Origin of the sequence: Spirillospora sp. NPDC052242, from assembly GCF_040679555.1 — a bacterium.
GTDB lineage: Bacteria > Actinomycetota > Actinomycetes > Streptosporangiales > Streptosporangiaceae > Spirillospora.
This window is the reverse complement of the sequence record NZ_JBFAUZ010000032.1, coordinates 1-53,635: the sequence shown is the minus strand read 5'-3', so window position 1 is coordinate 53,635 and position 53,635 is coordinate 1. Positions and strand designations below refer to the sequence as shown.

The following is a 53,635-nucleotide window of genomic DNA, read 5'->3' as shown; positions in this document are numbered from 1 at the left end:
CGCGGGGCCTCGGGAAACCGCGATCTAGACTGCGAGTGTGACGGAGACGACAGCGCACGAGCACCGGGTCACCAGTGAGGTCGGGCGGCTGCGGACCGTCCTGCTGCACCGGCCCGGCGCGGAACTGAAGCGGCTCACCCCGCGCAACAACGACAAGCTGCTGTTCGACGGGATCCCCTGGGCCGGACGGGCGCAGGAGGAGCACGACGCGTTCGCCGAGGCCCTGCGGTCCCGGGACGTCGAGGTCCTGTACGTGACGGAGCTCCTCCAGGACGCGCTGGAGTACGAGAACGCGCGCGAGCAGGCGATCGCGGACGCGATCGTCGACCTGCGGCTCGGCGACCAGCTCCGCCGCGTCGTCGAGGGGTACCTGCGCGACCTCGACCCCGAGGACCTCGCGCACACGCTCGTCGCGGGCCTCGCGCACGAGGAGCTGAAGGCGGGCCACGGGCTGGTCTACCGGCTGCTCGACCAGCAGGACTTCATCGTCGACCCCGTGCCGAACCTGCTGTTCACCCGCGACCAGAGCGTCTGGATCGGCGACCGGGTCGCGGTGACGAGCCTCGCGACGGACGCGCGGCGCCGCGAGGCCGACCTCGTGGGCCTGCTGTACGCGCACCACCCGCGCTTCGCGGGCGTCCAGCCGGTGTACGGGCCGTCCCTCGAGCACCTGGAGGGCGGCGACGTCCTGCTGCTGTGCCCCGGCGTCGTCGCGGTCGGGACGGGCGAGCGGACGACCCCCGCGGGCGTCGAGCGGCTCGCGCGGCAGGTGATCGGCGCGGGCCTCGCCCGCACCGTCCTCGCCGTCCCCATCGCGCAGGAGCGCGCGACCATGCACCTGGACACGGTCTGCACGATGGTCGACATCGACACCGTCGTCATGTACCCGCCGGTCGCGCACTCGCTCGTCGCGTACACGGTCACGCTGGACGGCGGCGACCTGCGGGTGGAGGAGCCGCGCCCGTTTCTGGAGGCCGCCGCGAGCGCCATGGGCCTCGACCGGCTCAAGGTCATCGACACCGGTCTCGACCCGGTCACCGCCGAGCGGGAGCAGTGGGACGACGGCAACAACACGCTCGCCGTCGCGCCCCGGCTGTGCGTCGCCTACGAGCGGAACATCGAGACGAACGCGCAGCTCGAGGCGGCGGGCATCGAGGTCATCCGGATCGGCGGCAGCGAGCTCGGCTCGGGCCGGGGCGGGCCCCGCTGCATGTCGTGCCCGATCCTGCGGGACGCCCCGTAGCCGTCACGCCGGTTCGAGGACCGCGCCGCGCTCCAGCTCCACGCGGGAGCCGGTGAACGCCGCCCGCAGCCGCCGGTCGTGCGTCACGATCACCAGCGCGCCCCGGTAGGCGGCCAGCGCCTCCTCCAGCTGCTCCACGAGCATCGGCGACAGGTGGTTCGTCGGCTCGTCCAGCAGCAGCAGGTCGACGGGGTCGCTCACCAGCCGCGCCAGCTCGATCCTGCGGCGCTGCCCGTGCGACAGCTCGCCCACGCGGAGCCCCAGCTCCGACGGCCGGAACAGCCCGAGGGCCAGCAGCGCGTCCGCGTGCTCGTCCGGCGTGCCGGGACGGCCGTGCGCGTAGGCCCGCAGCACCGTGCGGTCCGCCGCACCGGCCGGGCCGTCCTGCCGGAGGAACCCGACCCGGCCCGGCCGCCGCACCTCGCCGGCGTCCGGCCGCAGCTCCCCGGCGAGCACCCGCATCAGCGTCGTCTTCCCCGCGCCGTTCGGGCCGGTGACGAGCAGCCGCTCGCCGGCCCGCACCGTCAGGGCGTCCACGCGGAGGCGTCCCTCGACGACCACGCCGTCGAGCGCGGCCGCCTCGGCCGCCTCGGTGCCCGCGGTGGCGAGCGCGGCGGTGAAGCGCAGCGGCTCCGGCGGCGGCGGTGCCGGATGGTCGTCGAGCCACCGGAGCCGCTGCTGCGCCTGACGGATCCGTCCTGCGGCCCCGTGGGTCCGCGAGCGCGCGCGCCAGGCCCCGGTGCCCATGCCCGCCTTCGCCATCTTGCGCGGGATGGCCGCCAGCCGTCCCGCGTTGGCCGTGACCAGCGCGGCGTGCCGTCCCCGTTCCGCTTTCCACTCCTCGTGCGCGCGCGCCTGCGCGGCACGCTCGGCGGCCTTCGCCGCGAGGTACCCGGCGTAGCCGTCGCCGTAGCGCCGCACCCGCCCGCCGTCGACCTCCAGGACGGTCGTCGTCACCCGCTCCAGGAACGTCCGGTCGTGGGTGATCGCCACGACCGTCCCGCGGTGCGCGCGGAGCCGCCGCTCGAGCCAGGCGACGGCCTGGTCGTCGAGGTCGTTGGTCGGCTCGTCGAGCAGCAGCAGTTCGGGATCGGACGCCAGCGTGGCCGCGAGGACGAGCCGCGACCGTTCGCCGCCCGAGAGGGTCCCGAGCGTGCGGCCCCGGTCGAGGCCGGGCAGCCCGAGGGCGTGCAGCGCGGCGTCCACCCGCGCGTCGGCCTCGTAGCCGCCGCGCGCCTCGAACTCGGCGACGAGGCCCGCGTACGCGTCCAGCCCGTCCCCGTCGAGGGCGCGTTCGGCCGCGCGCATCCGGGCCTCCAGCACCCGGAGGTCGGCCAGGGCCAGATCGACGGCCGCGCCCACCGTCGCGTGGAGCGGCAGGTCGAGCGCCTGCGGCAGGTGCCCGAGGCCACCGGGCGCGATCACCGTGACGTCCCCGTTGTCCGGCCGCACGGCGCCCGCCAGCAGGCCGAGCAGCGTCGACTTCCCGGACCCGTTGTCGCCGATCACGCCGATCCGCTCGCCGGGCTTCACCGTGAGCGACACCCGGTCGAGGACGACACGGTCGCCGTAGCGCTTGGTGGCCTCGACGAGCGCCAGTTGACTCGCGGTACGCAGAAGGCCCCACCTCCTCCGATCAAGACGAGACGTTCCGTCTCGCTTGCCACGAGTATGCGAGCCGCATCCACGAAAGTCAAGACGAACCGTCTCGTCTAGTTCGGAGCTGCGGCCGTCCGGACGCGGTCGCGGGCCATGTCGGCCGCCACCCGCGCGGGCGTGCGGCCGAGCCGGTCGGCGGCGGCGAGGAGGTCCGCGACGGTATCCCCGATGGCCGCGACCCGCGCGCGGGCCTCGGCGGCGCCGCGGAGGTGCAGCTCGGTCGTGATCGCGTTGATCACCCCGCCCGCGCTCACCACGTGGTCGGGCACCCAGAGGATCCCCCGGCCGTGCAGCAGGTCGGCGACGCCGGGCTCGGCGAGCTGATCGTTCGCGGGACCGACCACGGCCCGGCAGCGCAGCCGCGCGACGGCCTCCGGGGTCAGGAGGCCGCCGAGGGCCGCGGGGATCAGGAAGTCGACGTCCGCCGCGCCGATCTCGGCGGGATCGCACCAGGACGCGCCGAGTTCGGCGCAGACGTCCCGCTTGCCGGGGTCGATGTCGGTCGCCGTCAGCTCGGCGCCCTCGGCCGCGAGCAGGCGGCCGAGCCGTTCCCCGACGCGGCCGAGGCCGATCAGCGCGCAGCGCCGCCCGTCCAGGCTCGCGGTGCCGTACAGGTGCCGGGCGGCGGCGCGCAGCGCGGCGAGCGCCCCGTCCGCCGTGTGCGGGGACGAGTCGCCGCTGCCGCCCAGTCGCACCGGCCTGCAGAACACGTGCGGGGTGACCTCGCCGACGATCGCCATGTCGGCCGGGCTCGTCCCCACGTCCGGCCCGGTCGCGTACGCGCCGTCCAGCGCGTCGATGACCTCGGCGACGTCGTACAGGACGTCGCGCCTGCGGGCGCCGTCCGGCACCGGGCCGTCCGGCAGGGCGACCACGGTCTTCCCGCCGCCGCTCGGCAGCCCGGCCAGCGCCGTCTTGGCGGTCATGGCGGCCGAGAGCCGCAGCGCGTCGTCCAGCGCGTCGCGCCAGCCGGCGTACCGCCGGAACCGGAGCCCGCCCGCCGCCGGGCCCAACGCGGTGGAGTGGACGGCGACGATCACCGGCAGCCCGGCGCGCCGCCCGGTCCGGATGACGACCTGTTCGTGATCGAGCATGGCCCGGTTCCTCCTTAGATCGAACGGCACCATGCACAACTATCGGTCATTTGAACGGATCACACGAGATGGATCGAACGAACGTCCAGAATCGATGCTACGGTCCGGCCGTGGACGAACTTGATTCAAAGATCGTGCGGCTTCTCCAGACGGATGCGCGGCAGTCCAACCGGGAGCTCGCCCGGCGGCTCGGCATCGCGCCCTCGACGTGCCTGGAGCGGGTGCGGGCACTCACCCGGCGGGGCGTCATCCGCGGCTACCACGCCGACATCGACCCGGCGGCCCTCAACCGCGGCGTCCAGGCGCTCGTGTCGGTCCAGGTGCGGCCGCTCAGCCGGGCCGCCATCGACGGGTTCAAGTCCTTCGCCGGCGGGCTGCCGGAGGTCCTGCACGTCTTCGTGCTGTCCGGCGACGACGACTTCCTCCTGCACGTAGCCGTACAGGACCTAGATCACCTGCACGGCTTCCTCGTCGACCGGCTGAGCAAGCGCAGCGAGGTGACCGGCTTCCGCAGCTCGATGATCTTCCAGCAGGTGACCAACACCGCCCCCGCAAGACTCCCGCCCGCCCAGACCCGATCGTGATGCAGCGAGGACCTTCGACAGCGGACCTCAGCCCGACCCCCAGCCAGAGCGGACCGGAACCACTGCGATTGCGTCCGAAGGCAGGTTCGAGCGAAGCGAGAACCTGATCGCGCAGCGGGCCCCCTGGGGCGACTCGGAGCGATGCAGCAATCGCACGCGACGAAGGCCGCTCAAGGCCCCCAGGGCCCTGAGCGGCCTTCGTCGCAATAAACACGTTGGACGCTCGGGCGGTGTCGACGGGGGCACGACAGCGCCCGAGCTTGACGAGGACACTACAAGGTGCCGGGACGGGCGCTTCGGGCGGGGGTGTACTTTTCAACTACCTCGGCCGGGAGGGGCCCGGCTACGCGGGATATGCCCTGGTCGTGGGCACGCCGTTGCGGGCGTCGTCGCAGAAGTCGCTCGTCGACGGCTCGTCGAAGAGGTCGGGGAAGGCGGACAGGTCGGGCATGACAACGTGTTCGCCGGTGGTCGAGGCGACGCCCGCCGATTCGTTCGAGCGGGGTGCCCGCAGGACGGCCCACACGGTGGTCGCGCCCTCCTCGTGGCGCACGCCCCAGCCTTCGGAGAGGGCCTCGACGATGCCGAGCCCCCGGCCGCCGAGCGAGGAGAGCGTCCCGGGGCCGCGGCGCGGTTCGGTCATCGCGCCGCCGTCGCTGACCTCCAGTTCGAGGACGTCGCCGTGGCACATCCAGCAGACCTTGACCTGGCCGGACGGGAGCGGGCGCGCGTGCCGCAGCGCGTTGCTGATGAGTTCGCTCACGATGACGCTGGCATCGTCCACGACGGCTTCGTAGACGCCCGACTCCGCGAGTTCGGAGCTGAGGCGCCTACGGGCGACCGCGACGCTGGACGGCGCGTGTGGCAGCAGTACGACGCTCGACGCCCTCACCTCCCCGTCGATTCGCTTGCTCGGACTGTCCCGTCGCCGCTCTTCCGGTACGACCGGAATGCCCTGTTGACATCGTCCGGAAACCCGGACGTTCCAGTTTGCCACCTGCACAACGAGTCACCGGCCCTCCGGTCACGGTGATCACCCCCGGTAGCGGTGTTTCGACGGCGTCTCCGATGTCATCTCGTCACCAACTGCGACCCACAATGGATCTATCCACCCGCCGCCGCCTTACTCATCGGAACCGTGTTATCTGCGTCGCCCTCGGGCCCGGCGGACGGCCGGAACCGGGGGTCCCACGGGTCAGCACCCTGCCAGGCGACGGGATCGGCGGCGGCGCGGAACACGCCGATCTCACCCGCCCGGTTCCACCCCCCTGTCCTCACGGTTAGTAACCGGTTCGGGTGTCGCCGCTGGTCAGCGGGCCTTCTGCAGGACCAATCGCATGCGTGTTCCGGTCCCGTTCTCGGCCGGGTGGGCGGACACGGTGCCGTGCTGCGCCTCGGTGAGGCGTTTGACGATGTAGAGGCCGAGCCCGATGCCGCCGAAACGGCGGCGGTCCCCGGCGTCGCCCTGGACGAACCGTTCAAAAACACGCTCGTGGTCCTCGGGCGGGATCCCGACGCCCTCGTCCTCGACCGTCACCTCGATGCAAGGCCCGGCGGCCCGCGCGCAGACGCGCACGGTCCCGCCGTCCGGGGAGTACTTGAACGCGTTCTCCATCAGCTGGCCGAGGACGATGTCGGTGGCCATCGGGTCGCCCTGCGCGTCCGGCAGGTCGGGGTCGATCTCCAGCTCGACGCGGTGCGCGGCCGACAGGGACCGGAACCCGGCGACGACGCCCTCGACGACGCGGCGCAGGTCGAACGGCTCGACGGTGACGGCCAGCTCGTCCCGTCCGGCGCGGGAACCGAGCAGCAGGTGCTCGACGAGGCGGCCGAGCGACTGGGCGCGCTCGGCGATCGTCGCGACGGCCGCGCGGCGGTCGGCGTCGGCGAGCTCGTCCCACCGGTTGACCAGCGTGGACGCGAACCCCTGCACGACGGTGATCGGGGTGCGGAGTTCGTGGCTGGTGGTGGCGAGGAACAGGTCCTTCGCCTCTTCGAGGGCCTTCGCCTCGGACACGTCGCGGAAGTCCAGGACCAGCTCGCCGGTCTCCTCGATCTCCGCCGTCAGCACGTTCAGCCACGTGCCCGACTCGAGCTGGTACGTCAGGTCCTCGCCGAGCGCGGGCATCTCGAACGGCAGCGGGCGCCCGATCGCGTCGTCCGGCGGGATCCCGGTGATCGCGTGCGCGGCCGGGTTCCACTGCCGGACGACCAGGTCGTGGTCCAGGACGGCGATGCCGTCGGCGCTCGCGTCGATCACCGCGCGCTCGTGCGCCCGCTGCCGGACGACCTCCGCGTACGCGACCGCGTTCCCGACGGCGACGCCCGCGTGCCCGGCGAGCAGCTCCAGCAGCTCCAGCTCGGTGTGGCCGACCTTGCGGCCGGAGTACAGCGCGTACAGGGCGCCCCACGGCTTGTCCTTCACGAACGACAGCCCGATCGCGATCGTGTGCAGCCCCTCCAGCTCCGCCCAGATCAGGTCGCCGAGCCGCCGGTCCCCCGTCGCGAGTTTGATCGTCTTGCCGCTGCGCAGCAGCTCCCCGACCAGGCTCGGCCGCAGCTCCGCGGACGTCCCGCGCATCCGCTCCGGCAGCCCCGACATGCTGACCAGCCGCAGCCGATCGCCCTCGATCCGGACGAACCCGCCCGCGTCCGCCCCGGTCAGCTCGATCATCGCGGCGGTGATCCGGTCGAGGACGACCGCGAGGTCCAGCTCGGCGTTCAGGTCGGCGACGATGTCGTTCAGCCGCCGCACCAGCCGCGCCCGCTCGGTCATGTGGTGCTGGACGATCTCGTCGTCCTCCACCGGCCGGTACACGCCGACCCAGCCGAGCTGCGTCCCGGACGGGTCCTTCAGCAGGCTCGTGTCGATGCGGACGTCGATGAGGCGGCCGTCCCGGTGGAACCGGCGGGTCGCGATCGAGATCTGCCCGCCGTCCCCGGCCCGGCGGGTGAGCAGCCGCTCCTGGACGGCGTTGTGCTCGGCCTTCAGCTCGTCCGGGACGATCGGCGGCACCCGCCCGATCATCTCCTCGGCCGTCCAGCCGAACATCCGCTCGGCCGCCGGGTTCCACACGGTGACGCGGTGCCTGCCGTCCACGGCCACGATCGCGTCCGCGGCGCTCTCGATGACCGCCCGCGCGATCGGGTCGTGGACGTGGTGATGCACGACTGTCATCGTGCCACCGGACCCGTTGCCGCGCCGGGGAACCGCAACGGAAAAGTTCTCACTCTTCCCGTCGCGGCAACGGAAGAACGCCACGTCAGCGCGCTGCGCCGCGCGATATCGCCAGCCGGCCGGCGGCCAGCGCGGCCGACCCGGCGAGCAGGAACGACAGCAGCGACGCGCTCATCCAGCTCTGCGGCGCGAAGTTCAGCAGCCCCTGCGCGTCCGTCCAGAACCCGGCCCAGCCGCTCACCGTGCCCGGATTGATCAGCTGGTAGGCGACGAACCCGATCACCCACGCGGCGACCATGCCCCACCGCGACGGCGCCGCGGCCGAGCCGTCCCAGCCGTCCCGGCCCCGGCCGAGGAAGAAGTCGGCGGCCAGCACGCCCAGCATCGGGACGAACACCGACCCGATCAGCGACAGGAAGCCCGCGTAGTCGCCGATGTCCAGGACGAGCGCCAGCACGGTGATCAGCGCGCCGAGCGCGACCGTCAGGACGCGGCGGTCCGCGCGGGGCACGAGGTTCTGGATCGACACCGCCGTCGAGTACACGTTCGCGAACGACTGGTCCGCCTCGCGCAGCACGAACACGCCGAAGAACAGCACGCCCAGCGGCACCGCGAGGAACGGGTCGAACACGTTGCCGTCCGCCCCCGCCAGCGCGAGGGCCAGCAGGCCGAGGACGTACGCGACGATCTGCGTGACCGAGTAGCCGGCGGCCGCCGCGCCGAACGCGCCGCGCTCGCTGCGCGCGTGCCGGGTGTAGTCGGCGGCGACCGGCACCCACGAGATCGACACCGCCAGGGCCGCGTCGGCGCCGATCAGGAAGCCGTCCCAGCCGCCCTCCGTCAGATCCGGCAGCGGCTCCCGCACCAGCTGCACGTAGAAGTAGACGAGCGAGACCAGCACCGCGGCCGTCACGTACCGGCGCAGCAGCCGCACCGAGCCGAGCGGCCAGATCGTCAGGACGGTCGTCAGCACCCCCGCCGCGATCACGTAGCCCCACCGGGGGATCCCGTCCCACAGGTGCCGCGCCGCGTCCGCGATCACGATCAGCTCGAACGTCCCCCACCCGACGAGCTGCGCGATGTTCAGGACGGTCGGGACGTACGACAGCCGCGCGCCGAACAGCCCGCGCAGCAGCACCATCGCGGGACGTCCGGTCCGGGCGCCCGGGACGGCGGCGAGCCCGAGCATCAGCCCGCCGACGACCGTCCCGACGATCATCGCGACGATCCCGGCGGCGATCGACAGCGTCGGGACGCCGTTCTCGTCCGGCGCAAGCACGGTGTAGGCGCCGGAGAACGCCAGCAGGCTGACCCCGAGGTTCGCCCAGAACGCGCTCTGGTCCCAGAAGCCGAGGACCTTCGGCGCCGGCTCGTCCAGGGTGTACGGGACCTCGTCGACGGCGGACGCCATGCAGCACTCTCCCTACGCCGGCATTACCCGGACAGGTTCATGCGGTCGGCGACGCCTCTGGGTTCGCCCTCTCAGCCCGGCCCGTGGCCCGAGCTCCCGCGGAAATCAGACGGAAGTGTGTTACAACCGCCCAAAAAGGTCAAGCCACGTACGGGTCCCCGTCCCCCTCCATCGCGCGGCCCGCCGCCGCCCACGCCTGCATCCCGCCGTCCACGTTCCTGGCCAGCCACCCCGCCTGGTTGAGCGCCACGGTCACCTGCGCCGACCGCCCGCCGGACCGGCAGATCACGAACACCTCGCGGTCGCGGGGGATCTCCGCCGCCCGGTCGCTGAGCCGGCCCATCGGGATGTGGACGGCGTCGGGCGCGTGACCCGCGTCCCACTCGTCCTGCTCTCGCACGTCCAGCAGGTAGGCGTCCTGTGGAACCTCGGCGGCCGGCACCGCCGGCACGTCCTCCCCGAAAATCATCACTCCTCCATGGAACCGCGCTGAACCCCGCCGCGTCGAATCACGCATGCGGTATCGGACGCCCCTCCTCGCCGCGTCCGGGCTGGCTCTGATCCTTTCACTGGCCGGTTGCGGCGACGAAAGCACCTCGAGCAACCCCGCCGACGGCTCCGCCGAAGTGCAGCCGTCCAGCTCCCCCGAGGAGACCCTCACGATCAAGGTCAAGGCCTCTCCGGAGGCACCCGCCACGACCTGGACCCTCACCTGCGACCCGCCCGGCGGCACCCACCCGAAGGCCGCGGAGGCGTGCGCCGCGCTCGCCAAGACCGCCGACCCGTTCAAGCCCGTCACGAGCGAGATCTGCACGAAGATCTACGGCGGCCCCGCCACCGCCACCGTCCAGGGCACCTGGCGGGGACGCCCCATCGACACGACGTTCTCCCGCGAGGACGGCTGCCAGCTCCACCGCTGGACGGAGGTGGCCCCGCTCTTCGGTGACGTGCCGAAAATACGGTGACACCGCCTCCCGAAGATCGTTCTTGGCGATACGGTCGGTCTTCGGGAGGGCAGAGCGATGGCCGACGACAACACCCCGGTAGAGATCCCGGAGAACGTGCCGACGTCGGCCGCTCGGTCATGGAGCCCGCCGTCTACGAGTACGGCGGCGTCCTCCGCAAGGCGTCGCCGGGATCCTGACAACGATTGGGTTGCGGAGCGACAGGTTGATCTTGTGGGCGTAGGGGAAATTTCCTAGATTCCCCACATCGGGGCCCCGCTTCCAGTCCTTGCCGTCACCCGCCACCGGCCCGCGACCCGAGCCGGACGGGAACGGCCGTCCTCGCCATGAGGAGGCCCCATGTCCGAGGTCAAACGACGCGACCTGCTGGCCGGTGCCGCGGCCCTCGCCGGGTTCGCGACCGTCGGCCTGCTCCCCGGAACCGCCACCGCCGCGACCCGGCAGCGCCCCGGCGCCGCCCTTCCCCCCTCCCTCACCGTCGGCGACCGGGCCGTGGTCGCCCGCGTCGACGCCCGCCGGGCGCTGCGGCACCTGCGGGTGCTCAGCGACGAGATCGGCTGGCGCATCGCCGGCACCCGGTCCGAGCACCGTGCCGCCCGCTACATCGCCGGTGAGCTGCGCCGGCTCGGTTACAAGGTCGAACTGCAGCCGTTCCCGGTCGCCGACAAGTACCTCGCCGAGATCCGCGCCCGCGGCGAGCGGCTCTGGCAGGCCAGCGCCTCCCCGCAGGGCGCCGTCGCCGCCGCGGACGGCAAGGTCGTGGACGTCGGCCGCGTCACCGCGGTCACCGGCGACGTGCGCGGCCGGCTCGTCCTGTTCGACCGCGTGGTCGGCAAGGAGACCGAGCAGGCCAAGGCCGCGGCCGCCGCGGGAGCCGCGGCGGCGCTCATCGTCAACGCCCGTTCGGAGACCTACCCCGAGCGCAAGCCGGGGTCCTTCACCCCGAACCTGTCCGAGACGGTCGCGATCCCGGTGCTGGGCCTCGCCGAGTACCACGGCGAGCGGATCCGCGCGGGCGCCCGCCGGCTGTCCTTCGAGGTCACCCACCACTCCGGGCTGACCTCGTACAACGTCCTGGCCGAGCGGAAGGCGACGCTGCCGAACCCCGACGGCAAGGCCGTCATCGTCAGCGCGCACTACGACAGCGTCCCCGGCTCGCCCGGCGCGAACGACGACGGCAGCGGAACCGTCCTGTGCCTGGAGCTGGCGCGCGTCCTGCGGCGCCTGCCCACCCAGCAGGCGATCCGCATCTGCCTGTGGGGTTCGGAGGAGTATGGCCTGATCGGCGCCCGGCACTACGTGAAGGAACTCGACGAGGCGGGCGTCGCGCAGATCACCGGCTGCTTCCAGAACGACATGGTCGCCACGAGCCATCCGCCCGCGGGCACGTACTGGCTGCTGTCGGTGGACGGAGCGGACAACACCACCACGGCCGCGGTGAACGCCGCCGCGCGCCGCCTCGGCTACGCCGACCAGACCGAGGGGCCCACCGCCCGCGGCTCCAGCGACCACGAGGCCTTCTTCGAGCGCGGCATCCCGGCCGGCAACTTCAGCTGGCGCGGCGGCGAGGCGCCCAGCCAGCTCGAACCGACCTACCACACGCCCGAGGACACGATCGCGGACAACATCAGCCTGCAGCGCCTCCAGGTTTCCCTCGAACTGATCGGCTGCGCCGCCTACGACGTGGCCCGCCGCAAGTAGTCCCGTTACCGGAGGGCCAGGTCCGCCTCGCCGCGGGCGGCCTCGCCCTCCGGAAGCGCCCACTGCTCCAGCACCGACCGCCGGGCGGCGCCCAGCGCCCCCGGCGGCAGCGCGGCCACCGCCTCCGCCAGGGCCAGGCCCTCCTCCAGCGCCCGCCCGGGCTCGACCATGCGGGTGATCAGCCCCCACGCCAGCGCCTCCTCCGCCGGGACGCGCCGCGCCGTCAGCAGGACGTCGAGCGCCCTCGCCTGCCCGACGATGCGCGGAAGGCGCACGGTGGCGGCGTCCAGGCACGGCAGTCCCTGCGCCAGGTTGAGCGCGCCGAACTCGGCGGTCGTGGACGCGACCCGCAGATCGGCCCACAGCGCCAGCTCGAAGCCCCCGCCGAAGCAGTAGCCCTCGATCGCGGCGACGACCGGCTTGGCCGGAGCCGCCCGCGTGACCCGCATCGGCGGCGGACCGTCCACGGTCGGCACGGGGAAGTCGCCCGCGGCCATGGCCTTGAGGTCGTTCCCCGCGCAGAAGGCGCCGCCCGCCCCCGCCAGGACGATCGCCCGGACGTCGTCGTCGCGTTCGGCCGCACCGATCGCCTCTTCGAGCGCCTCGGCCATGGGACCGTCCACGGCGTTCCGGCGCTCGGGACGGTCGAGAGTGATCAGCCGGACGGGCCCGCGGCCCTCGCTTCGGATCATGCGAGGCACTCTAGATAGATCGATCTAGTTAACGCAAGGGATAGGCTCCCCGCATGGGATCCGACACGCGGGCGCGGCTGCTGGAGGCCGCGGCACAGCTGTTCCGCGAGCAGGGCTACGCGGCGACCGGGCTGAAGCAGATCACCGCGGCCGCCGAGGCCCCGTGGGGCTCGCTCTACCACTTCTTCCCCCGCGGCAAGGAGCAGCTGGGCGTCGAGACGGTCGAACACTCCGGCACCCGCTACCTGCGCCTGTTCGACCTCGTCTACGAACGCACCGAGAGCCGCGCGGACGAGTCCGTCCGGGACGTCTTCCGGCTGAGCGCCGAAGCCCTGGAGAAGTCGAACTGGGGCGACGGGTGCCCGATCGCGACCGTCGCCCTAGAGGCCGCCACCACCAGCGAACCCCTCCGGCACGCGTGCGCCGAGGTCTTCGCCGGCTGGCGAGCCGCCACCGCGCGCCGCTTCGCCGCCGAGGGCATCGAACCCGCGGACGACCTGGCGATCTACGTCCTGTCGGCGTTCGAGGGCGCCCTCATCCTGAGCCGCACCGCCCACGACACCACCCCGCTCCACGTCACCGCCGACCTCGTCGCCCGCACCATCCGAGCCCACCACCCCACCGACTGAGGCCGGGCTCGTCATCCGAACAGCGCGAACGCCCAGGCCACCGCACGTCCGCCCAAGCGCCCCCGACGCGGCGCCCGCCGACGACGAGGCAGGGCACGCGCCGGGACGGGCCGACGCCGCTCACCCACGGCGATCCGGGAATCCGGCCGTTCGAGCATCGACCTGACCCTGTCCGCGAGATCACGGGCATTCTTCGCCTCGACCAGCCCGTTCGGGAGTAACGCCCACAGCGAGCCGGTGTACTCGCCCCACCAGAGGCAGATACCGGGAAACAGGCGCCGAAGGTCGTCCACGGCCCGATCAAGGTCGATGTCGAAGGCGGGGACGTCCGGTGTCCGAGGCGGGACGAGGACGGCTCGGTAAGGCTGGACGGCGTTGCTTGAAGGCATGCGGCACCTCCGGAGGACGCGTGAACGCGGGCGGGACGGCCGGTGGCGGGGGCCACCGGCCGCGCGGGGCGGGTCAGCGCTTGATCAGCGCCCAGGAGGTGCGGCCGTCGAGGGTGTCGAACCGGCCGGCCTCGTCGGCGTACGCGCAGGCGAGCACGAGCCCGCGCCCGTGCTCGGCGAGTTCGTCGTCCGCCGGGGCACCGTTCTTGACGGGTCCTCCGCCGTCCAGGACCGCGAGGCACACGTGCTCGACGGCGACGGAGAGTTCGGCCTTGATCCGGCCGCCGGGCGCCCCGCTGGCGCTGTGCCGCAGCGCGTTCGTGCCGTACTCGCTGATGATCAGCTCGAACGCGTCCGCCATGTCGGCGTCCCCCGCCAGCGGCAGCCGCACCCACCGCCGCAGGTGCGGGACGGACTCGGCCACACCCGGCACGTCCACCCTCCACACCCGCCCCCGCTCGTCCGCACCCCACCGTTCTGATCTTGGCGAGCCGTCGACGGCGTCGGTGGCGGGAGCCGGTCCGGCCCGGCGACCACCTCTCATGAGAAGCGAGCCTCGACCGCCGTGAAGGATCGGCGATGCCAGGCCGCGCAGGGCTATCCTCATCCTTGCCTCCCTTTCGAGGGACGGAAGCCGCGCGGCCGGGCTGGGCTCCAATCCGAACCCGGCCGCGCGGCGGTCTTTGTGCCACTCGGCTCTCGCGCCTCAGGCTCGCTGGATCACGCGGCCGTCGGAACATACGAGTCTTCACAGGCCGTCACCACACTCTGTGAAGTAACGCATGCGGACAGTGTGCTGCCTGGCATACTTCCACGCAACGGGCTTCGTGAAATTTCTCGAGAGATAAGGAAGCGACGCGGCATGCCGTCCTCCCCGACCGTCCGGCGACGACAACTCGGCACCGAACTCCGACAACTCCGCGAGGCCAGGGGCTTGACCGGCGACGAGGTCACCGAGCGCCTCGGCTGGTACAACGCGAAGGTCTCGCGCATCGAGAAGGGCCGGATCTCCGTGCCCTGGTCCGACGTGGCCGACCTCCTCGACGTCTACGAGGTGACCGACCCGGCCGTCCGCGAGGCACTCGTCCAGCTCGCGAAAGCCGCGCGGCAGAAGGAGTGGTGGCAGCCCTACAGCGATCTGCTCAGCAAGAACGCCCGCACCTACATCGGTCTCGAATCAGCCGCCGAGACACTACGGACGTACCAGCCCTCATCGGTTCCGGGCCTGCTTCAAACTCCCGACTACGCGCGGGCGATCATCACGCATGGCGGACCCTTGACGCTGAGCGAAGAAGACGTCGAACGGCGCATAAGCCTCCGCCTGAAGCGTCAAGAGGTGCTCGCAGACGCGGGCAATCTCGAACTCTGGGCCGTCTTGGACGAGGCGGTTCTCCATCGTGAGGTCGGCGGTCCGCAGGTGATGCAGGCCCAGCTCGCACACCTGGTGGGCATGGCTTCTCGTCCACGTGTCGACCTTCAAATCCTTCCTTTCGGCGCGGGGCCGCACGCCTCCCTCAGCGGAATGATCGGCATCTTCGGCTTCCCCGCCCCGGACCCCGAAGTCGCATACGTCGACACGGTCTCGGGAGCGCTCTTCCTGGAACGCAGCACCGACGTCCGCGCGATGTCATCAGCCTTCCAGCACCTCACCGCGACGGCGCTCAGCCCCGCAGCCTCCATCGAGGAGATCAAAGTGGCTAGTCGGCGGTACCAGAAAAGGGTAGAAGGATGAACATGGAACAAGACTTCACCGATGCCACCTGGCGCAAGAGTCGGCGCAGTCAGACGACCACTGATCAGTGTGTCGAGGTCGCGACCGCCGGCGGCCACATGGGCGTGCGCGACTCCAAGGACCCCGATGGACCTGTGCTGGTCGTCTCGCCGGACGACTGGCGCGCTCTCGCACGCGCCATCAAAGATCGTGACGAGTGAGCCCGCGGCCCGGCGCAGGATGGCGTCGCTCGTCGTATAGCACCAGCGGCGAGAACTGTGTGGAGGTCGTCTTCGTGGCGAACTCCCCCGACCACTCCTATGGGAGCTGGCGCAAGAGCAGCCGTTCGGGCAGCGGCGACTGCGTCGAGGTGGCCGGTCTCGACGGGCGGTGCCTCGTGCGGGACTCTAAGGATCCCAACGGGCCCGTGCTGGCTCTCACCTCGGACGACTGGCGTGCCTTCACGCGCGCCATCAAGGACCGCGCCAGCTGAGCAACGCGGCTCCCTTCGTTGCCCGTGGGGGGCGCTAGGGTTCGCGCGTGAGTTTGAAACTGCGCCGGGTCGATCTTCAGCACGTCCGGGCGATGGTGGGGCTGGCGGACGGGCCGTGGACGGGCGAGGGCGTGCGGCGGGGGCTCGTCGAGGCCGGGTGGATGCCCGCGGACGCGAAGCTCGTGTGGGCGCACGGGGAGGCGCTGGAGTCCGGGGACGGCTGGGAGCTGGAGCTCGGCGCGGCACCGCCGGACCCCGGGTCGTTCGTGGCGCTGCCGTTCGCGCTGCTGTGGCCGCCGATCGCGGTGGACGAGGAAGACGACGACCTCGATGAGGACGACGAGGACGATCTCGACGAGGACTACGCCGACGACTGGGAGCGGCTGCCGGAGGCGGGGCCCGCGGAGTTCGAGGCGGAGTTCCTGCGGGTGCGGGCGCTGGTCGAGGGCCTGATCGGGCCGCCCACGAGTGTCCATGGGGACCTCGCGACGGGCGTGCGCTGGGACGTCTGGGAGCGCGGGGCGACCGTGTTCACCCTGTACGCCCAGGACGACATCCCCTCCTACTCCCACTACGACCGCCTCGCGCTGGGCGTCTGGAGCGCGGAGGGCTGGACCCCTCCCGAGTGAAACCTCCGCGCGATGACGGCGGCGACGTCCGCCGCCTGATGATCGGCCCCGGGGGCCGTCGGTAAGGCCCTCGACATGGGGCGCGGTGATCGGGGAGGCTTCGCGCGATGACAAGAATCGATGACGCACCGTCCGCGTGGGACGAGCGCACCCAGCTCACCACGTTCCTCGACTACGCACGTGACACCGCCCGCGCCAAGTGTGAGGGCGTCTCTGCGGAGAACGCGCGCAAGTCGCTCCTGCCGGGCTCCCCGCTGATGACCATGAGCGGACTGGTCAACCACCTCCGCTGGGTCGAGTACTACTGGTTCCAGGTGGTCTTCCTCGGCGAGGAGGACCGGGGCCCCTGGACGGACGAGGACCCCGACCGCGAGATGCGCATCGCCGTCGACTTCCCGCTCCCGCGGTTGCTCGACGAATACGCCGAGCAGAGCGCCCGCTACCGCGAACTGGTCGCCGCGAACGACCTGGACCAGCGGGCACGGCGAACCGTCCGCGACGGCCTCCGCGTCGACTTGCGCTGGATCCTCCTCCATCTCACCGAGGAGACGGCCCGCCACAACGGCCATCTGGACATCCTGCGCGAGATGCTCGACGGCACGACCGGCGACTAGCCATGCCCATGCGGACGGCGTGAAGCCACGGCGGTCGCTTGATCCGCCAGGTTGTTGGCGGAGGCGGCGAGGGGGCCCGGGTACGTGCCGTTGACCGAGGACGACTCGGCCTACCGGTGGCTCGCGGCGCCGGTCATTTGAGGAGGCGGGAGAGGCGGCGGTCGGCCAGGGGTTTGCCGCCCGTCTGACAGGTGGGGCAGTACTGGAGGGACGAGTCGGCGAAGGAGACCTCGCGGACGGTGTCGCCGCAGACGGGGCATTTCTCGCCGGTGCGGCCGTGGACGCGGAGGCCGGTCTTCTTCTCGCCCTTGAGGTTGCTCGCTTCGAGGCCGCGGGAGCGGTCGACGGCGTCGCGCAGGGTCGTGACGATCGCGTCGTGCAGGGCGGCGATCTCGGTGTCGTCGAGGGTGGCGGCGATCTTGAAGGGGGACGTGCGGGCGGCGTGCAGGACCTCGTCGGAGTAGGCGTTGCCGATGCCCGCGATGACCTTCTGGTCGCGGAGGAGGCCCTTGATCTGCGTGCGCTTGCCGCCGACGATCTCGCGGAGGGCGTCGACGGTGAAGGCGTCGTCGAGGGGGTCGGGGCCGAGGGCGGCGACGCCCGGGACGTCGGCGGGGTCGCGGACGACGTAGACGGCGAGGCCCTTCTTCGTGCCGGCCTCGGTGAGGTCGAAGCCGGAGCCGTCGTCGAGGTGCAGGCGGAGGGCGAGCGGGTTCTTGGCGGAGGGGCGCGCGGGTTTGGCGGGCGGCTCGTCGTGCCAGCGGAGCCAGCCGGCGCGGGCCAGGTGGATCACGAGGTGGACGCCGTCGACGTCGAGGTCGATGAACTTGCCGTGCCGGGCGGCGGCGGTGATCTCCAGGCCGCCGAGGGCGGTGATCGGCGGGTCGTAGGTCTTGAGCGCGGAGATGGCGAGAACATCGACGCGGGCGACGACGCGGCCGACCGCGCGCTCGCGCAGGAAGGACGTCAGCGCCTCGACCTCTGGCAACTCGGGCATGGGACCAGTATCGGTGATGGGGACGACTGTCCACACCCCTGTGGAAAGCTGTGGATAACTCTGTGCACAACCGGGCGGATGGGGCCCCTTCGGCGGCGATACGTCCACAAACGCCGACATATCGCGGGGGAATGACTAGTCACTTCGGCGCACAGGCTGTGGATAACTTTCGCACGGGGAGCCCTCTTTTCGGCGCGCGCGCAGAGTGTCGCCTTGCGTGGCGGAGGGTGTGACGGGGATCTCGAAATAACCCCTAGGGGGTACGGGTTGCCAGGGGTGTCCGGTTATGGCAGCATGGCGACAGCGAGATACCCCCAGGGGGTACAAGTGAGGGAGGAACCCGAGATGAGCACGAGCACCTACAACGTCGCCGGGATGACGTGCGGCCACTGCGTCGGCGCGGTCACCGAGGAGGTCGGCCAGGTCGCGGGCGTCACGAACGTGGACGTCGACCTGAAGGCCGGGACGGTGACCGTGACGAGCGAGGGCCCCGTCGACGTCGAGCTCATCCGGGCCGCCGTGGACGAGGCCGGCTACGAACTGAAGGCATAGCGGCCGCGGCCGCGATCAGCGAGCGGAGTTGAACGGTCATGAACACCGCGACCAAGCTGGGGGCGTACGCCCTGGGCCTGGCCGCCGTCTTCGGCGGCGCCCTCGGGGCCGGTAACGTCACCGGTCCCGTGGGCGCGGCCCCGGAGACGGAGAGCCACGGACACGCGGAGCAGGGCGGCCACGGCGGGCACGCGGCCGGTGCGACGGCGCCCGGCGGGCTCCAGGTCTCCGAGGACGGCTACACGCTGGCGCCCCGGCGGACGACCGTCGGGGCCGGGGAGAAGACGGACTTCTCCTTCACGATCAACGGACCGGACGGCAGGCCCGTCACCGGGTTCGAGCCGCTGCACGGCAAGCGGCTGCACCTGATCGTCGCGCGCCGCGACCTGTCGGGGTTCCAGCACCTGCACCCGACGCTGGCGAACGGCGTCTGGACGGTGCCGCTGACCCTGCCGGACGCGGGCGTCTACCGGTTCTTCACCGACTTCAAGCCCACCGGGGCGGCGCGCCAGTACACGCTCGGCACCGACATCACCGTGCCCGGCGACCTGCGGCCCGTCCCGCTGCCGGAGCCCGAGCAGGTGGCGAAGGTGGACGGCTACGAGGTGCGGCTCACCGGCGGGCTCGTGCCCGGGAAGAGCAGCGAGCTGACGCTGAGCGTCAGCAAGGACGGCCGGCCGGTCGACGACCTGCAGCCCTACCTGGAGGCCTACGGGCACCTGGTGGCGCTGCGGGCGGGCGACCTCGCCTACCTGCACGTCCACCCGGACGGCGAGCCCGGCGACGGGACGACGAAGCCCGGGCCGGAGATCACGTTCTTCGCGGAGGCGCCGAGCGCGGGCGCGTACCGGCTCTACCTGGACTTCAAGCACGGCGACGAGGTCCGGACGGCCGAGTTCACCGTGCACGCGGGCGACGCGGCGCTCCCCGAGGACGCGCCGGCCGAGCCCCGCGAGCCCGGCCACGACGACGGCCACGGCCACACCCACTAGACGTCACGAGACACGAGCGAGGGAGGGGCGATGACGACCGGCGCAGAATCCGGACGCGTCGAGCTGGCGATCGGCGGGATGACGTGCGCCTCGTGCGCCGCCCGCATCGAGAAGAAGCTCAACCGGATGGACGGGGTGACCGCGACCGTCAACTACGCCACCGAGAAGGCGAAGGTCGAGTTCACCGGGGACGTCACCCCGGACGACCTGATCGCGACGGTGGTGAAGACGGGGTACACGGCCGAGCTGCCGCCGCCGCCCGAGGCGGCGGGGGCGGCCCCGGAGGCGGCGGAGCCCGCCGACGGGCTCGCGCCGCTGCGGCAGCGGCTGATCACCTCGGTCGTGCTGGCCGTGCCGGTGATCGCGATGGCGATGGTCCCGGCGCTGCAGTTCGAGTACTGGCAGTGGCTCTCGCTGACGCTCGCCGCGCCGGTGGTCGTGCACGCGGGGTGGCCGTTCCACAAGGCCGCGTGGACGAACCTGCGGCACGGCGCGGCGACGATGGACACGCTCGTCTCGATAGGGACGCTCGCGGCGTTCGGCTGGTCGCTGTGGGCGCTGTTCTTCGGGACGGCCGGCGAGCCGGGCATCAAGCACGGGTTCGAGTTCTCGATGACCCGCTCGGACGGCTCGATGAACATCTACCTGGAGGCGGCCGCGGGCGTCATCGCGTTCATCCTCGCGGGCCGGTACTTCGAGGCGCGGTCCAAGCGGCGGGCGGGTGCGGCGCTGCGGGCGCTGCTGGAGCTCGGCGCGAAGGAGGTGTCGGTCGTCCGGGACGGCCGCGAGGAGCGGATCCCGGTCGAGGACCTGGCGGTCGGCGACCTGTTCGTCGTCCGTCCGGGCGAGAAGATCGCGACGGACGGGACGGTCGAGGAGGGCTCGTCCGCGGTGGACGCGTCGCTGCTGACCGGGGAGTCGGTGCCGGTGGAGGTCGCGCCGGGCGACGCGGTGACGGGCGCGACGGTGAACGCGGGCGGACGGCTGCTGGTGCGGGCGTCGCGGGTCGGTGCGGACACGCAGCTCGCGCAGATGGCGCGGCTGGTGGAGGAGGCGCAGACCGGCAAGGCGCAGGTGCAGCGGCTCGCGGACCGGATCTCGGGGATCTTCGTCCCGATCGTGATCGCGCTGGCCGTCGCGACGCTGGGCTTCTGGATCGGGACGGGCGTCGGTGCGGCGGCCGCGTTCACCGCGGGGGTCGCGGTGCTGATCATCGCCTGCCCGTGCGCGCTGGGGCTGGCGACGCCGACGGCGCTGATGGTCGGGACGGGGCGCGGCGCGCAGCTCGGGATCCTGATCAAGGGTCCGGAGGTGCTGGAGTCGACGCGGACGATCGACACGGTCGTCCTCGACAAAACGGGCACGGTCACGACCGGGAAGATGGCGCTGGTGGACGTCGTCACCGCGGAGGGCGTCGAGGCCGACGAGGCGCTCCGGCTGGCGGGGGCGCTGGAGGACGCGTCGGAGCACCCGATCGCGCAGGCGATCGCGCGGGGCGCGCGGGAGCGGACCGGCGGGCTCGGGACGGTCGAGGACTTCGCGAACGTCGAGGGCCTGGGCGTCCAGGGCATGGTGGACGGGCACGGCGTGCTCGTCGGGCGGCCGCAGCTCCTCGCGGAGTGGTCGCAGCACCTGACGCCGGAACTGGAGCGGGCGATGGCGGACGCGCGGGCGCTCGGGCACACGGCGGTCGCGGTCGGCTGGGACGGCGCGGCGCGCGCGGTCCTGACGGTCGCGGACGAGGTGAAGCCGACGTCGGCGGAGGCGGTGCGGCGGTTCCGTGACCTGGGGCTGCGGCCGGTGCTGCTGACGGGCGACAACGCGACCGTGGCGCGGACGGTGGCGGACGCCGTGGGGATCGACGAGGTCGTCGCGGACGTCCTGCCGAAGGACAAGGTCGACGTCGTGAAGCGGCTGCAGGGCGAGGGCCGGACGGTCGCGATGGTCGGGGACGGCGTGAACGACGCGGCGGCGCTCGCGCAGGCCGACCTGGGCCTGGCGATGGGCACCGGGACGGACGTGGCGATCGAGGCGTCGGACCTCACGCTGGTGCGCGGCGACCTGCGGGCGGCGGCGGACGCGATCCGGCTGTCGCGGCGCACGCTGCGGACGATCAAGGGGAACCTGTTCTGGGCGTTCGCCTACAACGTGGCGGCGCTGCCGCTGGCGGCGGCGGGCCTGCTCAGCCCGATGATCGCGGGCGGGGCGATGGCGTTCTCCTCGGTGTTCGTGGTGAGCAACAGCCTGCGGCTGCGCCGGTTCAAGGCGCTCGCCGACGACGCCGAGGCGGTGCCGGCGGCCGCCGCGCCGGAGCGTCCGAAGGTCGCGGCGGCGAGCTGAGCGCACGGCACGCGGGAACGCGCGGTCCCCTTCCGGGGGCCGCGCGTTCGCGCGTTCAGGGGGCGCGCAGCCGGTGGACGATCGGGGCGAGCGCCGGGTCGGCGGCGGCCTCGTCGAGCGCGTCGCTGAGTTCGGCCTGGTAGGTGGGGGCGGCCTTGTCGTGCAGCGCCCGGCCCTCGTCGGTGATGACGGTGTAGACGCCGCGGCGGTCGTCGGGGCAGTGGTCGCGGCGGGTCAGCCCGGCCTTCTCGAGGCGGGTGACGAGGCGGCTGACCGAGCTCTGGTTGAGGCCGATGAGGTCGGCGAGTTCCTGCATGCGCAGCTCACCGCCGTCGGCGAGGGCGAGGCGGCAGAGGGCCCAGTACTCGGAGAGCCCGATCCCGTGCCGCTGGAGCGCCCTGGCGAGCCGGTGCTCGATGCGCCCGTAGAGGGTCACGACGCCGTCCCAGCACTGGTCGTCCGTCTGCATTGTCCGCCACCCCGGTCTTTCCCGTCTTGACAACAGCGTACCGCCGACACCAATATGCATGCACATACAAAACATGCAGGTACATGCATCTTAGGAGGCCGACATGATCGAGCGCATCGCCACCACGCCGGACTGGTACGAGCCGTACAAGATCTCCCAGGCGATCCGGGCCGGCGGGTTCATCCACGTCTCCGGCCAGGCCGGCATCGACGAGCAGGGCCGGACGGTCCCCGGCGGCTTCCTCGAACAGGGGCGGCAGGCGTTCCGGAACGTGCGGCGCGTGCTGAACGAGGCCGGGGCCGACCTCACCGACGTCGTCAAGATCGGCATCTTCGTGCGGGACATGGCCGCCGACCTTGACGACGTCATCAAGCTCCGCGAGGAGTTCCTGAGCGAGCCCTACCCCGCCGACACGCTCCTCGAGGTCTCCTCGCTCGCGCAGCCCGACTGGCGCATCGAGGTCGAGGCCACGGCCGTCGCCCGCTGAACGCCCGCCACCACGGAAGGACAGAGAACATGAGCGACCTCCTGCGCCCCTACGCGGGCCCGCACCTCAACCTCCCCAACCGGATCGCGATGGCGCCGATGACGCGCGGGCGGGCGGACGACGCGACGGGTGTCCCGCACCCGCTCACCGCGGAGTACTACGCGCAGCGGGCCGGCGCCGGGCTGATCGTGACCGAGGGCATCTGGCCGAACCTCCTCGGCAAGGGCGGCCCCGGTATCCCCGGTCTGGTGACGGACGCCCAGGTGGACGGCTGGCGCGCGGTGACCGGCGCCGTGCACGCGGCGGGCGGGCGGATCTTCGCGCAGCTCTGGCACGTCGGGCGGATGACGCACCCGCTGACGCTCCCGGACGGCGCGACGCCGGTCGCGCCGTCGGCCGTCCGGATCGGGTCGGAGCCGATCTTCACCCGGGAGGGCCTCGTCGAGCACGTGACGCCGCGCCCGCTGACGACCGCGGAGGCGGAGGCGACGGTCGCGGACTTCGCGAACGAGGCGCGGGCGGCGATCCGGGCGGGCTTCGACGGCGTCGAGATCCACGGCGCGAACGGGTACCTGATCCAGCAGTTCCTCGCCGAGAACACGAACCGGCGCACCGACCGGTTCGGGGGCTCGCCGTCCGGACGGCTGCGGTTCGCGCTCGACGTCGTCGAGGCCGTCGCGGACGCGGTCGGGCCGGAGCGCACGGGCCTGCGGATCTCGCCCGGCAACCCGGAGAACGAGATCGCCGAGGAGGACCCGCAGGGCACGTACCGGGCGCTCGTGGACGCCCTGGAGCCGCGCGGCCTCGCGTACCTGCACGTCATCGAGCGCGGCGCGTACGGGGCGCTCGCCGACCTGCGGCCGCGCTGGTCGGGCACGCTGATCGGCAACTTCAACGGGCCGGAGCCGACCGCGCGGCGGGCCGGGGAGGAGGCGGTCGCGGCGGGCCTGGCGGACGTCTTCTCGTTCGGCCGCCTGTTCATCGCGAACCCCGACCTCCCGCAGCGGTTCGCGGCGGACGCCCCGCTCGCGGAGTACGACCCCCGGCTCGTCTACGGGGGCGGCGCGGCGGGCTACACCGACTACCCGGCGCTGGCGTCGGCGTACTGATCGGCGAACGCGCCGGACGGGGCGATCGGCGTGATGACGTCGATCAGGACGCCGTCCGGGTCGGCCACGATGAAGTGGCGCTGGCCGAAGTCCTCGTCGCGCAGGGGCAGTTCGGGCGCCAGCCCGCCCCGGACGACGAGCCGGTCCCACTCGGCGTCGACGTCCTCGACCTCGAAGTTGAGGAGCAGGCCCCGGACCGGCGCGCGGTACGCCTCGGGCAGCGTCGGGTGCGCGTGATCGAGGATCGCCAGCTCGTACGGGGGCGGTCCGGGACGGCGGAGGCTGACGTACCAGTCGGCCTCGAACGTCGGCTCGAAGCCGAACAGGCGGGTGTAGAAGTCGCGCGACTCGGCGAGGCGGGAGGTGCAGATCACCGGATAGAAGCTGGTCAGACGCATGGCGGTCCCCTTTCACATACCGTCGGTATGTCAAGTACGCTATTCACGTACCGGCGGTATGTCAACGAGGGAGCGCGATGGACGGCGTCCGGAGCAGGCAACGCGAGCAGACGCGGCGGACGCTGCTGCGCGAGGGCAGGCGCCTCTTCACCGAACGGGGCTACGGGACGGTCGGGCTCGCGGAGATCGTGGCCGCCGCCGACGTGACCAAGGGCGCCCTCTACCACCACTTCGAGAGCAAGGGCGATCTGTTCCGGGAGGTGCTGCGGGAGGTGCAGGGGGAGGTCGCGGCGCGGGTCGCGGCGACGGCCGACGCCGAGGACGACCCGTGGGACCGGCTCCTCGCCGGGTGCCGGGCGTTCCTGGCCGCGAGCACCGCCCCGGACGTCCAGCGCATCATGCTCGTGGACGGCCCGGCGGTGCTCGGCTGGGCGGAGTGGCGCGCGATGGACGAGGCCGCGTCCGCGCGGCACCTCGTGGACGCGCTGACCGGCCTGATGGAGCTCGGGACGATCGCGCCGCGGCCGGTCGAGCCGCTCGCGCACCTGCTGTCGGGCGCGATGAACGAGGCGGCCCTGTGGCTCGCCGGCTCGGCGCACCCGGACCGCGACCTGGACGACGCGTGGTCCGCGCTCGCGCGGATGCTCGAGGCGTTCCGCGCCCGCTGATCACGCGGGACGCGCGTCCGCCGCCCGTCCCGCGCGTGCGCCGGTCAGGCGGGGACGTCCCAGAAGGCCAGCTCGTGGCGCATGCCCTCGAGGAAGAACCGTTCGGCGCGCTCGCGGTCGGCGCCGGACTCGTCGATCATCTGGGCGCAGCGGCGGGTGAGGGCGGCGAAGTCGGGGTCGGCGTAGGTGTCGACCCAGCGGCGGTAGCGCGGCTCGGCGGGCGGGTTCTCCGCGAGGCGCAGGCCGAGTGTCGAGTACCCCCACATGCAGGGGTACAGGGCGGCGAGGCCGTCGGTGTAGGAGGCGGCGCTCTCCAGCAGGAACGCGGTGTAGGCGGCGCAGGCGGGGCCCTTCTTCGCCCCGTCGAGGTCGGCGCCGAACTCGGCGGACAGCGACCGGTGCAGCGCCAGCTCGTCGTGCAGGGTGGAGTGCGCGAGATCGACGAGGTCGCCCAGGTGCGCGTCCGGGGCCTGCCAGGCGAGGCGCGCGAAGACGCGCGTGTAGTCGAGCAGGTAGAGGTAGTCCTGCTCCAGCCAGGAGCGGAACACCGCCTCGTCCAGGTCGCCGCGGGCGATCCCCGCGACGGTCGGGTGCCGAAGCTGCTCCTCGACCAGCGGACGGCCGAGCTCCTCCAGATGCGCCGCGAGACTCATGTCCGGATTGTCCCATGCACGGCATAGATCAGGGCCCCGCCGGGCGGTGCGGTCCGGCGGGGCCCTGATCGAACGCCGATGTGCGGGTCGCCTCTCGGCGAAATGCACAACACGGCTCCAGCCGAACGGTATTCCGTGAAGGCGATAGGTGAGGCCCGGGGACACCAGGCACATCGGCTGTCCCGTATAACCGACGGGACCCCACGGATTGTTCCCGGCGTTCCGGAGAACCACACGCGATTGGTCCTGCGAGGTCACCGGCTCTCCCCGCGCCGCCGGGACCGGCCGGAGACCCGAAACGACCCCGGAGGATCGCCGAAGGAGCGGCGGCGCAGAGAAAATGCCTGCACAATGCTGCAAGTGACAAGGAAGTCGCGGGCGGTGCCCACGGAGCGGGACGCCGAGCTGAGCCGCGCCCTGCGGGCCGCGCAAGACGGCGACGAACCGTCCTTCCGGCTGCTGTACCGCGACGTGCAGCCCCGGCTGCTCCGGTTCGCCGCCGCCCTGGTCGGCGCCGACGCCGAGGACGTGACGTCCGAGGCGTGGCTGCAGATCGCGCGCGACCTGCCCGGCTTCCGCGGCGACCTGGACGGCTTCCGCGGCTGGACCGCGACGATCACCCGGCACCGGGCCCTCGACCACCTGCGCCGCACGTCGCGGCGGCCCGCCGCCGAACTGTCCGACGACGTCCTGGCCGCGCTGGCGTCCGACGGCGACACCGAGGCGGACGCCCTGGACGGCCTCGCCACCCGGGACGCGCTGCGGCTGATCGCCGAACTGCCCCCCGACCAGGCCGAGGCGGTGCTGCTGCGGGTGGTGGTGGGGCTGGACTCCAAGGCGGCGGGCAAGGTCGTCGGCAAGCGGCCCGGGGCGGTCCGGACGGCCGCGTACCGGGGGCTGCGGCGGCTCGCCGACCGGCTCGCCGCGGACACGGACGCGGGCACCGACGCGGGCACCGGAACCGGCACCGACGCACCCGCACGCCCGCGGACGGAACCGCTCCCCCTCCTGCAGAGTGACAAAAGCGGCGGTTCCGGCGCTGAAGGGGTGAGATGAACAACGACCGCAGGTCCGGGCGGCCGAACCGCCGGGCCGCCGACCTTCTCCTGTCCGGGTCCGCCCCGGCCGGGAAGCACACCGCACTGCGCGAACTCCTGGACGCCGCCGCGGCGCCCGCCCGTCCCGCCGACCCGGCCGGCGAGGACGCCGCCGCGGCCGCGTTCACCGCCGCCGTCCGGGCGCGGCCCGCCGCCGCCGAGCGTCCGAGGCGTCCCGCCGTGCGCCGGTTCCTGACGGTGAAGGCCATGGTGGTGGCCGTGACGGTCGCCGTGTGCAGCGGCGTCGCGATCGCGGCGGGCACCGGCAATCTGCCCGGCCAGGGCGAGCGCGCCGAACCGACGCCGACGCCGGCGCCGTCCCGCACCGATCCGGCGGCGCCCGGACGGCACGTCAACCCGGTCGCCCCGCCCGCGCTGTCGACCCCGAACGCGCGCACGTCCGCCCCGGCGACCTCGCCGAAGCCCTCCGGACGGACGCCCGGCGGCGGCGGAGGCGGAGGGTCGGCGAGCGCGCGGCCGTCGGCGCGGCCGTCCGCGACCCCGGACCCGCCGCAGCACAGCGTGCCGTCCGCGCCGTCCACGCCCCGCCGCCCGAGCGACCTTCCGACGGACCCCGCCGAGAACGCGAACCCCCGGGTGGAGAAGGCGCCGAGCAGCAAGACCAGGCAGGGCCCGCCTGCCCGGAGCAACAGCCAGCAGAAGGACTAGGCGCCGAGTCTCTCCCCCGGCTGATGAAAAAAGTTTCGGGGAGGGTGTCCATGGGGCGAGGTCCCGTTCGTAGGTAAGACGTAGGCAACAACGACACGGGAGCGAACACCATGAAGTACATGCTGCTGATGAACTCGGCTCCGGCGGACAGCGCCGAGGAGGCGGAGGCGCAGTCCGTCTGCGAGTTCTCCGACTGGATGAAGTTCGACGAGCAGATCCAGGGCGCGGGCGTCGTCGTCGCCTCGCACGCGCTCGCCGACATGACCACGGCCACGAAGGTGCGGGTCACCGCCGACGGCGAGCGCGTCATCACCACCGACGGGCCGTTCGCCGAGGCGCGCGAGGTCCTCGGCGGGTACTACGTCATCGACGTCCCCGACCTGGACGCGGCCCTCGACTGGGCCGCCCGCTGCCCCGGGGCCCGCGACGGCTCCGTCGTCGTCCGTCCGGTCACCGACGAGTACTGACATGCCCGGACCGGACGCCCGGGCCTCGGTGGAGGCGATCTTCCGGGAGGAGCGCGGCCTGCTGCTGGCCGCGCTCGTCCGGCGGTTCGGCGACCTCGACCTGGCCGAGGAGGTCGCCTCGGACGCGATCGAGGCGGCGCTCGTCCACTGGCCGGCGCACGGGGTGCCGCCGAGCCCGGGCGGATGGCTGATGACGACGGCGCGCCGCAAGGCCGTCGACCGGCTGCGGCGGGACCGGGCGTACGCGGCGCGACTCGCGGTCCTGCAGGTGGAGGCGGAGCGGGCCGCGCCCGCCCCGCCGCCGGGGACGGACGGCGGGCTCCCGGACGAGCGGCTGCAGCTGTTCTTCACGTGCGCGCACCCGGCGCTGGCCGCCGAGGACCGGACGGCGCTCACCCTGCGCTGCCTCGCGGGCCTCACCACCCCCGAGGTCGCGCGGGCGTTCCTCGTCCCGACGGCGACGATGGCGAAACGGATCGTCCGGGCGAAACACCGGATCCGCGAGGCCCGCATCCCGTTCCGCGTCCCCGGACCGGACGAGCTGCCCGCGCGGCTCCCGGGCGTGCTGCAGGTCGTCTACTCGATCTTCACCGAGGGGTACGCCGCCGCGCGGCACGACCTCGCGGAGGAGGCGGTGCGGCTGGCCCGCATCCTGCGGCGCCTGCTGCCGGACGAGCGCGAGACCGCGGGGCTGCTCGCGCTCGTCCTGCTGACGCACGCGCGGCGGGACGCGCGGGTCGGCGCGGACGGCGGCCTGCTCCTGCTGGACGAGCAGGACCGTTCGCGCTGGGACCGCACGCTGATCGAAGAGGGCCGCGGCCTGGCGGAGGCCGCGCTGACCGGCGGGCCGCCCGGCCCGTACGGGGTGCAGGCGGCGATCGCCGCGCTGCACGACGAGGCCCCGGACGTCGCGTCGACCGACTGGCCGCAGATCGTCGCGCTGTACGACGTCCTGCACGCGCTGACGCCGTCGCCGGTGGTCGCGCTGAACCGGGCGGCGGCGGTGGCGATGCGGGACGGCCCGGAGGCGGGGCTGGCGCTGCTGGACGGGCTGGCCGGGGAACCGCGGCTGCGCGGCTACCACCCGTACGCGGCGGCCCGCGCCGACCTGCTGCGCCGCCTGGGCCGCCTCCCGGAGTCCGCCGCCGCGTACCGGGAGGCCCTCGGCCTCTGCGAGACCGCCGCCGAGCGGGTGCTGATCCGCCGCCTGCTCGACGCGGTGGAGGCGTCCGGTTAAGCGTCGGGCGGTTCTGGTAGCGTCGGGCCCGACGAAAGGAGGAGGTGAGTCGATGACCGTCGTGCGTGCCGCCGTGCGCGGCTTCCGAGTCGTCCTCACTTCCCGGGTCCCGGTCTGACGCAGACCGCTCGGACCCCTGTCCTTTCGAGGTCTTTCACGTTGTCGCAACACAACACGTCGCAACACGTCATCGAGGCGATGCTCGCCTTGCACCACGGGCTGCCCAGGCAGGGCCCCGGTTCCGACGCCACCACCCGCCGGCTGCTGGCGCTGGCCGGTCCGCTGCCGGACGCGCCGCGCGCGCTTGACGCGGGCAGCGGACCCGGCCGGTCCGCGCTGCTGCTGGCCGCGGAGGCGAACGCGCGGGTCGACGCCGTCGACCTGTACGAGCCGTTCCTGGCGGAGCTCCTCGCCGCCGCCCGGCGGCGCGGCCTGCACGACCGGATCCGCGCGCTGCGCTGCTCCATGGACCGGCTGCCCTTCCCCGACGGGGCCTTCGACCTGGTCTGGAGCGAGGGGGCGGTCTACAACATCGGCCTGGACGCCGGGCTGCGCGGGTGGCGGCGGCTGCTCGCGCCGGGCGGCGTCCTGGTCCTGACCGAGATCGAGTGGTCGACCGCATCGCCGTCGCCGGAGGCCCGTGCCTGGTGGGACCGGGTCTACCCGGTGCGCACCGCGGCGGAGAACGCCGCGGCGGCCCGGGCCGCCGGGTACGAGGTGGTCGCGCACCTGCCGCTGCCGGACGCCGACTGGTGGGAGGAGTACTACGCGCCGCTGGAGGAGCGGCTAGGCACCGCCGACCTTGACCGGCCCGGCATGGCCGAGGCGGTGGCGTCCGCCCGGGAGGAGATCGCGCTGCGCAGGGCGCACGGCGGCGACTACCGGTACGCCGGGTACGTGCTGCGGCCCGTTCCCGGCGACCGCGCCGACGCGCCCGCGTGGACGGTCCGGACGGAGGCGCCCGCCGACGCCGCGGCCGTCCGGGACGTCCTGCTGGCGGCGTTCCCCACGCCGGAGGAGGCCGACCTGGTGGACGCGCTGCGCGCCGACGCGGCGTGGATCCCGGGGCTGTCGCTGGTCGCCGAGACGCCCGACGGCCGCCTCGCCGGGTACGCGCTGCTGACGCGGTGCCGCGTGGGCGGGGAGCCCGCGCTGGCGCTCGCGCCGGTCGCGGTCCCGCCGGACCTGCAGCGGACGGGCGCCGGCGCGGCCGTCGTCCGGGCCGGGCTGGAGGCCGCGCGGGCGCGGGGCGAGAACCTGGTGCTGGTGCTCGGGCATCCCGAGTACTACCCCAGGTTCGGCTTCGAGCGCGCGTCCGGTCTCGGGATACGCGCCCCGTTCGAGGTGCCGGACGAGGCGATGATGGCGCTCGCGCTGGACGCGTCCCGTCCGGTGCCCGCGGGCGTCATCGAGTACGCGGCGCCGTTCGGCGTCTGACGGCGGTGAGCTGAGGGCCCCGGGCGGCCGGGCCGGTGGTTCCGGCCCGGCCGTCCGGGGCCTAGCGCGCCGCGGTCTCGGGCAGCACCTGCTCGGTGAGGAGGCGGCGGAGCCGGCCGGCCCGGTCGGGACCGGCGAGGGCGCCGTCCAGGATCCGGTGGCCGTGGTGGTACCCGAGGACGTAGACGCCCATCGCGGGCGCGCGCAGGGACGGGACGAGCGCGCCCGTCTCGGCGTCGTCGAGCAGCGCCCAGCGGGACAGGTACGCGGCGACCTCCGCGTCCGGCCGTCCCTCGTCGGCGAGGAGGGCCGCGTTCGCCCACGCGCCCCACAGCAGGTTCGTCGCGCGGTGGACGGCGGCGAAGTCGCTGCCGTCGGGCCGGACGCCGAGGGCCGCGAGGACGTGCTCCTCCAGCCACGCCTGCGCCGCCCCGCCGGGGAAGATCAGCTCCTCGGCATGCAGCCCGAGGCCCTCGCTGACGACGAACGAGGGCGCGATCATGAACCGGACGCGCTGCTCGGGCCTGCCGCCGTCGATGAGGTGGATCTCCTTCAGCAGCGACTCGGCGATGTGCCCCGGGTGCCCCTCGTGGGCGACGACGTAGAGCAGGTCCGCGAGGCTGAACGGCAGGTCGCGGTTCACGAAGATCGTCGAGCGCGGCCCGCCGTCGTGGTGCCCGGCGGCCCGGTAGTGGACGCCCGACGCGAGCCGGCAGCCGACGTCCTCGGGCGGCAGCGGGACGAGCGCGGCGGTGCGCGCGCGGCATTCGGCGTCGGCCCGCAGCACGAGGTCCGGGATCAGGTGCGTGCGGTCGGACGGCAGGGCGTGCGCGGCCCGCCAGGCGTACAGGCGGTCGGCGAGGCTTCCGGGCCGGGCGGGCAGGGCCGCGTCCAGCAGGTCGTGCGCCTCCTCGAAGGACGACTCCGGCACCCGGGACGCGTCCACGCCCAGGCACGCGCGGGCGTACTCGGGCAGCGGGAGCCGGTCCCCGGCGAGGCGGCGGGCGACGGCCCGCAGGGCCCGGACGTGCGCGGCGAGGTAGCCGGCGCGGGCCGGGTCGCCGAACGGGAGGCCGTCCAGGAGCCGGTCGGCGTCGCCGGCGAGGCGGGCGGGGGACGGCGGCTCCTCCCGGTCGGCGGCGGCCTTCCAGCCGGCGGGGCCCCGGTAGATGAGCAGGGTGCCGCTCCAGGTGTCCCGCACCAGGCGGTCGAGGCGGAGGGCCAGGGTCGCGTAGGCGTGCTGCCATTCGTCCTCGGTCATGGCGTTCCTTCCGTGCGTCCGGGGCGGGGGAGACGCGGCCAAGCTACGTGTACGGTTTTCCGTACACCGCACGGAAGGGGTGGCCGATGGCGGATCGTCCGGTGTGGCTGCGCGGCGAGCCGCGCCGCCGCCGGCCGCGGCTGTCGCTGGAGCGGATCGTCGCGGCGGCCGTCGGGCTGCTCGACGCCGAGGGCGTGGACGGCTTCTCCATGCGGCGCCTCGCCGCGCGGCTGGACGCCGGGACGATGTCGCTGTACGAGTACGTGTCGGCGAAGGAGGACGTGCTCGACCTCGCCCTCGACGCCGTCCTCGGCGAGATCGACCTGAGCGGGACGGACGGGCCGGGCGGGACGGGCGGGCCGGGCGCCGGGGCGTGGCGGGACGCGCTCGTCCGGCACGTGACGCAGAGCAGGCGGGTGATGCGCGCGCACCCGTGGGTTCCGGCGCTGGTCGGGACGCGGCCGCTGCTCGGGCCGAACGCGCTCGCGGGATCCGAGCGGGTCTTCGGGATCCTCGCGGCGGCCGGGCTCGCCGGGGACGAGCTGACGGCGGCCGCGAGCGCGGTGTCGAGCTACGTCACGGGGTTCGTCGCCACCGAGAACATGTGGCGCGCGCGGATGCGCGACCCGGCGGACGAGGCCGACCTGCGCCGGAGCACGCACGAGCACCTCGCGGCGCGGGCGGACGCGTACCCGGCGCTGGCGGCCCACTCCCGGCCGGAGAACGCCGACTTCGACGCCGGCTTCCGGCAGGGGCTCGACATCGTGCTCGACGGGATCGCGGCACGCACGGGCTCCTGATCGCGCGGTTCCCAACGCACGGCGGCTTGACCTCAACCAATGTTGAGGTCTCAGAGTGGGGTGCGGGCCGGTCATCCGGCCCAGTCATCTGACGGATGCCCGGTCACGGCGGGTCTCCGTAGCTTCGAGGACATCACGAAGATCCCCGCTCAAGGAGAAGAGATGACCGACACGCCGCTCCGCCTCGCGATCGTCATCGGCAGCACCCGGGAGGGCCGGTTCGGGCCCACGGTCGGCGCCTGGTTCGCCGAGCAGGCCCGGCAGCGCGACGACCTGATCATCGACGTGGTCGACGTCGCGGACGCCGAACCGCCGTCGTCGCTCGGCGCCCGGCCGTCCGAGAAGTTCGGGCGCGCCACCGAGGTGCTCGCCGCGGCCGACGCGTTCACCGTCGTGACCTGCGAGTACAACCACAGCTACCCCGGCACCCTGAAGAACCTGATCGACCACCACTTCAACGAGTGGCGCGCGAAGCCCGTCGGGTTCGTGTCGTACGGCGGGTACACGGGCGGCAAGCTCGCCGTCGAGCACCTGCGCGGCGTCTTCGCCGAACTGCACGCCGTCACGGTGCGCGACATGGTGAGCTTCCACGGCCCGTGGAACTGGTTCGACGAGGACGGCCGGCCGGTCGACGCCGACGGGGCCGCCGCCGCCGCGAAGGTCCTGCTCGACCAGCTCGCCTGGTGGGGGCGCGCCCTGCGCGACGCCCGCTCCGTCCGGCCGTACGGGGCATGAGATGACGGCCACGACCGCCCCCAGGGCCGTCCCCGCGAGCGGGACGGCCCCCGGGCCGATGACCATCGCGCTGGTGCTCGTCCTCGGCTCGATCATGATCAGCCTCGACATGACGGTGGTCAACGTCGCCGTCAACCACCTGTCGCAGGAGTTCACCGCCCCGCTCGCCACCATCCAGTGGGTCGCGACCGGGTACTCGCTGGCGCTCGGCGCCGTCATGCCGACGACCGCGTGGGCCGTCGGCCGGTTCGGCGCCCGGCGGCTGTACCTCGCCGCGATCGCCGCGTTCGGCGGCGCGTCCGTGCTGGCCGGGCTCGCCTGGAACATCGAGTCGCTGATCGCGTTCCGGGTGCTCCAGGGGTTCAGCGGCGGCCTCGTGATGCCCGTCGGCATGACGATCCTGCTGCGCAGCGCGAACCGGGACGAGCTGGGCAAGGCGATGAGCACGATGGGCCTCGCCATCCTCGTCGGGCCGCTCGCGGGGCCCGTCCTCGGCGGCTGGCTCATCGACGAGGTGTCGTGGCGGTGGATGTTCTTCGTCAACGCGCCGATCACGGTCGCGGTGGTGGTGCTCGCCGCGCGGCTGTTCCCCCGGGACGTCCCCGGGGAGCGGCGCCCGCTCGACGCCGTCGGCCTGCTGCTGCTCTCCCCGGGCCTCGCGGCGCTGATGTACGGGGTGACGAGCGGCGGCGAGCGCGGCGACGTCGCGGCGCCGGCCGTCCTGGTGCCGCTGCTCGCGGGCGCGGCGCTGGTCGCCGGGTTCGTCGTGCGGGCGCTGACCGCCGCGCACCCGCTGATCGACCTGCGCCCGTTCCGCGACCGGACGTTCGCGACCGCGACCGCGACGCTCACGCTGTTCGCCACCGGCTACTTCGGGTCGATGCTGCTGCTCCCCCTGTACCTGCAGGTGGTGCGGGGCGAGTCGGCGACGGTCGCGGGGGCGCTCGGCATCCCGTTCGCGCTCGGCTCCGGCGTCGCGATGCAGATCGCGGGCCGGATCGCCGACCGGGTGCCGCCGGGACGGCTCGTCCCGCTGTCGGTCGCGATGGGCCTCACCGGGTTCGCGCTGTTCGCCCTGCAGCTCGACGCGGACGCCCCCTACTGGGCGCTGTGCGCCACGATGGTGCTGATGGGCGCGGGCGGCGGCGCGACGATGATGCCCGCGATGACGGCGGCGACGCGCGGCATGTCGCACGCGCAGGCCCCCGCCGCGAGCACCACCGTCAACCTGGTCAACACGACGGCCGGGGCGATCGGGACGGCGCTGGCGTCGGTCGTCCTCGCGACGCGGATGGACGACCTGGTGCCCGCGGCGGGCGAGGGCGGCGCCCTCCAGGCCGTCCACCGGCTGGAGGCGGGCGCCCGCGCGGCGATCGCCGGGCCCCTCGCCGGCGCCTTCCAGCACACCTACCTGTTCGCGGTCGCGCTGATCGCGCTGGCGCTCGTCCCCGCCCTGCTCCTCCCGCGCCGCCGCCCGGCGGCGGACCGGGAGTGACCGGCCCGGACGCCCCCGGCCGGCGGGCCGGGGGCGTCGCGGCGGTCAGATCTCCTTGAGGAAGCCGCCGTCGACGGCGACCTCGGCGCCCGTCGTGCTCGCCGACCGGGGCGAGGCCAGCAGGGCGACGACGTCCGCGACCTCCCGCGGGTCGACGAGCCGTCCGGTGACCAGGTTCATCATCTCGGCGGCGCCGCCGTCGAGGAGCGCGTCGCGGTCGGCGCCGGTCGCGCCCGCCAGGACGTCGGCGGCCCCGCCCTCCTCCGTCCACCACGCGGTCCGGACCGGGCCCGGCGACACCGTGTTCACCCGGACGCCCTGCGGCCCGTACTCCTCCGACAGCCCCTTCGTCAGGTTGTTCACGGCGGCCTTCGCGGCGTTGTAGTCGAAGTTCATCGGCCCCGGCCGCCGCCCGTTCCCCGACGACACGTTCACGATCGCCGCCGCGTCGGCGTCCAGCAGGTGCGGGATCGCGGCCCGCACCGTCCGGACGAGCGCGAACAGGTTGAACTCGAACATCGCGCGCCAGTCGTCGTCCGTCGGGGTGAGGAACCCGAATCGCGGCAGCGTCGCCCCCGGCGGCGGGCCGCCCGCGTTGTTCACCAGGACGTCGAGGCCGCCGAACGTCTCGACCGTCCGGCGGACGGCCTCCGCGGGGGCGGCCGGGTCGGTGAGGTCGGCCGGGATGTGCAGGAGGTTCGGCCCGGCGAGCGCGTCGAGGTCCGCGCCGGACTTCCGGGAGACGGCGGCGACGCGGGCGCCCTCGTCCAGCAGGGTCCGGACGACGGCGAGCCCGATCCCCTTCGACGCGCCCGTGACGAGCGCGACGCGGCCGGTGAGCTGCAGGTCCATGTGGGGTCCAATCGTCGGTTCGCACGCCCCCTCCGGGCGTGCGGCACCTGAACGAACCCCGCGGCCGGACGTCCGGTTGCACCGGATCACGGAGATCGCCGAAGTCCTTGACCCCGACGCAGGGTCAACGTCTCAGCATGGCCGTCATGACCGCACCGAACGACGGAACGATCCGGCACTTCACGATCCGCCACGACGGCGTCACGATCCCGGTGACGCGCGGCGGCCGGGGACGGCCGCTGGTGCTGTGCCCGGGGTTGAACTCCACGCAGGCCGGCCTGCACGCGCTGGCGGCGCTGCTGCGGCGCGACCACGACGTGGTGACCTTCGATCTCCGAGGCCACGGCCTCGCCTCGGCCGCCGCCCGGTACTCCTTCGAGGCTTTCCTTTCCGACCTCACCGCCGTGCTGGCGGAGCCCGGTCCTCTCGCCCTGCCCGAGGCGCCGGTGCTCGTCGGCTACTCGCTGGGCGCGGACCTCGCCGTCCACTACGCCTCCGAGCACCCCGGGGCGGTTGCCGGGCTGGTCCTGGTCGACGGGGCGAATCCGGTGCCGGAGCCGTTCGTCACCGAGGCCGACCTGCCGGAGTTCCGCGCGATGTGGGAGGAGATGGCGGCGCACCAGCGGGCCGAGCGCGACACCGCGCGCCGGGTGCTGCTCTCCGGCCGGGACGTCCTCGCGCTGAACGTCGAGATCGACGCGGTCCGGGCCGGGATCCTCGACCGGTACCGGACGATCGACGCGCCCGTCCACATGGTCATGTCGACGTCGATGGCCGGAGAGGGCGGCGACCCGCGGCTCGCGCGGCTCAACCGGAACTGGCGCGCGGGCGTCGAACGGCTGGTCCGCGAGCTGCCGCGCGTCTCCGTGTCCTGGCTCGACGCCGACCACGGGCTGGTCGTCACCCACGCCGCGGAGATCGCCCGGATCGTCCGGAACGCGACGCACGGCACGGCGCACACGGCCGTCTCGTGAACCGGCCCTAGGAGACTGGTCGGATGCTGACGATCGGGGAGCTGGCGTCGTACGCCGGGGTGACGGTGCGCACGGTGCGGCACTACCACGCCAAGGGGCTGCTCCCGGAGCCGGAACGCGACCGCTCCGGCTACCGCAGGTACGACGGCGGCGCGGTGATCGAGCTGATCAGGATCCGGACGCTCGCCGAGGCGGGCGTCCCGCTGGCGCGGGTGCGGGAGCTGCTCCGGGCGGACGGCGAGGAGTTCGCCGCGGCGGTCGCGGACATCGACCGGCGGCTGCGGGACGAGATCCGGGAGCGGCGGCGGCGCCGCGCGCGGATCGCCCGGCTCACCGCCGGGGACGGCCTGGTGCTGCCGCCGGAGGTGGTCGGGTTCCTCGACCGCCTCCGGGCGCTCGGGGTGGACGAGCGGATCGTCCGGATCGAGCGCGACGGGTGGATCCCGCTGGCCGCGCACGCGCCCGACCGGGTCGCCGAGTGGGCGGCCCGCAAGCGGGAGCAGCTCGCGGACCGGTGCCTCGCCGACTTCTACCTCGCCTTGGGCCGGGCGCTCGACCGGTCCCCCGACGACCCGCGGCTGGCCGACCTGGCCGACCGCGTCGCCGCCTACCTCACGCGGACGGCGGACGAGCGGGGCGACGACTACGTGGGCGACGTGGGCGTCGCGCCGCCGCTGGCCGCGCTGATGGACGCGCTGGCGTTCGACGCCGCGCCGCCCGCCCGCCGGCTGATCGAGCTGCTGGAGGAGCGGGGCTGGACCGGCTGGACCAGGGTGCGGCGGGTGGACCCGGGCGGCTGACGGCGCGGTCAGTGCTCGGGACGCCAGGTGAGGCCGCCCGCGGTCTCGTGGACGCGGCCGAACTGGACGTCCGCGAAGTGGATGCCGAACGCGAGCGTGCGCCCGTCGCGGAGTTCGTCCGCGAGGCGGCGGCGCAGCCCGGCCGCGCCCTCGTGGTCGTGGTCGACGGCGACCTTCCACCCGGGGTGCTCGACCTGGACGGGCGAGTGGAAGGCGTCGCCGAGGGCGAGGAGCCGCTCGCCGCCCGACTCCAGCACGTAGGCGGTGTGGCCGGGCGTGTGGCCGGGGGCGGCGAGGACGCGGACGCCCGGGAAGATCTCGTCGCCGTCGCCGATCGTCTCGACGCGGTCGGCGACGGCGTCGAGTTCGCCGTCGCGGTGCTCCCATTCGGGTGCGGCGACGAGGTGGCGGGCGAACCGGTCGGACCAGCCGACGTGGTCGGGGTGCAGGTGCGTGTAGGCGACGGCCTCGATCCGGTCGGGCGTGCGCCCGAGGGCGGCGAGGTTGTCCAGGAGCGCGCCGCCGTGGGCCGCGCCGACGTGCGGGTTCGCGGGGTCGTCGGCCTGCCGGACGGGCCCGAGGCCCGCGTCGATCAGCAGGGCGCGGTCGCCGTGCTCGACGAGCAGGCCGCCCATGCTCGCCGCGAGGGCGCCCGAGGCGTCCAGGACGTCCGGGTGGCGCGCCCAGTCGGCGTCGGACGTGCCAGGGAACCAGCCGCGCGACCGCAGCCACCCGACGCCGTCGGGGACGTAGCTCGCGCGCAGTTCGCCGACCTCGACGGTGCGGATTCCGGCCTCGGTGTTCCACCTGCTCATGGCATGCCTCCACGGGCGGTCGGGGCCGCCCGCCGCGGCCCGGCACGCAGAACGTTATAGCTAGAACTATTCAAGCTGCAAGCTTTACCGGTGGTGCGTACACTGGCCGGGTGGAAGCGCACGCGGAACCGCACGCCCTGGCCGAGCAGGAGATCTGCGGGCTGGTCAAGGGCCTCGCGACGCAGCTCGAGGTGCACGTCCGCGAGCGCGCGGTGAACCTCGACCTGACCGCCCCGCAGGCGACCGCGCTGCGCGAGCTGGCCGGCCCGATGACCATGCGCGACCTCGCCGACCGGATGAGCTGCGAGCCGTCCAACGCGACGTTCATCGTCGACCGGCTGGAACGGCTCGGGCTCGTCGAGCGCCGCCCCCACCCCACCGACCGCCGCGCCAAGATCCTCGCGCTGACGCCGCGCGGGACGGACGTCCGCGCGCGGCTGCTCGCGATGCTGACGGAGAACTCGCCGGTCACCCGGCTCACGCAGGAGGAGCAGCGGACGCTCCGCGAACTCCTCCTGCGCGCCACCGGCCGGGCCTGACGCCCGGAACCGCCCGGGACGGGCTCAGGACACGACCTGCAGCGAACGGACGATCTCGTTGACGTCCGACCAGTACCGCTGGTGCGTGTTCGGGATGTCGATCCACAGGCTGGACGGGCGCTCCTGACCGGTGTCGACGACCACGACCACCGACAGGTCCATCGTCGCCCGCAGGTCCGGCTGCTTGAAGTGCAGCTCGCGCACCAGCACCCACGCCGGACGCCCGCTCACCTCGAACGGCTGCGAGGCGACGTCCCGCCCGGTCGTCCCGTCGCGGAAGTTGTCGATCTGGCGGGCGTCCTGGATCGCCGAGGCGACGTCCCGCAGCCGGTTCGGGCCGTTGTAGACGGCCATGACGCCGTCGTCCACGACCCGGGACCCGATCAGCGCCTGCCACTCGGCCTCGGTCTCGAACTGCTGGCTCCCCGTGTACGGGCCGTACGGTTCGGTGCTGAACGGCTCCCACGGCCGTCCCAGCTCCGCGTACGACAGCCGCGCCTCGGGGTCGGTGACGCGCCCGACCACCCGCGACCCGGCCCCCGGGTAGCGCTTCATCTCGACGGTCTTCTCGAGCCGCTGCACCTCCGGGGTGATCGCCCCGCTCAGCGGCGGCAGCTTCGCGCCGGCGATCGGCCTCAGCCGCTTCGCCGTGCCGCTGCACGACGCCTCGCTCGTCCCGCTCGACCGGTCCTGCTCGACGATCTTCCCGTCCACCATGATCGTGCAGGTGAGCGCGCCGGGAGTGCCGTCCTCGTCGTTGCGCGCGGCGATCCGCAGGTACTCGTCGCCGTCCGCCTGGAAGTCCATCCGGAACGGCAGCAGCGTCCCGGCGACGGTGTCGGACGTGATGGACTCCGGCGTGTAGTAGGTCAGCATCGCGTCGGAGCTCTCGCCGGTCACCAGGTACGTGACCTTCTTGGGGTCGCCGACCGTGTTCGACGCCCACACGATCGCCGCGATGCCCTGGGCCAGGGCGAGGCAAACGCCCAGGACGATCACCCAGTCGGGGAGGTTCTTGTTGATCCGCTGCGCGCGGGGCGACATCCCGCTCACTTGCGCGCCTCCCCGCCCGCGGGAGCGGCGGCGGCCAGCGCCGCCCCGGCCTCCCGAACCTCCGCCAGCCGCTCCTGGAGCTGCTCGTCCGTGCCGGCGCCCTTCTGCAGGGACCAGTAGACGTGGTCGGCGGCCTTCACCTTGTCTCCGTAGGCGTTCAGCGCCGCCACCCGCTCCCTCATCCGATTGCGCGCCTCGTTGACCGCGCGCCAGCGCGGCTTGAGCGCCAGCCGCAGGGCGTCGTCGCCCCGGTTCTCCTTGGCGAGCCTGCGCAGCGCCCGCTTCTCCACGGCCGTCTCCCGGCCGGTCACCGCGAGCTCCCACTCGATCGCCCGGACGTCGACGCCGTCGCCGTCCAGCAGCCCCGCCTTGTGGACGCCCGACGCCAGGACGGTCTCGACGGCGCGCTGCGCCCGGCCGACGTCCTGCACGGCGCCGCCGAGGTCCTCGGTGAGGAAGTACCGGCCGTGGTGGGTGCGGCCGAGCCGCTCCCGCTCGCCGTCGCCGCAGCACGCGTACAGCACGATCCACGACACGACCTGCAGGGCGGTCCCGCCGCCGAGGAACGCGCCGAACCCGAACCGCCACCACAGCAGCGCCGTCCCGACCTGCGCGAGCACGCCGAGCAGCGCCCCGATCCCGCCGAGCAGCCACGGCAGCGTCGCGGCGGGCGCGAACCCGCACGCGGTGGCGATGCCGAGCGCCCACCACCGGTCGGCGCCGGTGCGCCCGCCGGACTTCGGCGGGTCGTCGCCCGCCGGCGTGAGCCCGTCCGCGCTCTCCGCCAGCACGTCCCGTTCGCCGGGCGGCAGGGACGGATCCACCACCGGCCTCAGCAACTTCTCCGCACTCATCTGGATCTCCCCGCCTGGTCCGGTCCGGAGAGATTATGGCGAGTAACCCCTGGTGTCCGAAACCCGCACAGGGTGCGATTCCTGCGGAGATCGGGCGGAGACCGCCGTGTCCGCCCGGTCAGTCCCCGGCGGGCGGCGGGACGTTCGCGCGCAGCAGCGCCAGGAAGGCGCGGAAGAGGCCCGGCATGTCGACGTCGTCGGGGGACAGCAGCCACTGCTGCTGCAGCCCGTCCATGACCGCGAGGAGCAGCGGCGCCGCCTGCTCGGGCGTGACGCCGCCGGGCAGGTCGGGACCGCATTCGGCGCGGATGAGGTCGGCCATCCACTCCCGGGACTCGCGGTAGCGGTCGCGGAAGAAGTCCGCCGCCGGATGGTCGTCGAGGACGCTCTCCGCGGACAGCACCGTGAACGACTGCACGATCCCGCGCCGCTCCCGGTTGTAGTCGATGATCGCCGAGATCGTGTCGAGGGTGACCGTCCCGCCGGAGTTGCCGAGCGCGATGACGTCCAGGCCGCGCTCGTCCCGCAGCCGCAGGACCTCGGCGAGCAGCCGGTCCTTGCTGGGGAAGTAGTGCAGGACGCCCTGCTGGGACAGGCCGACGCGCTCGGCCACGGCGGCGATCGAGGCGCCCGTGTAACCGCGCTCGCCGAAGACGTCCAGGGCGGCGAGAAGGATCTCTTCGCGGCGGTTCCGGGGCATGGCGCTCAGGATAGACCCGAGGTTGTATAACAACAAGGTTACATCACCTACCGATCACTCGGTAGCGCGGCTTACCGTAACGCCACTCGCCGTACCACCGGAGGTACCCCGCCGATGAACCTGGACCTGGACGCCAAGACCCGCCTGCTCGCGGGCCGGGACATGTGGACGCTGCCCGCCGTCCCCGCGCTCGGCCTGGAACCGATCGTGATGTCCGACGGGCCGATCGGCGTCCGCGGCGTCGAATGGTCGGCCACCGACCCGTCCATCGCGCTGCCCAGCCCCACCGCGCTCGCCGCCACCTGGGACGTCGCCCTGCTGCGGCGGGCCGGGGCGCTGCTGGCGCAGGAGGCGCGGCGCAAGGGCGTCCACGTGCTGCTGGCGCCGACCGTCAACCTGCAGCGCTCCCCGCTCGGCGGCCGCCACTTCGAGTGCTTCTCCGAGGACCCGCTGCTCAGCGGCCTCCTCGCGGCCGGGTACGTGCGCGGCGTGCAGGACGGCGGCGTCGCCGTCACCGTGAAGCACTTCGTCGCCAACGACTTCGAGACCGAGCGGATGACCGCGGACGTCGTGGTGTCGGAGCGGGCCCTGCGCGAGCTGTACCTGCGGCCGTTCGAGATCGTCGTCAAGGAGGCCGCGCCGTGGGGTGTCATGGCCTCCTACAACAAGGTCAACGGCACGACGATGAGCGAGAACGACCTGCTGCTCAACCGGGTGCTGCGGGACGAGTGGGGCTTCGACGGCTTCGTCGTCTCCGACTGGTTCGGCGCCCGCGGCACGGTCGGCGCGGCCCGCGGCGGCCTCGACGTCGCGATGCCCGGCCCCGAGACCGTGTACGGGCCCGCGCTCGCGCAGGCCGTCCGGGACGGCGAGGTCGCCGAGGAGGTCGTGGACGCGCACGTCCGCCGGGTGATCGACCTCGCGCGCCGCACCGGCGCGATGACCGGCGGCCCCGGGCCGTCCGTCCCGGACGAGGAGATCGACGGGACGGGTGTCGCCCGCGAGATCGCCGCCCGCTCATTCACGCTGCTGGCCAACGACGGGATCCTGCCCCTCGCCCGGGACGCGCGGATCGCGCTGATCGGCGGGCTCGCCACCGACGCCCGCGTGATGGGCGGCGGCAGCGCCCAGGTGTTCCCCGCGCACGTCGTCTCCCCGCTCGACGGCCTCACCGCCGCCGGGCTCGACGTCGCCTACGAGCGCGGCGCCGACCCGAGCGTCCGGCTGCCCGCCGCCCGGTTCCCGCTGCGCGCCCGGGCCCGGGACGCCGGCGGCGCGCTGCTCGGCGAGGTCCCGCTGGCGGACGGCGAACTGCGGTGGATCGGGCAGTTCCCCGCCGGGATCGCGTTCGACGCCCTGCGCACGGTGACGGTCGACGGCGCGTTCGTCCCGGAGACGGGCGGGACGCACCGGTTCGAGGTGCAGGGCCTCGGCGCGTTCCGGCTCGAGGTGGACGGCGAGGTCGTCCTCGACGACGTCATCGAGCCGGAGAGCGACGTCGTCTTCGCCGCGTTCATGTTCCCGCCGCCCCGCACCGTCCCCGTCGAGCTGGAGGCGGGCCGCGAGGTCGCCGTCCGGCTCACCTTCACCATGGGCGACGGGACGGCCGGCCCGGTCCCCGCGGTCAGCTTCACCCTCGCGCACCGCGAGCCGATCGCCCCCGAGGACGAGCTGATGGAGCGGGCCGTCGCCGCCGCCGCGGCCGCCGACGTCGCCGTGGTCGTCGTCGGCACGTCCGGCGAGGTCGAGAGCGAGGGGTTCGACCGCACGTCGCTGCGCCTCCCCGGCCGCCAGGACGAGCTGGTCGCGCGCGTCGCCGCCGCCAACCCGCGCACCGTCGCCGTGATCAACGCGGGCTCGCCGGTCGAGCTGCCGTGGCGCGACGACGTCGCGGCGCTGCTGCTGACCTGGTTCCCCGGGCAGGAGGGCGGGCACGCGCTCGCCGACGTCCTGCTCGGCGACCGCGAGCCCGGCGGGCGGCTCCCCACCACCTGGCCCGCCGAACTCGCCGACTGCCCCGTCGCGGACGTCACCCCCGCCGGCGGCGTCCTGCGCTACGACGAGGGCGTCTTCGTGGGCTACGCCGCCTGGGACCGCGCCGGGACGAAGCCCGCGTTCGCCTTCGGGTCCGGGCTCGGCTACACCACCTGGTCGTACGAGGAGGCGGCCTACGCGGAGACGGAAGGCGGCGACGGCGAACTGACCGTGCGCGTCCGCAACACCGGCGACCGGCCCGGACGCGAGGTCGTGCAGGTCTACCTCGCGCCCGCCGACCCGGGCCCGGACCGTCCCGCCCGCCGCCTCGCCGGCTTCGCCGTCGCCGAGGCCGCCCCGGGCGCCGACGCGACCGTCACCGTCCGGATCCCGCGCCGCGCCGCCGAGATCTGGACGGACGACGGCTGGGCGCTCGTCCCCGGCGAGTACCGCCTCGACACCGGCCGCTCCCTCGACGACCTCCGGCTGAGCACTCCGCTCGCCTTCTAGGCGACCGGAGGGTGTGCGCTCCAGTCCCCCACCCCCCTGGAGGTCCACCCCCGATGAACCCCCTCCGCACCCCGCCCGCGGCGGGCCGCCGCCCGCCGCGGGCGCTCATGCCGATGCTGCTGGTCGGCAACCTGCCGCTGTTCTCCTTCTACGGCGGCGTGATCGGCATCCTGCTGCCGCTGCAGATCGAGAACGTGAACGCGGCCGACAAGGGCGTACGCTGACGCGCGCCGGAAGGAGACTCGGTCCATGAAGCTGAAAGTCCACGCACTCGGCGACGGCGAGCGCACCGCGATCCTGATCCACGGGGTCATGTCGTCGCACCGCACCTGGGTGCGGTTCGCGCCGCTGCTCGCGGCGCGCGGCTACCGCGTGCTCATGCCCGACCTGCGCGGCCACGGCGCCAGCCCGCACGCCGCCACGTACACCGCGGAGGACTTCGCGGGCGACCTCGCCGAGTCGCTCCCGCCCGGCGCGGACGTCGCGGTCGGGCACTCGCTCGGCGCCCTGTCGCTCTCCCTCGCCGTCGCCGACCTGCGCCCCGCCCGCGCCGTCTACAGCGACCCCGCGTGGCGGCTCGGCGACACCGCGCCGCTCGCCGCGTTCGCGCGCCGCACCAAGACGATGACCCGCGACGACATCGCCGCCATGAGCCCCCGCTGGGCCCCCGAGGACGTCGACGCCGAACTCGCCGACTACGCCGACTGGGACGTCCGCGTCGCCGACGCCCTCGCGACCCTCGACGCCCGTGCGCCCGAACGTCCGCTCGTCCCGTCCCTCGTCCAGCTCGCCGACCCGAGCCACCTGGTGACCGCCGAACTCGCCGCCGGCCTGCGCGACCGCGGCTTCGAGGTCCGCGCCGTCCCGAACACCGGGCACTGCATCCACCGCGACGACCTCGACGCCTTCACGGCGTCCCTGCACGGCTACCTCTGATCCCCCGTCCATCGGCGACCCCCACTCCCGCAGGAGACGACCGACGAAGAAGACGCTGATCACCCTCTCCCTGGCCGGGCACGACGTCACGATCGTCGCCCCGGCCGACGACCAGAGCGGCAAGGGCACCGGACGCGCGTTCGGCGGGACGGTCGAGGCCGCGCACGTGTCCGCGGACGTCTGGTCCGTGACGGGCACGCCCGGCGACGCCGTCGTCGGCGCCGACGGCACGACCCCCGCCGCCCGCTGGACGCTGACGGACCAGGACCGGCAGCCGCTGATCACGCCGTCCTACACCGACCGGGGCGACGGCACCTACACGATGGAGCTCGCCCTGGACGCCCGCGAGCCGGGGCGCCGCTCCGACGTCGCGGCCCTCGCCGCCGACCGGATCTCCATCACCCCGATCGAGGCGAACTGGGGCGCCGGGCCGCTCGCCCGGGCCCGGGCGGGCGCGCTGCTCCGCGGCCTCCAGCCGTAACACTCTGACCCGGGGCCGACCAGGATTCGGGGGCGCCGCGAATCCTTTCGCGGTCCGGACGCCTCTTATGGGGTGACGGCAGCAACGGTGAGGAGACGCGGATGGGTGACGCCGGAACGCCGGGCGCGCGGCGGGAGCGCGGGCATGCCTGACCGCCGCTGGGCGAGCGCACGGCTCGTCGAGGCGGCGCAGGCCGGGGACCAGGAGTCGATCACCGCGGTCGTCCACGGCGCCCACCCGCACGTCCGGCGCTTCGCGGAGCACCTGTGCGCGTCGCCGCAGGACGCCGAGGACGCCGCGCAGGAGGCGCTGATCATCCTCTACCGGAAGATCGGCTCGCTGCGCGCCACCGGAGCGCTGGCGTCGTGGATGTTCCGGATCGTCCGCAACGAGTGTCTGCGCCGCGCCCGCGCGATGCTCGAGCGGGCCGACACCGCCGACAACTCCGATGCCGCCGACGCCCGTCCGGTGGCGTCGGCCGAGGACGAGGCCCTCCGGCGGCTGGAGGCCGAACTCGTCGCGCGGGCGATCCAGGAGCTGCCGGACGTCCAGCGCAGAGTGCTGATCATGCGGGACGTCCTGGGGCATCCCGGACGCGCGGTCGCCGAGTCGCTCGGCTTGAGCAACGCGGCGATGAAGTCCCAGCTGCATCGAGCCCGCACCGCGCTCCGGCTGAACCTCGGCGGCACGACCGGTGCCGCCGAGGACCCGCACGACTCCTGACCCGCAGTCACAACCCGTCCCCTGGAGGGAAGCATCGCCATGCTCGAAATCGGATCCGCCGCGCCCGACGTGGAACTCGAGGACACCGACGGCCGCGCCGTCCACCTGCCCGGCGACCGCGCCGTGCTGGTCTACTTCACGCGGTCGACGTCGTGCCCCGTCTGCAACCGGCACGTCCGGGACCTCGCCCGGCGCCGCGACGCGTTCGCGGCCTCGGACGTGCGGATCCTCGTCGCCGTGCCCGCGGACCGCGAGGAGGCCGCCGCGTGGAAGGACGCGCGCGGCGTCCCGTTCCCGGTCGTCGTGGGCCGCCAAGGCACACCGCACGCGTCGATCGGCCTGACCAGGAAGGTCTTCGGCTCGATGCAGCAGTCGGGGTGGGTCCTCATCGACTCCGGCGGCATCGTCCGCCACGCCCGCGCCGCCACCATGCCCACCGGCGGCTACGACGCGAAGGCCGTCACCGCCGCCGTCGAAAGCCTCCGCGCTCGCCCATGAGCACCCCGGCGCCCGATGTGACGTGAGTCATATCCACGGCTGTCCCCGCCGACCGGTTCACCGAGCGGCTGCGGAACGACCAGGTCGCCGCCGGGCAGGACCTCCCCGTGCACCGGATCCCCGACCTGCTCGACGGCACCGGCGTCGCGTTCGTCCGGGGCACCGCCACCGCGCTCGCCCCGGACGAACGCGCCGTCACGCTCGCCGACGGGACGGTGCTCGGGTACGGCACCCTCGTGTACGCGCTCGGCAGCACGACCGACACCGCCCGGGCCCCGGGCGCGGACGCAACTCAACCCCGACAAACTAACCGGCCTCAACTGACCCCCGAGCAGTCCACCCCAACCAAGCCCAACCAAGCCCCAACCACAGCGGACCCAAACCACTGCGATTGCGAGCGAAGCCGGATTCGAGCGAAGCGAGAATCCGATCGCGCAGCGAGCCCCCTGGGGCGAGTCGGAGCGATGCAGCAATCGCACGCAAGGCCCGTGGAAGGAAGGCCGCCTAGCGGCCTGACGCCGAGGGCCTTGCAAATCAGTCCGTGCCGGACTCCATCGCGGCGCGGTCGAGCAGTTCCTCGCCGTCGACCTCGCCGCGGGAGGCGATCGCCTCGGCGCCGCCCGCGGGCATCGCGCCGATCAGCCCGGTGGAGGCCGCCTGCGCGGCGCCGACGAGCGTCGGCTGCGAGCTGCCGACGATGCCGATCCCGGCGTACTGCTCCAGCCGGGCGCGGGAGTCGGCGATGTCGAGGTTGCGCATGGTGAGCTGGCCGATGCGGTCGACGGGTCCGAACGCCGAGTCCTCGGTACGTTCCATCGACAGCTTGTCCGGGTGGTAGCTGAACGCCGGGCCGGAGGTGTCGAGGATCGAGTAGTCCTCGCCGCGCCGCAGCCGCAGGGTCACCTCGCCGGTGATCGCGGTGCCGACCCAGCGCTGCAGCGACTCGCGCAGCATGAGCGCCTGCGGGTCGAGCCAGCGGCCCTCGTACATGAGCCGGCCGAGGCGGCGGCCCTCGTTGTGGTACGCGGCGAGCGTGTCCTCGTTGTGGATCGCGTTGACGAGCCGCTCGTAGGCGGCGTGCAGCAGCGCCATCCCGGGCGCCTCGTAGATGCCGCGGCTCTTGGCCTCGATGACCCGGTTCTCGATCTGGTCCGACATGCCCATGCCGTGCCGGCCGCCGATCGCGTTGGCCTCCAGCACGAGGTCCACCGGGGAGGCGAACTCCTTGCCGTTGATCGTGACGGGACGTCCGAGCTCGAAGCCGATCGTGACGTCCTCGGTCGCGATCTCGACCGCGGGGTCCCAGAACCGGACGCCCATGATCGGGTCGACGATCTCGATGCCCGCGTCGAGGTGCTCGAGGGCCTTCGCCTCGTGCGTCGCGCCCCAGATGTTCGCGTCCGTCGAGTAGGCCTTCTCGGTGCTGTCGCGGTAGGGCAGGCCGCGCGCCTGCAGCCACTCCGACATCTCCGTGCGGCCGCCGAGCTCGGTGACGAAGTCGGCGTCCAGCCACGGCTTGTAGATGCGCAGCGAGGGGTTGGCGAGCAGCCCGTACCGGTAGAACCGCTCGATGTCGTTGCCCTTGAAGGTGGACCCGTCGCCCCAGATCTGGACGTCGTCCTCGAGCATGGCGCGCACCAGCAGCGTGCCCGTGACGGCGCGGCCGAGCGGGGTCGTGTTGAAGTACGCGCGCCCGCCGGAGCGGATGTGGAACGCTCCGCAGGCGAGCGCGGCGAGGCCCTCCTCGACGAGCGCGGCGCGGCAGTCGACCAGCCGCGCGACCTCGGCGCCGTAGGCGGACGCGCGTCCCGGGACGGACGCGATGTCGGGTTCGTCGTACTGGCCGATGTCGGCGGTGTAGGTGCACGGCACGGCACCCTTCTCGCGCATCCACGCGACCGCGACCGAGGTGTCGAGGCCGCCGGAGAAGGCGATCCCGACACGTTCGCCGACAGGCAGAGAGGTGAGCACCTTGGACATGAGCACAAGTATGCACGACACTGCATGAACATGCAAAACCGGGTCGGAGCCGCAGGTCAGACGGCCCAGAGCCGGAGCTTCCGGTAGCGCGGCTCCCACGTCAGCCGGTTGAGGACGCGCCCCGGCGGCGGCATCGCGGCCAGGAACCGGCTGCGGTCGGTGGGCCGGATCCCGTCGATCACCCACGGAACGGATCCCGCACGCCCTGGCGGCGGACTCCATACCCCGGCGCCGCCGGGGGCCGGGCTGAACGCCGTTTACAGCGGACGAGCGCGCGGGGGATCATGCGGTCCATGACCGTGATCGCGGGGCGGTACCGGCTCGTGCGCGAACTCGGCCGGGGCGGCATGGGGCGGGTCTGGGAGGCCGACGACGAGCTGCTGCGCAGGCGCGTCGCCGTCAAGGAGGTCCTCTTCCCCGCCGACCTCGACGCCCGCGAGCGCGGCCGGCTGTGCCGCCGGGCCGTCCGGGAGGCCCGCGCCGCCGGGATGCTCGACCACCCGTCGATCATCGCCGTCCACGACGTGTTCCTCGAGGACGACCGGCCCTGGATCGTCATGGAGCTCGTGGCGGGCCGGTCGCTGCGGGAGGCGCTGCCGGTCCCGCCGCGCGAGGCCGCGCGGATCGGCGCGGCCGTCCTCGACGCGCTGCGGGCCGCGCACCGCGCGGGCGTCCTGCACCGGGACGTGACGCCCGGCAACGTGCTGCTCGGCGACGACGGGCGCGTGGTGCTCACCGACTTCGGGATCGCCGACCTCGACGGCGACCCGGCGCTCACCCGCACCGGGACCGTCGTCGGCTCGCCCGGCTACATCGCCCCCGAACGGCTGGACGGCCGCGACGTCGACGGCCGCTCCGACCTCTTCTCGCTCGGCGCGACCCTGTACACGGCGGTCGAGGGCCGGTCCGCGTTCGGCCGGGCGTCCGACGCCGCCGCGTTCGCGGCCACCCTCACCGAGCCGCCGCCGCGCCCGCGCCGCGCGGGCCCGCTGCGCCCGCTGCTCGCCGCGCTGCTGCGCAAGGACCCCGCCGCCCGGCCGGACCCCGAGCGGGCCGCGGCGGCGCTGCGCCGGGTCGCCGACGGCCGGGCGCGGCGCCGCGCGCCCCGGCGCGGCGCCCCGGTGCTCGAGGTGTCGTGGCTCGCGGCCGTCGCCGTGCCCGCGGCGATCTTCCTGCTGCCCGCGTACGTCACCGAGCCGCGCGGCGAGGCACGCTACCCGGCCGGCTTCACGCCCTGCCCGATGCAGGTCGGGGGGCTGCGCCTCCAGGAGGCCCGGCCCTCCCTGGACGACGACGACGAGGACGTGCGCGAATGCTACGGCGGCGACGTCGTCCTGCGCTGGTTCGAGGGCTACGTCGGCGCCTACGGGCGCCCGGTCGCGCTGCGGCACGCGTCCGTCCGGGAGGCGCACCGGTGGCTGCGCTTCCTGAGCGTCCACAACGTCGAGGAGGACGAGCGCTACCCGTTCGACATCGTGGAGACCGACGACGACGGCCGGCCCATCGTCACCGACCGCCACCGCGCCCGCCGCCCCCGGCCCCTCGACGGCCTCGCCGACGAGGCGTTCGTCCGCGAGGTCCGCGAGATCGGTACCGGCGAAGTGGACGACGTGGAGATCATCATGCGGGACGCCAACGTGGTGGTCGGCGTCGTCCACCGGGGCGGGGAACCGGACATCCGGCGCGCGGCCGAGGACGCCGCCCGCGCCGTGCTCGCCGAGCTGCGGAGGCGGCGATGACGCTGCTGCGCGGCCGCTACCGGCTCACGGCCGAACTCGGCCGTGGCGGCATGGGCGCCGTCTGGCGGGCCCGCGACGAGGTCATGCGCCGCGACGTCGCCGTCAAGGAGCTGCTGCTGCCGGACGGCGTCGGGGACGGGCAGCGCGCCCGGCTCGTCGAGCGCGCGGTGCGGGAGGCGCGCGCGGCGTCGCGGCTGCGGCACCCCGGGATCGTCCGCGTCCACGACGTCCTGACCGAGGACGACCGGCCGTGGATCGTGATGGAGCTGCTGTCCGGCCGGGCCCTCGACCGGGAGATCCGCGACCGCGGGCCGCTGCCGCCCGAGCGCGTCCGGGAGGTGTCCCTGGCCGTCCTGCGGGCCCTGCGCGCCGCCCACGCGCAGGGCGTGGTGCACCGCGACGTCAAGCCCGCGAACGTGTTCCTGTGCGACGACGGCCGGGTCGTGCTGGCCGACTTCGGCATCGCCAGCATGGACGACGCGGAGCGGATGACCCGCACCGGCCTGCCCATCGGCACGCCCGGGTACGTCGCGCCCGAGCGCATGCGCGGGCACGGCCGCGCCGAACCCGCCTCCGACCTGTTCTCCCTCGGCGTCACCATGTACGCCGCGCTCACCGGCCGGGCGCCGTTCCGGCGGGAGAGCGCGATGGCCTCGTTCGGCGCCGTCCTCACCGACCGGCCGGACCGCCCGCCCGCCCCGCCCGGGCTCGCCGGCGTCGTCATGGGGCTGCTGGAGAAGGACCCGGCCCGGCGGCTCCGCGCGGACCGGGCCGAGGAACTGCTCGCCTCCCCGCACGTCCTGGACGCCGCCGCCGCCGAGCGCGAGCCGCCGCGCTGGCACCGGCCCGCCGCGCTCGGCATCGCCGCGCTGTGCGTGCTGCTGCCGCTCGGCCAGGTGCGCGGCTGCGGGACGGGCGCGGAGCCCGTCCCGCCCTCGGTGCCGCGCGCGTCCACCCCGGCGCCGTCGACCGCGGCGCCGTCCGTCCCGGCGACGCCCGCGCCCGCGGCGTCCACGCCGGCGCCCTCCCGGTGGCCCGGCCCCGTGTTCTCGTTCACCCCGCCGGTCCCCACGTTCAGCCTGCCGCCGTGCCTCCTCGAGGGGACCTGTTGAGCCCCGTCCGCGCCCTGCTCGCCCTGGCCGCCGCGCTCGGCGCCATGCTCGCCCTCACCGCCCTGGTCTGGGGATCGCCGGGCGACCACGCCCTGACGCTGCCCGGCCTGATGTGGGCGCTCGGTCTCACCGCGGTGACCGCGCTGGTGCTGGTCCGGCTCGTCCGGCGCGACCGGCGGGCCTGGTGGGCGACCGCCCTCGCCGCGCTCGGCACGGCGGCGCTCGTCTTCGTCAAGTTCGCCGTGACCGGCACCCCGTTCGGCTGGGTGCCCGCGGCGTGCGTGCTCGCCGCCGCGGCCGTCCTGGTCCCGCCCGCCGTCCGGGCGCCGCGCCGCCCCCGCGACTGGACGCGCTGACGCCTCAGTCCGCGCGTCCCTCGACGTGGTCGCGCAGGAGGCGCTTCCACTGCGACGGCAGGATGCCCGAGAACAGCACGATGCCGGACGCCGACGACGGGCAGGACCGGTCCTCGCCGAGAACCTCCCACGACGCGACCTCCTCGCCCGTCCGGGCCTCGAGAAGGCGCACCTCGTACCGCTTCTCCAGCAGGGACACGTAGCCGTCCAGCTCCGGCCCCGAGCCGTTCGGGTCGAGCGGGAACCGGTTGACGTACCGGGGGCACTCGACGCGGCCCTCGGTCTCGCCCTCGACCTGCTCGGCGCACGCGACGAGCCGCACCTGGTCGGCGCGCTCCGGATCCCACGACGCGGGCGGCTTGTCCGGGTCCTGCTCACCGCCGCTCCCCGGACTCGGCGCGCCGAAGATCTTGACCGGGTGCGGCCCCGGCCCCTCGTACGGCGCGGCCCGGGTGAACGCCGTGCCCTCGCACACCGCGAACCAGTCCCGGCCGGCGTCCGCCGGAAGCCAGTCGACCTCGTTCGGCCCGGTCACGACCCGGTGCGTCACCGTGCCGGCCAGCACCACCGCGAACACCGCCAGCAGAACGCGGTAACGGCGCGCGAAGTAGGCCGCCTCCTTGACGAACCCGTCGCGCATACGGCGATCGTAATCGCCCCAGTTCGTGGACGGCCATCGCCATGCCCGCCGACACGGTCCCGCGCATCCCGCCGCCCTCGACGGCGAGCGCGACCCGATGCCCGTCCCCGCGCCGTCCCGTCCGGGCCCGCTCGGCCAGGACCCCCAGCACCCCATGCCGTCCGACGCTGCCTCCGGTGACGGTCGCCCGTCCTCCCCCCGATCTGCGACTAGAGCATCGACACTGTGCCACACCCGGACATTTCACCCACGCGCGGTGCCGGCCCTGAACCGGAGGGCTTTTCCGTTATCGTCCCTCGTGATCACACCCGGAGGGAAAACCATGTCATCGCACCACCTCACCCGCCGCCGCCTGCTCGGCGGCACCGCGGCGGCGATGGGCGGCGCACTGCTCGGCCCGCTCCCGTCCGCGTCGGCGCGAACCGCCCCCCGCCTCCACACCCGCACCGAATGGCACGCCCGCGCGCCCAAGGCGGCCGCGACCGTCCTCGACCGCGCGCCCGACCGCATCGTCGTCCACCACACCGCCTCGCCGAACGCCGCGGACCGCTCCCTGGAGCACGCGTTCGCGCTGTCCCGGTCGATCCAGGACTTCCACATGGACACCAACGGCTGGGACGACACCGGCCAGCAGCTCACCATCAGCCGCGGCGGCCACCTCATGGAGGGCCGCAACCGCAGCCTCGAGGCGATCAAGGCCCGCAAGCACGTCATGGGCGCCCACACCCTCGGCCACAACGAGCACACGATCGGCATCGAGAACGAGGGCACCTACATGGACGCCGAGCCCACGGACGCCCTGTGGTGCCGGCTCGTCGAAACGTGCGCGTGGCTGTGCGACGTCTACGACCTCGACCCGCACACCGCGATCGTCGGCCACCGCGACTACAACGACACCGCCTGCCCCGGCGACGTCCTGTACGCGCTGCTCCCGAAACTCCGCGCCCAGGTCGCCGCCCACCCGACGACCCCGCGCCTGGCGATGACCTCGCGCCCCGCCCCCAGCGGCCTACCGGGCCCCCGCCACCCCTACGACCACGGCCCAACCAACTAACAAAGGCCCGCCCCCCACCCCGACCCCGCACCCACCGAGTGCACGATCCCCGACCCCGCACTCAACGAGTGCCCGGGGGGCGTGGGGGGCGGGGCCCCCCCCCACGGGGGGGGGGGGGTGGACACCCCGCAGAAATATAAAAAAAGATAACAGACATATGACACATAGAATCTCACCAAAACATTATGTA

Annotated in this window: 58 protein-coding genes, 1 pseudogene and 1 riboswitch; of the genes and pseudogenes, 38 read left to right on the top strand and 21 right to left on the bottom strand. The window is 73.7% G+C overall.

Going from position 1 to position 53,635, the window contains the following annotated elements; all coding sequences use genetic code 11:
- Window positions 1-37: 37 nt before the first annotated feature.
- Complete coding sequence (locus AB0L25_RS25140) at window positions 38-1,243, top strand: arginine deiminase (RefSeq protein WP_500175123.1); 1,206 nt, start codon at window positions 38-40, stop codon at window positions 1,241-1,243.
- A 3-nt stretch (window positions 1,244-1,246) separates the two neighbouring features.
- On the opposite strand, the gene AB0L25_RS25135 is transcribed toward AB0L25_RS25140, so the two are convergent.
- Both AB0L25_RS25135 and AB0L25_RS25130 read right to left on the bottom strand, forming a co-directional pair.
- Entirely contained in the window at window positions 1,247-2,860 is a 1,614-nt protein-coding gene (locus tag AB0L25_RS25135; protein WP_500175182.1) for a TlrC/CarA/OleB/SrmB family ABC-F type ribosomal protection protein, read from the bottom strand.
- 95 nt (window positions 2,861-2,955) lie between these two features.
- The gene (locus AB0L25_RS25130; protein WP_500175122.1) at window positions 2,956-3,996 is read right to left on the bottom strand and encodes a Glu/Leu/Phe/Val dehydrogenase dimerization domain-containing protein; all 1,041 of its coding nucleotides are present in this window, start codon (window positions 3,994-3,996) and stop codon (window positions 2,956-2,958) included.
- Window positions 3,997-4,106: 110 nt separating this feature from the next.
- Here AB0L25_RS25130 and AB0L25_RS25125 point away from each other — a divergent pair, with 110 nt between their 5' ends.
- A complete protein-coding gene (locus tag AB0L25_RS25125; protein WP_500175121.1) occupies window positions 4,107-4,580 on the top strand; it encodes an Lrp/AsnC family transcriptional regulator in 474 nt (157 codons plus the stop codon).
- 343 nt (window positions 4,581-4,923) lie between these two features.
- Here the strand turns inward: AB0L25_RS25125 and AB0L25_RS25120 are convergent, their stop codons facing one another.
- From AB0L25_RS25120 to AB0L25_RS25105, 4 genes are all read right to left on the bottom strand, one after another.
- A complete protein-coding gene (locus tag AB0L25_RS25120) occupies window positions 4,924-5,472 on the bottom strand; it encodes an ATP-binding protein (protein ID WP_500175120.1) in 549 nt (182 codons plus the stop codon).
- Window positions 5,473-5,889: 417 nt separating this feature from the next.
- Window positions 5,890-7,758, bottom strand: coding sequence for a PAS domain-containing protein (locus AB0L25_RS25115; RefSeq protein WP_500175119.1), 1,869 nt, complete (start codon window positions 7,756-7,758; stop codon window positions 5,890-5,892).
- 85 nt (window positions 7,759-7,843) lie between these two features.
- Window positions 7,844-9,169, bottom strand: coding sequence for a purine-cytosine permease family protein (locus AB0L25_RS25110; RefSeq protein WP_500175118.1), 1,326 nt, complete (start codon window positions 9,167-9,169; stop codon window positions 7,844-7,846).
- Window positions 9,162-9,279: riboswitch (TPP riboswitch) on the bottom strand. Its footprint overlaps the gene before it by 8 nt.
- A gap of 29 nt (window positions 9,280-9,308) precedes the next feature.
- A complete protein-coding gene (locus tag AB0L25_RS25105) occupies window positions 9,309-9,635 on the bottom strand; it encodes a rhodanese-like domain-containing protein (RefSeq protein WP_500175181.1) in 327 nt (108 codons plus the stop codon).
- 49 nt (window positions 9,636-9,684) lie between these two features.
- On the opposite strand from AB0L25_RS25105, the gene AB0L25_RS25100 reads away from it, so the two are divergent.
- The gene (locus AB0L25_RS25100; protein WP_500175117.1) at window positions 9,685-10,134 is read left to right on the top strand and encodes an SSI family serine proteinase inhibitor; all 450 of its coding nucleotides are present in this window, start codon (window positions 9,685-9,687) and stop codon (window positions 10,132-10,134) included.
- 339 nt (window positions 10,135-10,473) lie between these two features.
- A complete protein-coding gene (locus tag AB0L25_RS25095) occupies window positions 10,474-11,835 on the top strand; it encodes a M20/M25/M40 family metallo-hydrolase (RefSeq protein ID WP_500175116.1) in 1,362 nt (453 codons plus the stop codon).
- 5 nt (window positions 11,836-11,840) lie between these two features.
- On the opposite strand, the gene AB0L25_RS25090 is transcribed toward AB0L25_RS25095, so the two are convergent.
- Entirely contained in the window at window positions 11,841-12,527 is a 687-nt protein-coding gene (locus AB0L25_RS25090; protein WP_500175114.1) for an enoyl-CoA hydratase-related protein, read from the bottom strand.
- 53 nt (window positions 12,528-12,580) lie between these two features.
- Here AB0L25_RS25090 and AB0L25_RS25085 point away from each other — a divergent pair, with 53 nt between their 5' ends.
- Window positions 12,581-13,156, top strand: coding sequence for a TetR/AcrR family transcriptional regulator (locus AB0L25_RS25085; RefSeq protein ID WP_500175113.1), 576 nt, complete (start codon window positions 12,581-12,583; stop codon window positions 13,154-13,156).
- 462 nt (window positions 13,157-13,618) lie between these two features.
- Here AB0L25_RS25085 and AB0L25_RS25080 read toward each other — a convergent pair whose 3' ends face one another.
- Window positions 13,619-13,978, bottom strand: coding sequence for an ATP-binding protein (locus AB0L25_RS25080; RefSeq protein ID WP_500175112.1), 360 nt, complete (start codon window positions 13,976-13,978; stop codon window positions 13,619-13,621).
- A 429-nt stretch (window positions 13,979-14,407) separates the two neighbouring features.
- Here AB0L25_RS25080 and AB0L25_RS25075 point away from each other — a divergent pair, with 429 nt between their 5' ends.
- The 5 genes from AB0L25_RS25075 to AB0L25_RS25055 all read left to right on the top strand — a co-directional run bounded on the left by AB0L25_RS25075 (window position 14,408) and on the right by AB0L25_RS25055 (window position 16,992).
- On the top strand, window positions 14,408-15,277 hold the full coding sequence (locus tag AB0L25_RS25075; protein WP_500175111.1) for a helix-turn-helix domain-containing protein: 870 nt from the start codon (window positions 14,408-14,410) through the stop codon (window positions 15,275-15,277).
- Window positions 15,278-15,279: 2 nt separating this feature from the next.
- On the top strand, window positions 15,280-15,477 hold the full coding sequence (locus AB0L25_RS25070) for a DUF397 domain-containing protein (RefSeq protein WP_500175110.1): 198 nt from the start codon (window positions 15,280-15,282) through the stop codon (window positions 15,475-15,477).
- Window positions 15,474-15,749, top strand: a complete 276-nt coding sequence (locus tag AB0L25_RS25065; protein ID WP_500175109.1) for a DUF397 domain-containing protein — start codon at window positions 15,474-15,476, stop codon at window positions 15,747-15,749. Before AB0L25_RS25070 ends, AB0L25_RS25065 begins: the two co-directional genes overlap by 4 nt.
- Window positions 15,750-15,796: 47 nt before the next feature.
- On the top strand, window positions 15,797-16,378 hold the full coding sequence (locus AB0L25_RS25060) for a hypothetical protein (protein ID WP_500175108.1): 582 nt from the start codon (window positions 15,797-15,799) through the stop codon (window positions 16,376-16,378).
- A 107-nt stretch (window positions 16,379-16,485) separates the two neighbouring features.
- A complete protein-coding gene (locus AB0L25_RS25055; protein ID WP_500175107.1) occupies window positions 16,486-16,992 on the top strand; it encodes a DinB family protein in 507 nt (168 codons plus the stop codon).
- Window positions 16,993-17,125: 133 nt separating this feature from the next.
- On the opposite strand, the gene AB0L25_RS25050 is transcribed toward AB0L25_RS25055, so the two are convergent.
- Window positions 17,126-17,989 (bottom strand): Fpg/Nei family DNA glycosylase, encoded by an 864-nt coding sequence (locus tag AB0L25_RS25050; protein WP_500175106.1) that lies wholly within the window; start codon window positions 17,987-17,989, stop codon window positions 17,126-17,128.
- A 345-nt stretch (window positions 17,990-18,334) separates the two neighbouring features.
- On the opposite strand from AB0L25_RS25050, the gene AB0L25_RS25045 reads away from it, so the two are divergent.
- From AB0L25_RS25045 to AB0L25_RS25035, 3 genes are read left to right on the top strand one after another with little or no spacing between them, the layout of a single operon-like run.
- Window positions 18,335-18,541 (top strand): heavy-metal-associated domain-containing protein, encoded by a 207-nt coding sequence (locus AB0L25_RS25045; protein WP_500175105.1) that lies wholly within the window; start codon window positions 18,335-18,337, stop codon window positions 18,539-18,541.
- 38 nt (window positions 18,542-18,579) lie between these two features.
- Window positions 18,580-19,533, top strand: a complete 954-nt coding sequence (locus tag AB0L25_RS25040) for a DUF8832 domain-containing protein (RefSeq protein WP_500175104.1) — start codon at window positions 18,580-18,582, stop codon at window positions 19,531-19,533.
- A gap of 30 nt (window positions 19,534-19,563) precedes the next feature.
- Window positions 19,564-21,873 (top strand): heavy metal translocating P-type ATPase, encoded by a 2,310-nt coding sequence (locus AB0L25_RS25035; protein ID WP_500175103.1) that lies wholly within the window; start codon window positions 19,564-19,566, stop codon window positions 21,871-21,873.
- Between the two features lie 55 nt (window positions 21,874-21,928).
- Here AB0L25_RS25035 and AB0L25_RS25030 read toward each other — a convergent pair whose 3' ends face one another.
- On the bottom strand, window positions 21,929-22,342 hold the full coding sequence (locus AB0L25_RS25030; RefSeq protein ID WP_500175102.1) for a MarR family winged helix-turn-helix transcriptional regulator: 414 nt from the start codon (window positions 22,340-22,342) through the stop codon (window positions 21,929-21,931).
- A 103-nt stretch (window positions 22,343-22,445) separates the two neighbouring features.
- Here AB0L25_RS25030 and AB0L25_RS25025 point away from each other — a divergent pair, with 103 nt between their 5' ends.
- Together AB0L25_RS25025 and AB0L25_RS25020 are read left to right on the top strand one after the other, a co-directional pair.
- On the top strand, window positions 22,446-22,829 hold the full coding sequence (locus AB0L25_RS25025; RefSeq protein WP_500175101.1) for a RidA family protein: 384 nt from the start codon (window positions 22,446-22,448) through the stop codon (window positions 22,827-22,829).
- Between the two features lie 29 nt (window positions 22,830-22,858).
- Window positions 22,859-23,938 (top strand): alkene reductase, encoded by a 1,080-nt coding sequence (locus tag AB0L25_RS25020; protein ID WP_500175100.1) that lies wholly within the window; start codon window positions 22,859-22,861, stop codon window positions 23,936-23,938.
- Here the strand turns inward: AB0L25_RS25020 and AB0L25_RS25015 are convergent.
- Window positions 23,911-24,336 carry a VOC family protein gene (locus AB0L25_RS25015; protein WP_500175099.1) on the bottom strand — a complete coding sequence of 142 codons (426 nt, stop codon included), beginning with the start codon at window positions 24,334-24,336 and terminating at the stop codon, window positions 23,911-23,913. The genes AB0L25_RS25020 and AB0L25_RS25015 overlap by 28 nt on opposite strands.
- Before the next feature lie 77 nt (window positions 24,337-24,413).
- On the opposite strand from AB0L25_RS25015, the gene AB0L25_RS25010 reads away from it, so the two are divergent.
- Complete coding sequence (locus AB0L25_RS25010; protein ID WP_500175098.1) at window positions 24,414-25,004, top strand: TetR/AcrR family transcriptional regulator; 591 nt, start codon at window positions 24,414-24,416, stop codon at window positions 25,002-25,004.
- 44 nt (window positions 25,005-25,048) lie between these two features.
- Here AB0L25_RS25010 and AB0L25_RS25005 read toward each other — a convergent pair whose 3' ends face one another.
- Entirely contained in the window at window positions 25,049-25,657 is a 609-nt protein-coding gene (locus AB0L25_RS25005; protein WP_500175097.1) for a TenA family protein, read from the bottom strand.
- Window positions 25,658-26,017: 360 nt separating this feature from the next.
- On the opposite strand from AB0L25_RS25005, the gene AB0L25_RS25000 reads away from it, so the two are divergent.
- The 6 genes and pseudogenes from AB0L25_RS25000 to AB0L25_RS24975 all read left to right on the top strand — a co-directional run bounded on the left by AB0L25_RS25000 (window position 26,018) and on the right by AB0L25_RS24975 (window position 30,564).
- Window positions 26,018-26,713, top strand: a complete 696-nt coding sequence (locus AB0L25_RS25000; RefSeq protein WP_500175096.1) for an RNA polymerase sigma factor — start codon at window positions 26,018-26,020, stop codon at window positions 26,711-26,713.
- Window positions 26,710-27,423: a hypothetical protein gene (locus tag AB0L25_RS24995; protein WP_500175095.1), complete on the top strand. Its 714-nt coding sequence runs from the start codon at window positions 26,710-26,712 to the stop codon at window positions 27,421-27,423. The genes AB0L25_RS25000 and AB0L25_RS24995 overlap by 4 nt, the downstream gene beginning before the upstream one ends.
- Window positions 27,424-27,533: 110 nt before the next feature.
- Window positions 27,534-27,890, top strand: coding sequence for a YciI family protein (locus tag AB0L25_RS24990; protein ID WP_500175093.1), 357 nt, complete (start codon window positions 27,534-27,536; stop codon window positions 27,888-27,890).
- Between the two features lies 1 nt (window position 27,891).
- Complete coding sequence (locus tag AB0L25_RS24985; protein ID WP_500175092.1) at window positions 27,892-29,127, top strand: RNA polymerase sigma factor; 1,236 nt, start codon at window positions 27,892-27,894, stop codon at window positions 29,125-29,127.
- A gap of 198 nt (window positions 29,128-29,325) precedes the next feature.
- Window positions 29,326-29,748 (top strand): annotated as a pseudogene (locus AB0L25_RS24980) (class I SAM-dependent methyltransferase); the annotation flags it as partial.
- 195 nt (window positions 29,749-29,943) lie between these two features.
- A complete protein-coding gene (locus AB0L25_RS24975; protein WP_500175180.1) occupies window positions 29,944-30,564 on the top strand; it encodes a GNAT family N-acetyltransferase in 621 nt (206 codons plus the stop codon).
- Between the two features lie 61 nt (window positions 30,565-30,625).
- Here the strand turns inward: AB0L25_RS24975 and AB0L25_RS24970 are convergent, their stop codons facing one another.
- On the bottom strand, window positions 30,626-31,825 hold the full coding sequence (locus AB0L25_RS24970) for a hypothetical protein (protein ID WP_500175091.1): 1,200 nt from the start codon (window positions 31,823-31,825) through the stop codon (window positions 30,626-30,628).
- Between the two features lie 86 nt (window positions 31,826-31,911).
- On the opposite strand from AB0L25_RS24970, the gene AB0L25_RS24965 reads away from it, so the two are divergent.
- The 3 genes from AB0L25_RS24965 to AB0L25_RS24955 all read left to right on the top strand — a co-directional run bounded on the left by AB0L25_RS24965 (window position 31,912) and on the right by AB0L25_RS24955 (window position 34,855).
- Window positions 31,912-32,625 carry a TetR/AcrR family transcriptional regulator gene (locus AB0L25_RS24965; RefSeq protein ID WP_500175090.1) on the top strand — a complete coding sequence of 238 codons (714 nt, stop codon included), beginning with the start codon at window positions 31,912-31,914 and terminating at the stop codon, window positions 32,623-32,625.
- Between the two features lie 162 nt (window positions 32,626-32,787).
- The gene (locus tag AB0L25_RS24960; protein ID WP_500175089.1) at window positions 32,788-33,360 is read left to right on the top strand and encodes an NADPH-dependent FMN reductase; all 573 of its coding nucleotides are present in this window, start codon (window positions 32,788-32,790) and stop codon (window positions 33,358-33,360) included.
- A gap of 1 nt (window position 33,361) precedes the next feature.
- Entirely contained in the window at window positions 33,362-34,855 is a 1,494-nt protein-coding gene (locus AB0L25_RS24955) for a DHA2 family efflux MFS transporter permease subunit (RefSeq protein ID WP_500175088.1), read from the top strand.
- Between the two features lie 45 nt (window positions 34,856-34,900).
- On the opposite strand, the gene AB0L25_RS24950 is transcribed toward AB0L25_RS24955, so the two are convergent.
- Complete coding sequence (locus AB0L25_RS24950; protein ID WP_500175087.1) at window positions 34,901-35,707, bottom strand: SDR family NAD(P)-dependent oxidoreductase; 807 nt, start codon at window positions 35,705-35,707, stop codon at window positions 34,901-34,903.
- A 146-nt stretch (window positions 35,708-35,853) separates the two neighbouring features.
- On the opposite strand from AB0L25_RS24950, the gene AB0L25_RS24945 reads away from it, so the two are divergent.
- Window positions 35,854-36,681, top strand: coding sequence for an alpha/beta fold hydrolase (locus AB0L25_RS24945; RefSeq protein WP_500175086.1), 828 nt, complete (start codon window positions 35,854-35,856; stop codon window positions 36,679-36,681).
- Between the two features lie 23 nt (window positions 36,682-36,704).
- Window positions 36,705-37,481, top strand: coding sequence for a MerR family transcriptional regulator (locus AB0L25_RS24940; RefSeq protein ID WP_500175085.1), 777 nt, complete (start codon window positions 36,705-36,707; stop codon window positions 37,479-37,481).
- Between the two features lie 8 nt (window positions 37,482-37,489).
- On the opposite strand, the gene AB0L25_RS24935 is transcribed toward AB0L25_RS24940, so the two are convergent.
- Entirely contained in the window at window positions 37,490-38,296 is an 807-nt protein-coding gene (locus tag AB0L25_RS24935; RefSeq protein ID WP_500175084.1) for an MBL fold metallo-hydrolase, read from the bottom strand.
- 110 nt (window positions 38,297-38,406) lie between these two features.
- Here AB0L25_RS24935 and AB0L25_RS24930 point away from each other — a divergent pair, with 110 nt between their 5' ends.
- Window positions 38,407-38,835: a MarR family winged helix-turn-helix transcriptional regulator gene (locus AB0L25_RS24930; protein WP_500175083.1), complete on the top strand. Its 429-nt coding sequence runs from the start codon at window positions 38,407-38,409 to the stop codon at window positions 38,833-38,835.
- A 24-nt stretch (window positions 38,836-38,859) separates the two neighbouring features.
- Here the strand turns inward: AB0L25_RS24930 and AB0L25_RS24925 are convergent, their stop codons facing one another.
- The 3 genes from AB0L25_RS24925 to AB0L25_RS24915 form a co-directional block, all read right to left on the bottom strand.
- Window positions 38,860-39,888 (bottom strand): hypothetical protein, encoded by a 1,029-nt coding sequence (locus AB0L25_RS24925; protein ID WP_500175082.1) that lies wholly within the window; start codon window positions 39,886-39,888, stop codon window positions 38,860-38,862.
- A complete protein-coding gene (locus tag AB0L25_RS24920; protein ID WP_500175081.1) occupies window positions 39,885-40,742 on the bottom strand; it encodes a hypothetical protein in 858 nt (285 codons plus the stop codon). Before AB0L25_RS24920 ends, AB0L25_RS24925 begins: the two co-directional genes overlap by 4 nt.
- A 118-nt stretch (window positions 40,743-40,860) precedes the next feature.
- Window positions 40,861-41,442 (bottom strand): TetR/AcrR family transcriptional regulator, encoded by a 582-nt coding sequence (locus AB0L25_RS24915; RefSeq protein WP_500175080.1) that lies wholly within the window; start codon window positions 41,440-41,442, stop codon window positions 40,861-40,863.
- 114 nt (window positions 41,443-41,556) lie between these two features.
- Here AB0L25_RS24915 and AB0L25_RS24910 point away from each other — a divergent pair, with 114 nt between their 5' ends.
- From AB0L25_RS24910 to AB0L25_RS24885, 6 genes are all read left to right on the top strand, one after another.
- On the top strand, window positions 41,557-43,926 hold the full coding sequence (locus AB0L25_RS24910; RefSeq protein WP_500175079.1) for a beta-glucosidase: 2,370 nt from the start codon (window positions 41,557-41,559) through the stop codon (window positions 43,924-43,926).
- Window positions 43,927-43,979: 53 nt separating this feature from the next.
- Window positions 43,980-44,150, top strand: coding sequence for a hypothetical protein (locus AB0L25_RS24905; RefSeq protein ID WP_500175078.1), 171 nt, complete (start codon window positions 43,980-43,982; stop codon window positions 44,148-44,150).
- A 25-nt stretch (window positions 44,151-44,175) separates the two neighbouring features.
- On the top strand, window positions 44,176-44,862 hold the full coding sequence (locus AB0L25_RS24900; RefSeq protein ID WP_500175077.1) for an alpha/beta fold hydrolase: 687 nt from the start codon (window positions 44,176-44,178) through the stop codon (window positions 44,860-44,862).
- A 10-nt stretch (window positions 44,863-44,872) separates the two neighbouring features.
- Window positions 44,873-45,343, top strand: a complete 471-nt coding sequence (locus AB0L25_RS24895; RefSeq protein ID WP_500175179.1) for a 5'/3'-nucleotidase SurE — start codon at window positions 44,873-44,875, stop codon at window positions 45,341-45,343.
- A gap of 144 nt (window positions 45,344-45,487) precedes the next feature.
- A complete protein-coding gene (locus tag AB0L25_RS24890; protein ID WP_500175076.1) occupies window positions 45,488-46,066 on the top strand; it encodes an RNA polymerase sigma factor in 579 nt (192 codons plus the stop codon).
- 39 nt (window positions 46,067-46,105) lie between these two features.
- Window positions 46,106-46,564, top strand: a complete 459-nt coding sequence (locus AB0L25_RS24885) for a peroxiredoxin family protein (protein ID WP_500175075.1) — start codon at window positions 46,106-46,108, stop codon at window positions 46,562-46,564.
- A gap of 534 nt (window positions 46,565-47,098) precedes the next feature.
- Here the strand turns inward: AB0L25_RS24885 and argG are convergent.
- Complete coding sequence (gene argG, locus AB0L25_RS24880; protein ID WP_500175074.1) at window positions 47,099-48,544, bottom strand: argininosuccinate synthase; 1,446 nt, start codon at window positions 48,542-48,544, stop codon at window positions 47,099-47,101.
- Between the two features lie 56 nt (window positions 48,545-48,600).
- Complete coding sequence (locus AB0L25_RS24875; protein WP_500175073.1) at window positions 48,601-48,726, bottom strand: hypothetical protein; 126 nt, start codon at window positions 48,724-48,726, stop codon at window positions 48,601-48,603.
- Window positions 48,727-48,837: 111 nt separating this feature from the next.
- Between AB0L25_RS24875 and AB0L25_RS24870 the strand changes: the two genes are divergently transcribed.
- From AB0L25_RS24870 to AB0L25_RS24860, 3 genes are read left to right on the top strand one after another with little or no spacing between them, the layout of a single operon-like run.
- A complete protein-coding gene (locus AB0L25_RS24870; RefSeq protein WP_500175072.1) occupies window positions 48,838-50,283 on the top strand; it encodes a serine/threonine-protein kinase in 1,446 nt (481 codons plus the stop codon).
- Window positions 50,280-51,395 carry a serine/threonine-protein kinase gene (locus AB0L25_RS24865; protein WP_500175071.1) on the top strand — a complete coding sequence of 372 codons (1,116 nt, stop codon included), beginning with the start codon at window positions 50,280-50,282 and terminating at the stop codon, window positions 51,393-51,395. The genes AB0L25_RS24870 and AB0L25_RS24865 overlap by 4 nt, the downstream gene beginning before the upstream one ends.
- Window positions 51,392-51,751, top strand: a complete 360-nt coding sequence (locus AB0L25_RS24860) for a hypothetical protein (protein WP_500175070.1) — start codon at window positions 51,392-51,394, stop codon at window positions 51,749-51,751. The genes AB0L25_RS24865 and AB0L25_RS24860 overlap by 4 nt, the downstream gene beginning before the upstream one ends.
- A 4-nt stretch (window positions 51,752-51,755) precedes the next feature.
- On the opposite strand, the gene AB0L25_RS24855 is transcribed toward AB0L25_RS24860, so the two are convergent.
- Window positions 51,756-52,391: a hypothetical protein gene (locus AB0L25_RS24855; protein WP_500175069.1), complete on the bottom strand. Its 636-nt coding sequence runs from the start codon at window positions 52,389-52,391 to the stop codon at window positions 51,756-51,758.
- A gap of 322 nt (window positions 52,392-52,713) precedes the next feature.
- On the opposite strand from AB0L25_RS24855, the gene AB0L25_RS24850 reads away from it, so the two are divergent.
- Window positions 52,714-53,445 (top strand): peptidoglycan recognition protein family protein, encoded by a 732-nt coding sequence (locus AB0L25_RS24850; protein ID WP_500175068.1) that lies wholly within the window; start codon window positions 52,714-52,716, stop codon window positions 53,443-53,445.
- Window positions 53,446-53,635: the final 190 nt, after the last annotated feature.

What these genes read in the sequence shown, in the direction of transcription:
- AB0L25_RS25130 (WP_500175122.1), bottom strand. Translation starts at nt 3,996, where the DNA reads ATGCTCGATCACGAACAGGTCGTCATCCGGACCGGGCGGCGCGCCGGG.
- AB0L25_RS25115 (WP_500175119.1), bottom strand. Translation starts at nt 7,758, where the DNA reads ATGACAGTCGTGCATCACCACGTCCACGACCCGATCGCGCGGGCGGTC.
- AB0L25_RS25110 (WP_500175118.1), bottom strand. Translation starts at nt 9,169, where the DNA reads ATGGCGTCCGCCGTCGACGAGGTCCCGTACACCCTGGACGAGCCGGCG.
- AB0L25_RS25100 (WP_500175117.1), top strand. Translation starts at nt 9,685, where the DNA reads ATGCGGTATCGGACGCCCCTCCTCGCCGCGTCCGGGCTGGCTCTGATC.
- AB0L25_RS25095 (WP_500175116.1), top strand. Translation starts at nt 10,474, where the DNA reads ATGTCCGAGGTCAAACGACGCGACCTGCTGGCCGGTGCCGCGGCCCTC.
- AB0L25_RS25090 (WP_500175114.1), bottom strand. Translation starts at nt 12,527, where the DNA reads ATGATCCGAAGCGAGGGCCGCGGGCCCGTCCGGCTGATCACTCTCGAC.
- AB0L25_RS25085 (WP_500175113.1), top strand. Translation starts at nt 12,581, where the DNA reads ATGGGATCCGACACGCGGGCGCGGCTGCTGGAGGCCGCGGCACAGCTG.
- AB0L25_RS25075 (WP_500175111.1), top strand. Translation starts at nt 14,408, where the DNA reads ATGCCGTCCTCCCCGACCGTCCGGCGACGACAACTCGGCACCGAACTC.
- AB0L25_RS25070 (WP_500175110.1), top strand. Translation starts at nt 15,280, where the DNA reads ATGGAACAAGACTTCACCGATGCCACCTGGCGCAAGAGTCGGCGCAGT.
- AB0L25_RS25055 (WP_500175107.1), top strand. Translation starts at nt 16,486, where the DNA reads ATGACAAGAATCGATGACGCACCGTCCGCGTGGGACGAGCGCACCCAG.
- AB0L25_RS25050 (WP_500175106.1), bottom strand. Translation starts at nt 17,989, where the DNA reads ATGCCCGAGTTGCCAGAGGTCGAGGCGCTGACGTCCTTCCTGCGCGAG.
- AB0L25_RS25045 (WP_500175105.1), top strand. Translation starts at nt 18,335, where the DNA reads ATGAGCACGAGCACCTACAACGTCGCCGGGATGACGTGCGGCCACTGC.
- AB0L25_RS25040 (WP_500175104.1), top strand. Translation starts at nt 18,580, where the DNA reads ATGAACACCGCGACCAAGCTGGGGGCGTACGCCCTGGGCCTGGCCGCC.
- AB0L25_RS25035 (WP_500175103.1), top strand. Translation starts at nt 19,564, where the DNA reads ATGACGACCGGCGCAGAATCCGGACGCGTCGAGCTGGCGATCGGCGGG.
- AB0L25_RS25030 (WP_500175102.1), bottom strand. Translation starts at nt 22,342, where the DNA reads ATGCAGACGGACGACCAGTGCTGGGACGGCGTCGTGACCCTCTACGGG.
- AB0L25_RS25025 (WP_500175101.1), top strand. Translation starts at nt 22,446, where the DNA reads ATGATCGAGCGCATCGCCACCACGCCGGACTGGTACGAGCCGTACAAG.
- AB0L25_RS25020 (WP_500175100.1), top strand. Translation starts at nt 22,859, where the DNA reads ATGAGCGACCTCCTGCGCCCCTACGCGGGCCCGCACCTCAACCTCCCC.
- AB0L25_RS25015 (WP_500175099.1), bottom strand. Translation starts at nt 24,336, where the DNA reads ATGCGTCTGACCAGCTTCTATCCGGTGATCTGCACCTCCCGCCTCGCC.
- AB0L25_RS25010 (WP_500175098.1), top strand. Translation starts at nt 24,414, where the DNA reads ATGGACGGCGTCCGGAGCAGGCAACGCGAGCAGACGCGGCGGACGCTG.
- AB0L25_RS25005 (WP_500175097.1), bottom strand. Translation starts at nt 25,657, where the DNA reads ATGAGTCTCGCGGCGCATCTGGAGGAGCTCGGCCGTCCGCTGGTCGAG.
- AB0L25_RS24995 (WP_500175095.1), top strand. Translation starts at nt 26,710, where the DNA reads ATGAACAACGACCGCAGGTCCGGGCGGCCGAACCGCCGGGCCGCCGAC.
- AB0L25_RS24990 (WP_500175093.1), top strand. Translation starts at nt 27,534, where the DNA reads ATGAAGTACATGCTGCTGATGAACTCGGCTCCGGCGGACAGCGCCGAG.
- AB0L25_RS24985 (WP_500175092.1), top strand. Translation starts at nt 27,892, where the DNA reads ATGCCCGGACCGGACGCCCGGGCCTCGGTGGAGGCGATCTTCCGGGAG.
- AB0L25_RS24975 (WP_500175180.1), top strand. Translation starts at nt 29,944, where the DNA reads ATGGCCGAGGCGGTGGCGTCCGCCCGGGAGGAGATCGCGCTGCGCAGG.
- AB0L25_RS24970 (WP_500175091.1), bottom strand. Translation starts at nt 31,825, where the DNA reads ATGACCGAGGACGAATGGCAGCACGCCTACGCGACCCTGGCCCTCCGC.
- AB0L25_RS24965 (WP_500175090.1), top strand. Translation starts at nt 31,912, where the DNA reads ATGGCGGATCGTCCGGTGTGGCTGCGCGGCGAGCCGCGCCGCCGCCGG.
- AB0L25_RS24960 (WP_500175089.1), top strand. Translation starts at nt 32,788, where the DNA reads ATGACCGACACGCCGCTCCGCCTCGCGATCGTCATCGGCAGCACCCGG.
- AB0L25_RS24955 (WP_500175088.1), top strand. Translation starts at nt 33,362, where the DNA reads ATGACGGCCACGACCGCCCCCAGGGCCGTCCCCGCGAGCGGGACGGCC.
- AB0L25_RS24950 (WP_500175087.1), bottom strand. Translation starts at nt 35,707, where the DNA reads ATGGACCTGCAGCTCACCGGCCGCGTCGCGCTCGTCACGGGCGCGTCG.
- AB0L25_RS24945 (WP_500175086.1), top strand. Translation starts at nt 35,854, where the DNA reads ATGACCGCACCGAACGACGGAACGATCCGGCACTTCACGATCCGCCAC.
- AB0L25_RS24940 (WP_500175085.1), top strand. Translation starts at nt 36,705, where the DNA reads ATGCTGACGATCGGGGAGCTGGCGTCGTACGCCGGGGTGACGGTGCGC.
- AB0L25_RS24935 (WP_500175084.1), bottom strand. Translation starts at nt 38,296, where the DNA reads ATGAGCAGGTGGAACACCGAGGCCGGAATCCGCACCGTCGAGGTCGGC.
- AB0L25_RS24920 (WP_500175081.1), bottom strand. Translation starts at nt 40,742, where the DNA reads ATGAGTGCGGAGAAGTTGCTGAGGCCGGTGGTGGATCCGTCCCTGCCG.
- AB0L25_RS24915 (WP_500175080.1), bottom strand. Translation starts at nt 41,442, where the DNA reads ATGCCCCGGAACCGCCGCGAAGAGATCCTTCTCGCCGCCCTGGACGTC.
- AB0L25_RS24910 (WP_500175079.1), top strand. Translation starts at nt 41,557, where the DNA reads ATGAACCTGGACCTGGACGCCAAGACCCGCCTGCTCGCGGGCCGGGAC.
- AB0L25_RS24905 (WP_500175078.1), top strand. Translation starts at nt 43,980, where the DNA reads ATGAACCCCCTCCGCACCCCGCCCGCGGCGGGCCGCCGCCCGCCGCGG.
- AB0L25_RS24900 (WP_500175077.1), top strand. Translation starts at nt 44,176, where the DNA reads ATGAAGCTGAAAGTCCACGCACTCGGCGACGGCGAGCGCACCGCGATC.
- AB0L25_RS24890 (WP_500175076.1), top strand. Translation starts at nt 45,488, where the DNA reads ATGCCTGACCGCCGCTGGGCGAGCGCACGGCTCGTCGAGGCGGCGCAG.
- AB0L25_RS24885 (WP_500175075.1), top strand. Translation starts at nt 46,106, where the DNA reads ATGCTCGAAATCGGATCCGCCGCGCCCGACGTGGAACTCGAGGACACC.
- argG (WP_500175074.1), bottom strand. Translation starts at nt 48,544, where the DNA reads ATGTCCAAGGTGCTCACCTCTCTGCCTGTCGGCGAACGTGTCGGGATC.
- AB0L25_RS24870 (WP_500175072.1), top strand. Translation starts at nt 48,838, where the DNA reads ATGACCGTGATCGCGGGGCGGTACCGGCTCGTGCGCGAACTCGGCCGG.
- AB0L25_RS24865 (WP_500175071.1), top strand. Translation starts at nt 50,280, where the DNA reads ATGACGCTGCTGCGCGGCCGCTACCGGCTCACGGCCGAACTCGGCCGT.
- AB0L25_RS24855 (WP_500175069.1), bottom strand. Translation starts at nt 52,391, where the DNA reads ATGCGCGACGGGTTCGTCAAGGAGGCGGCCTACTTCGCGCGCCGTTAC.
- AB0L25_RS24850 (WP_500175068.1), top strand. Translation starts at nt 52,714, where the DNA reads ATGTCATCGCACCACCTCACCCGCCGCCGCCTGCTCGGCGGCACCGCG.